Here is a 57,671-nt window from a genome sequence, read left to right on the forward strand (position 1 = left end):
ATCCCATCCCGAACTCAGCAGTGAAACGATGCATCGCCGATGGTAGTGTGGGGTTTCCCCATGTGAGAGTAGGTCATCGTCAAGATTGAATTCCAGAACCCCTGTCTGCTAACGCAGACAGGGGTTTTGTTTTTGTCCGCTGTTTGTGTCTGAGCGAGCCTCCCGCTGCGCCACCCGATAGGGATTTCCGTCCCGGCCAGGAGAATAATTCAGGCCTGTCGCTCCACAGTCACCCACCAGCGGGTGCGATAGCGCAGTTGCACGGGCAGGGTTTGCGGCAGGATTGTCAGCAGCTTGTCGGTGTCTTCAAGATGAAACATCCCGGACAGGCGCAATTCGGCAATGTCCGCCGAGCACTTCAGATAACCGTGCCGGTAACGTGCGACTTCATCGAGGAAATCCTTCAGGCGCATGTTGCGGGTCACGATCAACCCGTCGACCCAGGCGCCGACATCCATGTTCAGCGGCGGCACCGGCTTCGCCTGGCGGTGATCGATCAAATAGCTTTGCCCGGCGTTCAGTCGAATCGGCGTGCCGTCTGCAGGCAGCGGAGAAACAATCGCGACGATGCCACTGGTGACACTGAGTCGAGTGCAGTCGGCCTCCTGGCGCAGGATGTAACGCGCCCCCACCCCTTCATACACGCCGTAGCGACAGTGCACCCGTAACGGTCGATCAAATGAAGAGCCTTCGTCGATTCCGCCATACGTCACGATGATCTCACCGCGAGTCAATTTGATCAGCCGCTGCTGCGCGGTGTAATCCAGATCCACCGCGCTGGCCGTGTTGAGCTCCAGGCGCGTGCCATCGGGTAGCTGGAAGCCACGTCGCTCGCCGGTGGCGGTGGCGAAGTCAGCGGTCCATTGTTGCCAGCCCACTGCATCCTTGCCCAGCCATGCAGCAGAGCCCATCAGCAGCGCCCCCGACAGCAGCTTCAACGCCTGCCGTCTTCCCATTCCCGAGGCGCTATGGTCCAACGTATTGAAGGCGGCCTGCGCTCCCGGTACCGTCCGCGGGTTGCCGCTCAATTCGGCATGCAGGGATTGCACTCGTTGCCAGGCCAGTTCGTGCTCATGGTGTTCTGCCCGCCAGCGATCGCATTGCTGGCGCAGCCTGGGATTGGCCGCGTTGTTGCGCAGCTGCAGCAACCAATTGATGGCTTGCTGGACTACCTGCTGATGCGGCTCGCCGCGGGGATTCAACACTGAACTATCCATCGGAGCCCGAACGTCACAAATGACAATTAGTCGCAGTGTCATCAAGGGCTGGGGAATTTGCAACTGCGGCCGGGCGGAACGTCAGCGGGACCGCGTTATCGTTCTTCGCGAGCAAGCCCGCTCCCACGTTGAATCTATGGTGAACACAGTATTTGTGTACGACGCAGATCCAGTGTGGGAGCGGGCTTGCTCGCGAAAGCGGTGGACCATTCACCGCCAAACTCAAGTCCTACACAAACAGCTTCAACACATTGTTCATGGCGTCATCGGCAAACCCCTGCACGAACGCCTTGAACCCCGGCAAGGCTTCGGCACCGCCCTGCGCCGGTTCGGCAATGATGGTCCAGGTCGCCCGGGACTTGCCCGCGCCCAACCCTTCAACATTCATCGCCGCCCATAAATTGGCCACGCCCAAGGTATTGTAGATCGTGGTCCAGGTCATGCTTCGAGCCTGCTCATCCCGGGAGTTGAGTTGTTCGACCACCAGATTGCCGTCCCTGAAGAATTTCTTGCGCAGGGATGACACGCCTTCGCCGGTCGTCTCGATGTGCGACAGCGCCGGTATGAAGCGATCGAAGCCGGCAAAGTTGCCGACCACTGCCCAGACTTGCGCGGCATCGGCCGGCACTTCCACTGACGCTACGACAGCGCCGCCTTGAGGGTTTTTGATCAGGGTATCGGGTTGCAGAGTGCTCATGGTATTGCTCCGTTCTTGGTTGGGATGATCAGATGAAATTGATTTCTTTGAGGTAGTCGCAGCCACGACGCAGCAGCGCCGGGGATTTTTCCGGGTATTGCGAGCCCATCTGACGCACGCCGGCGTGGGCGTTGTCGTGACCAATCATCGAGATATCGCCGATGTCTTCTTCGAAGCCGTTGAGGTAGAAACCGAGTACGCCAAACAGCGCGTTGTCGCTGTCGACCCGGCCCAATTGCTGTTGCCAGTCGGCGACGCTGACCATCGAAAACTCCCGGCCGGCCTCGCGAAATGACGCGACGTAGGCATCCCAGCTCAGGGGTTCGGGGTTGTGCAGGTTGAACACGGCTTTATCTGGCTGATAACGGCTGGCGTGGAATGCGATAAAACGGGCCAGGAAGTCCACCGGCATCAAGTCGAAGTTCAGCGCGAATTGCGGTACCTGACCGAGCTGGATCGAGCCCTTGAGCATCAACATCAAACGATTCTTGTGCGGTTGGCAGACCCCCGTGAGGCTGTTGAAACTGATGTTGCCGGGGCGATACAGATTGACCCGGACCCCACGTTCCCGAGCCCGTTCGAGGATGCGTTCAGCGACCCATTTCGACAGGTTGTAGCCGTTCTTGATGTAGATCGGCGGGGTCTGTGCGGCCGGCAGCTCAAGCACCCGGCCATCGGCGGAAAGGGTGCTGGACGCTGAAAGCGTCGAAACGAAGTTGAATATCTTTTTGCTGCGTCCTTCGCACAATCGCAGGCATTCGAAAATCGGTTCGACGTTGTCCCGCGCCAATGACTCGTAGTCGAGGACGTGGTTGACGTTGGCGGCGTTATGCACCAGCGCGCCGAATTGCCGGTCCAGTCGCTCATGGACATCCGCGGCGAGCCCCAGCCCGGGGCGGGCAATATCCGCCGGGTAAACCTGCACCCGGCTCAGGTCCAGGTGCTCCAGGCGGTTCTCTTGCACGGCCTGGGCAAAGCGTTCGGACGCCGATTGCCCGCCACCCTCACGCACCAGGCACGCGACTTCGGTGGCACCCCAGGCCAGCAACGCTTCGACAATGTGCACACCGACAAAACTGTTGGCGCCGGTAACGATCACCTTGTGCACGTCGCCCATGGCGCTCACCGGCAAGGGCTGCACCTCCAACTCGCGGAAGGCGTCGGCCATGGCCTGTTCGCTCAATACTTCTTCGGTGCCCGAGCCACGAACCAGTGTCGCGAGTTTGCTGATGGTCGGCAGTTCGATGAAGCGGTTGATAGAGATGCTGCGACCAAATTCTTCACGCAATCGCAAGAGCATGCGCGACAACAGGATCGAGTGGCCGCCCAGGTTGAAGAAGCTTTCGTCGGTGGAAATATCACTGGCCGGCAACTCCAGCAACTCGGCCCAGATCGCCAGTAACAGGGTTTCATCGGCACTGGCGGGCAAACGCCGTGGGCGGTCCTCGGTCATGTTGACAGGCAAGTCCAGCAGCGCCTTGCGGTCGACCTTGCCGTTGCTGGCGAACGGCATGATCGCCACTTCCGTCCATGCAGAGGGCCGCATGTAATCCGGCAGGCACTCGATGGCGTGGGCTTTCAGCGCTTCACGAGCAGTGCCGGGCTGGTTTTCCTGAGGCTGCGCAAGAAAGGCCAGAATGCGCCGCTGGCTGTCGATGACTACCGCCACCTGACGGTACAGCCGACTGGCGCGCAGGCAGCGTTCGATCTCTTCCGGCTCGACCCGGAAACCCCGGATCTTCACCTGGTTGTCCCGGCGCCCGCACAGCTCGATGCCCTCGCTGGTCCACCTGGCCATGTCGCCGGTGCGGTAGGCGCGCAGGCGCTCACCATCGGCCAGGTGCAGATTCAGATAGCGTTCGGCGGTCTGCTGCGGGTTATTCAAATAACCCAAACACACCCCCGGGCCGACGATGTACAACTCGCCGGTGATCTGCTCAGCCACCGGTTGCAAGTCCTCATCGAGAATCAGCACCTGACTGTTCGCGATCGGTGCGCCGAGGGTGTGATTGCTGTCACCGCTACGCAATTGTCGCGCGGTGATCAGCACTGTGGCTTCGGTCGGCCCATAGAGGTTGTAGAGGTTGCCCTGGCGAGTCAGTTGCTCGATGACCCAGGGCTCGCAGACATCACCGCCGGTCATGACATGATCCAGGCACTGCAATCGATCCAGCGGCAGGATGCTCAACAGCGCTGGGGGCAAAAAGGCGTGGCTCAGTCGTTGTTGACCGATCAGTTCCACCAGTTGCAACGGGTCGCGACGTTGATCGTCGCTTGGTACGAACAGCTCGGCACCCTGCAGCAGGGTCGGGAAAATATCGATCAGCGACGAGTCGAATCCCAGCGACGAAAACTGCAACACCCGGCTCTGCTCGGTCAGCTGCACGTAGTCGGCGTACCACGCGGTGAAGTGGGCGAGATTGGCCTGGCTGAGCAATACGCCTTTGGGGTGTCCGGTGGTGCCTGAGGTGTAGAGCGCCATGCAGGGCGCATCCAGATCGGGTCGCTGGCGCATCAAGGGTTGATCGGCATCTGCATCGGCGACGTCGATGCGGCTGATATCCAGACTGGCCATCCCGGTCGCGAGCGGGTGCTGCCCGTCGTGCAGCAGCAACACCGCCCCGGCATTCGACAGGATGTACTGCTGGCGTTGCAACGGATGGCTGGGCTCCAGTGGCAGATACACTGCGCCGCTGCCCAGAATCGCCAGAATCCCCCCATACAGTGCGCTGCATTTCGCCAGGCAGATCCCGACCACCACGGGCCCCTGATGCCGATCGAGCAAGGGTTGCAGGCGTTGCGCAATGGCGCGGCTCAGGGCATGCAATTCGCGATAACTCAGGGAGGTGCCGGCTACGTTCAGCGCCGGACGCTCGGCGGACTGGATGAAACGCTGCTCAAGGCGCTCGATCATGGGCGTTTGCGCCCGTTGCAGCAGCCAGGGTTGCGCGGTGGTGTTGAGCCGGTGGACGAAGGCCAGGCGGTCCAGATACTGCAAGTCCTCCACCTGCTCAAATGAGGCGCAGGTTGCGGGCGGGGCGAGCAGAAAATACCCGGCATCCCGTGAGTAGCGGCTGATCAGCAATGCCACGTGGTCCACCAGCTCTGCAAGAGCTCGCATACGCAACGCCTGACCGTTACCCGAAGGCTCATCCGCAATCGGCACGCGGGTCAGCAGTGTCGAGCCGTACAGGCACAGCAGGTCCAGCGGCGGCAGGCCTGAAGCTCCCGGCGTACCGACGCCCAGTTGCAGCGTCAGCCGCGGTACGTCGCCAAAGGAATTGACTTGCAGGCTGGCGTCGTCGATCAGCAAATCGACGTGCCCCGCGGGTTGCTCATCGAGGGCATGCAAGCGTCTGGGCGCATGTCCCTGTTGTTCGAGTTCCAGTGCCAGGTCGATAAGGGCCTGGCTGCGTCCAATGAGCAGAATGTCGAGACGTCTCATGATGTGCTCCTCGTTAAGCCAGGTAGTCGCCCAGGGCGTCTTGTACGCACGGCGAGTCGAGCAGCGAACTGCTGCGAAAAAACCGCACGATGTTGGCAACCAGCGGGTGATGGCGATTGATCGGGAAGGCCAGCCCCGACACTTCGTTCTTGAGTGCGCGGCGTGTTCCATCGCCGATCGGCAAGGATTCGATCAGCCGCAAATCAAACGACTTCTGGATGTCGTTGGTCAGGTAATGGCTGATGAACACCGGCAGGATGTGCGCAATGCATCGGCGGTCGTCTTCGCTTGCGGTGTGCCAGTAGATGCGTACCAGCCGCGTCCAGAAGCCGGAGTGGCGGCCCTCGTCGAGCAAATGGTCGGCCATCAAGCCCTTGATCGACTGCTTGACCGTGTCGTCCTTGGCGAACGCCGCGACATCTCCCGTGACGGTGTTCTCGGCGATCGCCACACAGATCAGCTCTACGGCGCTGCGCAGGTGCTGGGGGGCGAGAGTGACGGCCGCAGGAATCGCCCGGCTCAGTTCAATTTCATCCGGCAGTCCGATCGGCGTGATGCCGGTCATGGCGATGGTCTGCTGCATGAAATCCATGGCCACCAGCGCGTGGTAGTCCTCGTCCACCACCACCGTCATGGCGTCGTATCGACAGGCGAACGGGAAGGCCAGCGGGAAACGGTTTTTCGCGATGCTGCGGGCGGTCCTGTCGACGATCTCGGTCTCGAAGATCACCACGTCGTTGATGAATTTGTAGAGCGTCTGCACCAAGGCAAAATCCCGCTGCCCGGGGCATTCGCGCAGGAAGGTCTCGCTCAGCACCAGTGGCTGACGGCTCAAGGGATAGATCAGCTTGTCGTCGTTCTCCAGCACGCGGCGTGGGCGGGTGCGGATGGTGGCGCGGTTCTCCCAGGCGTCGGCAAAGGATTGGTAGTCGGCGGCGTTCATGTATTCACCTCGGCCACTGCTTCGCCCACACCCACGCCCATGCTCAGGCGCAGGCCATCCCACAGGGCGATGCGGCTTTGCACGGCAGCGATGGCGCTGGCATAGACCTCTTCTTCACGTTGCGGATCGCCATTGACCAGCCGCGCGAGGAGGTTTTCCGCCGCCGGGCCATGCTCTTCTGAGTCGACTTCGATGTGCCGCTGCAGGTAATAACGAAAGGTCGGCGCTTGCTCTATGCCGATGCCCCAGTCGTCGAGAATGCGCTGGAACATCTGCGGGATCACGCTTTCGCGACCGTGCAGAAAGGCTGCCGCGACACAATGGCCCGGCGCGTTCAGCGCGGTGTGCAAGGTGTGGCGCACGAACTGCGCGGTCGCCGGATCGACCTCCACACTGCGCAACGCCACGTCATGACTGACACCTTCGCGTTGCAGCGCCACGAAACGTTCCACCGCAGTCGTACTTGCACCGACCTCGCGCATGGCATGCAGATACAACTCGAAGTGGCTGTAATGACCCTGCGCGGGACGGTCATCGGACTCTTCACCCAATACTATCTCGTTGATCAGCCGCGCAGCCTGCGGATCAGGTGGCGGCAGCCAGGGCAGTTGGACGCAGGTCAACTCCTGTTGCAGGCGCTTGGTCAGCGACATGAAATCCCACACCGCGAATACATGGGATTCCATGAAGCGCCGAAGTGTCGAGAGTGAATGTATTTCAGCGAAGATCGGGTGTGCGCCAAGTTCTGCTTTCTTTAGATCGAGATGCTCTTTAGTCGATGTCATGGGTGAGCCTGTAAGTGGTGTGATCAATGAGTAACGGGCATATAAGGTTTTACGGGCGTGCGAGCGCCTCAACTAATTGATGCCGGATGGTTTTCTGTAATCGTCTGGTTAAGGCTTGCCAGCCAGTGTTCAATGGCGGCGGGGAAAAATTAATACATAAATAAAGTGATGCGCAAGTTATTTTGATACGATTTTAAAGTTCAACTTTATTGGGCGTGACAAGTTTCAATAAGACTTTTTAATAAAGTTTTATTTGGACGTAGTTGCTCCTTCCGGCTTATATAAGTCAGAATCGAAACAGAGAGTGAATGCCTCACTCGAAGCAACTTTCTAATTAAGAACGTCAAAATGATCTGAGGGGGGTGGAAGTGGGCCGGGAACGCCGTCGATTCTTCCTTTCCCGTGACAAGACTCCTTCCGTTGGTTCCTGGTGCGAGGACCGCTTCGCTACCTGCGGCGCGTCACCCGTTCTTTTATTCGTCGGCAGCCCAAGAGTGAGCGTAATTGAAGACGGCCGCCATCACCGACGCGTAAATGCAGTCGGTGCAATGATCGGGCAGGGAGGGTGGATCGAAGACGAGAATGAGGAGGGCGGGATAATCGCGGTAAGCGAGGACAAGCAGTCAGGTGTGCCTGCTCAAGCCTGCCGCTGGGGTTACTTCGTGGCTTGGCGCTTTTTCGCCTCAGGGCTGTCGAGGTAACGCGTGATGACCTCGACCCCGCGATTGAGGTGTTGTTCGAGCAACTTCACAGAGCGTTCAATGTCCCGCTCCTCCACGGCACGTAACATCGCCCGGTGATCTTCCTGGGACTGTTTGCCCAGGCCCATGGCCTCCAGGTTGAAACGCAGGAAGCGTTCTTCCTCGTTCAGGCCGTCTTCCACCAGCTTCAACAGTCGCCGGTTCGGCGCTTTGCTGTACAGCGACATGTGGAACAGACGGTTGAGCCGGCCGATTTCGGTGTAGTCGTGTTGTGTTTCCAGTTCATCGATGTAGCGGGCGGCCTGTTGAAAATCCTCGCTGGTCAGCAACGGGATCGACAAGCGCAGGGCTTCGGATTCCAACAGGATCCGCAGCGCATAGGTTTCAGCGGCATCGCCCTGAACCAGGGGGGCGACCACCGCACCTTTATGGGCGATCACGTTGAGCAGCGATTGCGCTTCGAGTTGGCGCAAGGCTTCGCGAACCGGCATGCGGCTGACACCGAACAGGTCAGCCAGGTCCTGCTGGCGAAGGGCGATGCCGCAAGGGATGCGACCGTCGAGTATAGCGGCACGCAAGGTTTCTTCGATTACCGCGCGGGCCAGATGGGCAGGAATTGGCCCATTGACCTTGATGCTGCTGAGAGGGTTGGGCTTCTGTGTCACTACAACGCACCCTGATTGACTGAGATAAATATTGGATCCAATTTACAGTAGTTATAGTTATACAAGATGTCAAACCATGTAAAAGGCTGTATCAAGAGTTTAGCGCGTCAGCAGTGGTCGCACCGTGCCATTGTCTTTCGCCGCGCCAGCCTTCACCATCAATCGACTTTATTTGCCCAACCTGGAAGCCTCTCCTTGGCGGAATGTTTCGCGATTCCCCGGACGTTGCGCTGGTTGTACGGCGCGTTGCTGCTGGCTGGCGCCATGCCGGGCGGTCTGCACGCTGACTGGGACTTTTCCATGATCAGCCGTCGGGCGCAGGCATTATACGGACCGCTGGGCGAAGGTCAGCAACGCATTGATGCCTGGCAGCAGTTGTTGGCCGCGCAAAAGCAGATCAGCGAGCTGGAACAACTCAACGTGGTCAACCAATTCTTCAACAGACAACTGCAGTACAAAGAGGACATCGACCTGTGGCGTCTGGTCGATTATTGGCAAACCCCGATCGAAGCCTTGTGGAAAGGCGCCGGCGATTGCGAAGACTTCGCTATCGCCAAATATTTCAGCCTGCGCCGTCTCGGTATTTCCAGTGACAAGTTGCGCATCACCTACGTCAAGGCCGTGAACCTGAACCGCGCCCACATGGTGTTGACCTATTACTCAAGCCCCGAGGCCATGCCGCTGGTGCTCGACAGCCTGATCGATGCGATCCGGCCCGCCAGCCAAAGAGCCGATCTGCTGCCGGTCTACGCTTTCAATGCCGAAGGATTGTGGCTGCCGGGCGCCAAGGGCAACAAACAAATGGGGGACAGCAAGCGTCTGTCACGTTGGCAGGAGGTTTTGGTGAAAATGCAGGCGGAAGGGTTTCCGGTCGAGACGGTCCACCAGGTACAAGGAGTCCGCCTTCGCGAGCAAGCTCGCTCACATTAGATCTTCAGCGTACACATCATTTGTATGCGACCCGGACCAATGTGGGAGCGAGCTTGCTCGCGAAGGCGTCAGCGCAGGCAACGAAGAGGTTCAGATCAGCCCCGCTTCATCATCCTCGACCAACTGACTCAGCCCGCCCAGCGCCTCACGCGCGTGGGACCGGTCCATGAGCTTGGCTTGTGCGGCGGCCGGCAGGTCGGTCACGCGAATCACCCCTTTGCTGGTCAATACCTGAATCAAGTCGTCGAGTACCCGGATCATGTCCAGGTCGCTCTGTTGCAGCTGTTTGAGGCTGCCAGCCATGACTTCGTTGGCGAACCAGGCCTGCAGATCGGGGTGGTCGGCCGGCAGCGTTTCGGTGGCTTCGGCGTACGCCTGGGCTTCAACGCGCGTCAGGCGGCCTTCAGTGTTGCGTTGCACGTAGAACATGGCGCATCCCTCGAGATTTGAATCCATGACAGCCAAGAGCAGCATAGGCCAATCACTGGCTGAGCATGGAGTGATCGCAAGGGTCAGCGCATGTCCGCATAGGGGGTGACCGGCTCGATGGGCATCGGCAGGTTGCCTTGCCATTCATCGAAGGTGTATCGCAGATACAGCAGGGCGCGGCTGGGAGCATAACCCTCGCTGTGCTGGTAGGTGATGCCCGTGCCCAGCACCAGATGATCGGACAGCCTGCGCTCGACCAGGGCTTGCAGGCGGATGCCTATACCATTGCTGCTGCTGTCCTCCTTGATCAGGCTGGGGTTGCTGTCAGTCGCGAATCCGGCACCGTTGAGCCGTTCCTGCAGACTGCTGACCGATTCGTGTGGATAAAGATCGCTGTCGCTGGTTTTCGAATAAGACCAACCGACGGAGCTTTCCAACGTGGCCGACCAGTTGGCGTCACGCCAGGCGTAGTTCAGCGGCACCCCGATTGAATAATACTGTTGCGGGCTGTAGTAGCCGCCTTGCCCCAGGGTGTATTCACTCAGGTCTTTGTCATAACCCCAGTACATCAGGGTCAAGCCGGTACGCATCCGTTCTTCGGCAGTGTCGATGAGCCGGTAGTAATAGCCGCCCATGGCTGAGAGACGCTGATTGTCCTCCACATTTTTGCCAAGTAACCGGTGTGCACCCAGGCTCGCCCAGACTCCATCGACACCACCTTCGTCATGGCTGAGGCTCAAGGTCAGGCCATTGCTGGTGACACCTCCCCAGCGAGTGCCGGTCAGTGGGTCGACGGCACCGGCATACGACACCACCGAGTTGCTCATCGGCCGTCGCGAAGCAGTCAGGGTCCAGCCCACGCTTTGCCAGTCACTGCTGTAGCTGACGCCACCCAGCCAGTTGCCGATTTCGAAGCCTTGCGGGCTGTGACCAAGATCGGCGGCCCATGCGGCGTTCTTCCAGCCGACCGCAAGGCCGGGGCCGCTGGTGCTCAGCGACGTGCTGGGGCAGCCGCCGGTAACCAGCGCGCAGGTACCGAACGCCTCTTGATGCCGGCCATTGTCATTGGTATCGAAGCGAGTCGCTTGCAGGTCGACCTGTTCGGCCTGGACAAAGCCCTGGCCTTCGGCAAACGGTGCATCGATGCGCAGAATCGTGGTTTGCGTGGTGAGGTCGGAAATACCCGGGGCGGTGTTGTCAGTGCGCCAGGCAAAATCCTGGTAGAGGTTCACGGTCGGATTTTGCTGTTGATACAGCTCATCGACATCGGCGCGCAGGCTGCGAAGCATCCAGTCATCACCGTCGTTGGCGCGGCTGGCTTCGGTCATCGCGACGTTGTCACGCGGGGTGGACGGAACTGCCGGGGTCAAGCCTGCGGCTGTCATGCTGCGGGCATAGTTATCCAGGGCTTGTTGTGGGTGGTTCTTGGCCATCAGCCGTGCGGCGTCGCGGTAGATCAGCGGATCGGTCTGCGGCGTTTGCAGCAGCTGGGCATACAGGGCGTTGGCCTTGCCCGGTTCACCGACCGAGGCCCAGGCGTTGGCCACGCGCCGCTGCCAGCCTGGCGTCGGTACGACAGGGGGTGTGAGCTGACCCAGCGCTTCGCGGGCTTGAGGCTGGCGAGCGGTAGCGATCCAGGTCTCGATCAGCCCCAGTTGCGCCTCGGAATCCTGCGGTTGTTGCTTGAGCACCAGGCGGTAGTAATGCTGCGCCTGTGGGTAGTCTTCACGCTGGAAAGCCCAGTCGGCCAGTGTCGACAGGTCATCGACGGTTGGCTTGCGAAGCAGCAGGGCAATGGCTTCGGGCTCGTGGCCGGCATCGCGCAATTTCTCCGCTTGTGCCAGCAACTGTCGACGCTCGATACGGGTGGCCAGGTCGCGCATGTTGTCAGTCCAGCCGGCCTTGGGAATGTGTCCCAGGCTGGCGAGTACTTCGCTGTCGCGATTTTCCGTGGACAGGTACAACGCGTGGGCGTAGCGGGCCTCGGGATTATGGCCCTGACGCGATAACAGCTGGCGGAACGCATCGTCGGCCTCGGCCGGTTTGCCCAAGGCGAGCTCGGCCCCCGCCAGGCGGTAAGCCAGCCATGGGTTGTCCGGGTCCAGTACGCGCATCTGTTTGAGCAAGGGGACCAGTTGCGCCCAGTCCGAACGCTCTGTCGCCGCATCAGCCTTCAGGCTCAGGCGTTCAAGTTGTATGCTCTGGCGCAGGCCGGTGAATTCGGCCTGCTTGCCGGTGGGCAGCGTATCGAGAAACGCTTCGGCCTTCTCGTTCGACTGCGCCTGGTACAGACGAACCAGCCTTCGCACAGCGCTGGCACTGTCCGGCTCCAGCTTGCGTACTTGCAGTAGCAGCGCTTCGGCAGCGATATCGTCCGACTCGGCGATAGCGACGTCACTCAGACCAATCAATGCGTCGGTATTGCCCGGGTCGAGCGTACGGGCTTGCGTGAACGCGACACGGGCTGCCGGCAAGTTTCTCGCCTCCAAAGCCAGTGTCCCTTTTTGCAACAGGCTCCAGAGCCGGGAAGCTTGCTGAAGATCGCGCCATTTGCTTATGTAGAAGGTGTCTTGCTCAAGACTCAGTGCGCGGCTGACGGCCTCGTTGGCGGCCGCGTATTTGCTTTGGCGCATCAGCGAAACGCCCAAGGCACCGTGCAGGCCCGGATCTTGAGGGTAGGCCTTGAGTGCACGACGCAACAGGGCTTCGGCGGCAACGGGATCGGCATCGTTTTCAAGCATGACCTTGGCCTTGCTGCCGGCCAACCAGGCGGGGTCGGCAAGCAGCCGACGCTGTTCGGTCAGATGCCTGGTGGCTTCCTTCGCTAAGGGCGAATAGGGGTAATAGCCCGTGAATGCCTGCCAGGCCTTGGCCGTTTCGGGGCTGACCGGCCGCCTGACCAGGTAATTGTATTCAGTCTCTGCCGCACCGGCGCTCGCCAGCGGATCTGCAGCCAATTGGTGCAGCACCGCCAGGGCTTCGTCATCCAGATCCTCGGCGAACAACAACCCCACCAGCATCTGTCGCAGGCTGGTACTGCCCGGGTATTTGTTGTCCAGGTTGCGCGCCGCAGCAATTGCCGGCTGGCGCTGCCCAGGCAGACGGCTACGGATACTCCAGTACTCCACAGCGGAGGCAAGGTCGGGCGGGTCATTGCCGAACAGCTGCTCGTACGCGGCGGTGGCCTCGTCGAAACGCCCGGCCGCCGCCAGCAATCGAGCCTGCTGCAACTCCCTGACACCGCTGTCGCTCTGTAGTTTGACCAGTGCCAAGGCTTGGTGCAGTTCAGGTGAGCCGGGGGCCTGCTGGCGCAGGCGGGTCATCAATTGCTCAATCCATTGCGCGTTCCTGGTCGGGTCCTGCCGGGCAGGATCGGCGCGCAATGCCTGGCGGATCTTGCCGACCAGCACCTGCGGGTGATTGGGCGCGACCAGTTCCAGGCGCGCCAGAGAGTCATTGATGAGCTCCTCACGGAACATTGCCTCGCCAACGCGCATCTGCTGCAGCAACCATTGCTGTTGCGCCTGTTGCGTGCCTGGAGCTTGCGCCGCCAATGCCGACGAACATAGATAAAAGCTGGACAGGAGCGTGCCACAGCTCAGAAGTGATCTCAGCGTGGATGTTTTCGCCGCCGTTTTTCGCAGGACTAGCCTTTGCATGAACCCTTCCAATTTGGCATCAGTCGTCCGTCTTTATCGAATCGGTAACGTTGTTCGTCCCAGCCTTGGCCGAACATCAGCAGCGACTGGTTGTAATAGGCGTCGGCCAGCGCGGGGGCCTGCTGCATACGCTCTCGCTGAACGGCTGCCGCCGCGCTGGCGCCACTGGCGGACAGCAGCGGCAGCATTGCCGCGGAAAATCCGATAGGCCCGGTTCCCGTGGCGATGCCGCTGATACTGTCCACGTGCTCGGGCACATGGCCCGATCGAGCGGTCGCCTCGAGCATCGGTTTGAAATGCGCCAGCAGTTGTGTGCGACCGGGAGCATCCTTGGCCAACATGCCCAGCCACAGATACACACGGATGGCGTCATAGCTGCCGTCCGCGCCCTTGGCGTCCTGGCCCCAGCGCTGGTCGGCCTGCCACATCAACCAATCGGGCGCGAAGCCCTTGGGGGAGGTTTCAACCAGCATGCGCCGGGTGTTGTCCGCCAGCTCTGCCCAGATCGGCGCCTCACTGGAAAATCGCGCGAGCAGTTGCAACGGCAGGTAGCTTGGATTCAAGCGCACGCCTTCGGCGGACTGGAAGCCCGCATCGCCCGGCAGCAGCATCAGCCCCAGGCCCGGCAGCTTGTGCAGGGTTTGCGCCGCGCTGCGCCAGAGTAGATTGCGACCCTGGGTTTCGAGCTCCGGGCGTTGCCACAGGCGCCCGGCTTCCAGCAGGCTGTAGGCGATCCACAAGTCAGCGTCGCTGGCATTGTTGCTGTCCAGCACCTGCCACTGTTGATTCTGGGACTTGCCCCATTTCCAGGCCGGCAGATGACGGTTCAAGTCGCCCGCGGACAGGTTGTTGCGGGTCCAGGCCAGTAGCCGGTCGAATGAATGGCGGTCGTTGGCGACCAAGGCGAAAAACAGTCCGTAGCCCTGGCCTTCCGAGGTGCTGATGCGCTGCTCGGAAGAGCCGTCGATGACGCGGCCGTCTGCGCTGATGATCGCTTGCTTATAACGCTCCCAGGCAGGCCACGGACAATCCCTCGCCGCCGAGTGGGCTGGCTGCAGCGCAAGCGCGACAGCCAGCCCCAGGCCCGGCAATGCACCAAGTACTGCGCGCTTACTCTTCATAAGCCAGACGACGACGCGCCGCCCATTGCAGCACTCGCCAGACCAGGAAGGCGGTCAGCAACACGCCAGTTGCGGCCATGAAGGCCAGCAAAACCGGGTGGTCCGACAGTTTGAACCAGAGCATCAACCACCAAGGCAGATGGCCGACGTAGTACGGCTCACCCACCATTTGGCTGGTCACGCCACTGCTGCGGATCAACACCACGGAACCGGCGACGGCGTCCATTTTGCCGCTGTCGGCGAGGGTCTCGCGCAGCAACTGGTAGTCGCTGTCCTGGGTGGCCAGCAGGGCAACGATGCTGCGCTGTTCATGGAAGGGTGACTTCATGCCGACCATGGCCGCGATCGGGCCTTTGGCGGACACCTCGACCCGGCTGGCGGCCAGGTTGCGCTCGTCGCCGTACTGCCATTGCTGCGCTGTCGTGCGGCCGGGCTGGGTATTGCTGGCCTGCAGCAACCAATCGCGGGAGCGGTCGAGCAGCAGGTTCAAGTCGCGGTTTTCACGCACGTCCGGGGCCAATGTGCCGAGCACAAGCAAATCGGCATCGAGTTTGGCCGCATCGCCCCAGTTATCGCTGACATGCAGACCGAAGGCCGGCAGGCCGGAGCGTGCGGCAATACCTGCCACCGCCTCCAGGTAAGTACTCAGTTGAATGGCCGACGGTTGGGGCGACAGCAGCACCATGGTTTCCGACAGGTCCGCCATGCGGCTGTAAGGGAATCCACTGCGGGCGAAGGTCTTCAGGTCAGGCATCGCAATGTAGTGGTGATAACCGGACATATCGATGCTGGACTGGTCGTCGATCACGGCCTGGGTGTCGACCGGCAACGAGCTCTGGCAGCGGTCGCGCTGAGAACTGCTGGCAGTGCTGGCAAAGCTGAAGTTGAAGCTGAGGGTGTTGCGGTCACCGATTTTCAGGGCCGGCACCGACAGGCGCTCGCTGGTGTTCGCCGATTCACTGGAAAGCACCGCCAGGCGCAATTCATCCAGGCGGCTGTTGCTGTTGCCCGGCAGTGGCAGGCTGGTGATGAATTGGTTGTTCAGGCTGATGTTCAGCCGTGAACCATCATTGGTCACTGCTGGTGGTGTGTAGCGGTACTTGGTCTGCAGCGGAATCCCCTGGTTACGCCAGACGAACAGGTCCGGCGGCAGGTTGATGTCGACGCTGACAGGCAGCGGCTGTATGCCACTGACGCGCAACTGCTCGGGGTATTTGACCAGCTCGGCGAAGCGCACCGCGCGATCGGTGCGCATCCAGTTTGGCGCGTCGTAGGGTTTGCGCGGCAGAATCCGCTGGACCTCGTCGACGGTCACTCGTGAACCGCGAAACAGGTCGCCCCCCAGCGCCAATGCCTTCACCGCGGTAATCAGGTCAGCTTCGTTGCGACCCATGATCAGCAATACTTTGCTGTAGCTGTTGGCAGGGTTGTCGATGATCTGCACCACCGGTGCATCCACTGCCGGGAATGTTTTCAGATCGGCGAGCATGGCTGGGCGATGATCGTTGGTGGCGAAGACGATCGAAGGCAGGGCCTTGTCCTTGGCTGTGGCGCCAGGCAAGTGATCGAACGCTACCGGGAATCGGGTCCCGCGCCAGCCGGCCTGGCTGCCGAAATACGATGCGAGGATACCGGCCGCACGCTGCTCCTCCAGGGTCGGGTTCGCGGCGAAGACCATGTTCAACACCGGGCTCTGGTAGTCCCGTGCGTCGAAAAACGGCAATGGGAACCAGGCCAGATCATTCTCCGCGCTGAGCGCCTGCTCGGTCACCGAAATATGGCTGACCCGGCTGACGTTGACCCACAAGGCGCTGTTCGACGGTTCTTCACAGATGTCGGTGTAGTGCCCGACAAATTCCAGCCGTACACGGTTGAAATCACTGATCAGCCGAGGGTCGAGCGCCACCTGGCGAGTGACCTTTTTGCCCAGTTGGTCTTTCTCGATCGGCAGCACGTTCATCAACACATCGTTGAGGTAGATGCGCAGGTGTGACAAGGTCGGGATCAGGGCGGGGGACGGGGTGTATTCCAGTTGCAGTTTCGCATCGCTGGCGATGCGGTCGCGGCGCATGGTGAATTCGATCTGATCGGTGTTGTTCGTACCCAGCAACAGAGTGTCGGCCGGGCGCCCCAGCTGCGCGAAGCTGCGCTGCACATCCCAACTTGGCATGACCGGGACGACGGCAGCGGGCTCCAGTACGGGGGCGGCAGCCGCGGGGGGCTGAACCTTCAAGATCTGCGCCTGGGCACAGCCAACGGCCAGCAACACCAGGCCTGCCAACAAGGATTTTTGCAAATAGCGGCTCATGATGCGCTCACCGGACGAGAAGAAAGAGAAGAGACAGCCTTCGGAAAGCGCGGTACATAGCTGATCACCCATGCGCCCAGGCGCACGAATGGAGAGGCCAGCTTGCGGATCCATGCAGGCAGGTATTCGAACAGGCGGTAATAGCCCATCATGCCGAGCTTGAGCACATCGATGAAGCTGCGCAGCGGCCGGTCCTGGATGAAGTCTTCATTCCAGTTCAGCCACGCATCGGCACGGGCGAAGGTGCACTGTACGTAATCGATTTTTTGATCGGCGGGCAGGTCCTGCAGGCTCACACCGACAAAATTCTTGTGGCTGCGGCTGACGAAGCAGGGGAACAGAAACTCCCGCTGACCGCGCTGCATGAGCAGCGACAAGCGGCTACCAACCGCCAACGACAGCGGTATTTCCAGCTCGATACCCGCCCCGCCGTCGGAGTAGTCCACCAGCATCCCGGGATAGAAATGACCGTTCTCCAGCCGTATGGCAACCGGCAGACGCGCCTGGACCCGGTGCGTTTCCCGGACCTGGCGAACTTCTGCAGCGATGGCCACCGCGGCCCCGACAATCAGCAGGTTGTAGATCACCCACAAGCTGCTCACCAGGGTGGTGCCGATCTCGTTGGCCGGGCCGTAGATCAGGCGCCATACCGCGAAACCCAGGCCCACTACATTGAGCAGCGCGAGCACCAGGTAAGGCTGCGCGATGCGCCAGTCGAACTGGTTCTCGGTCATCAGGCCGCCTTTGGCAGTGACGTTGAACTTGCCTTTTTTCGGGTTGAACAAAGCGACGGTGGTCGGGCGGGCGATGTACCAGGCCAGCACCGTTTCATAGACTTCGCCCCAGAACGTCAGGCGATGTTCGCCCTGCATGCGGGAGTTGGTCAGGCTGGCATGCAGCATGTGCGGAATCACGTACAGGACGATCATCAGCGCCGGGGCGTAAATGATGTAGGCGTGCAACAACAGGAATGCCAAGGGCGCCGTGAGGAACACCAGGCGCGGCAAGCCGGCCAGGAAGTGCAACATGGCGTTGGCGTAGCAGATCCGCTGGAAGATCGTCAGGCCCTTGCCGAGCAACGGGTTGTCGGTACGGAAAATCTGCGCCATGCCGCGCGCCCAGCGTATGCGTTGGCCAATATGCGCGGACAGGCTTTCGGTCGCAAGACCGGCAGCCTGCGGAATGCGCACGTAGGCCGAGTTCCAGCCGCGGCGGTGCAAACGCAAAGCCGTGTGTGCATCTTCAGTCACGGTCTCGACGGCAAAGCCACCGATGTCGTCTATCGCCGAGCGACGCAATACCGCGCAGGAGCCGCAGAAAAACGCGGCGTTCCACATGTCGTTGCCGTCCTGCACCAGGCCGTAGAACAACTCACCCTCGTTCGGCCGCTGGCGGAAGGTGCCGAGGTTGCGCTCGAACGGGTCCGGCGACAGGAAGTGGTGCGGCGTCTGCACCAGTGCCAGTTTGGGATCGCGCAGGAACCAGCCAACGGTCAGTTGCAGGAAAGAGCGGACCGGTACATGGTCACAGTCGAAAATGGCGACCAGCTCGCCGTCGAGCTTGAGCAACGCCTGGTTCAGGTTGCCGGCCTTGGCGTGCTTGTTGTCCGAACGCGTGATGTAGTTCACCCCAGCCTCGGCGGCGAACAGGCGAAATTCCTCGCGCTTGCCGTCGTCGAGAATCGAGATGCGCAACTTGTCATGGGGCCAGTCGATACCCAGTGCTGCGTATACGGTGCCACGCACAATCGACAAGTCTTCGTTGTAGGTAGGGATCAACAGGTCGACTGTTGGCCACAGGCGGGTATCGGCCGGCAACTGCGCCGGTAGGCGCTGCAATGGCCAGCACGTCTGGATATAGCCCAGCAGCAGTACCAGCCAGGAATAGGTTTCGGCAATCAGCAGCAAGACGCCGAAGGCCAGGTCCATCGGGGCCGCCCAGTTCAGCGTCGCGGTGTAGCGCCACCACAGGTAGCGGCAGGAAACGATGATCGACAATACAATCAGCAGCAAGGTCGGGAACCGCCCGGGAACCCTGCGAACCACCATGGCCACGGCCCAGAGCAAGAAAACGAACATCAATTGCGAACCATAGCCGAACGGCTCGGTGATGCACACGACCACCAGGACCAGGCCAACAGCCGCGCAGCTATAGTTCAGCCAGTGCTGCTGGCGCGGGCTGAGGGTCTGCCACCATTTCTTGCCGGCATGGAGCGTTTCGCTGTCATTTGCCTGCTGCGGCAACCCGTTGAGAAATCTGGCCGCGCGCTCCCACAGCCGCAGGTTGGACTGGCCCATGTTCTGAACCCATTGCGGCTTGCTTCTGCGGCGACGCTCGGGCATCGGCCTGGCCACCAACAGCCACAGGCTCTGCAGGGCGATGCGTAGTGGATCGCCCGCACTCGGTGCCTTGTTGGCCACGTGCGGGTACCAGCGCTTGCGCTGCTCCAGCAGCGTCTGCCAGACGGGCGACTCAAGTCGCAGGAACACCCAGGCCAGCGCGGTCAGCGTCGCCAGCAAGAACGCCGTCGGAGGGTAACAGTCGTACCGTCGGCGTAAATGCATGTAGGGGAAAATCCGCGCGATCATTGCGCCTCCCGACGTCGGGTCAGGCACCAGGTCGCCAGGCTGAGGGCATCCTGGGCAGACAGGCTGGCGGGCGCGTATTGGCCGACCGGCTGCTTGAACGCCAGGGCTTCTCGCAGGGCTTCGTCGCTGTGGACGGTAAAGGGCAGCAGACGGGAGGCCAAATGCGTGCGCCAGATCAGTAACAAGTCGCGCTGCAACTGGCTACCGGGCTCATAACGGTTCACCAGCAGCGGTGCCGTCCCGCCTTCCTGCAGCATCAGCACATGGCAGGCGGCGTCGGCTTCGGTCACGCGGATCGGGAACAGGCACGGGCCGATCATTGCGTGCCCCTGCAGTCGTTGCGGCAAATCGAACAACACCCAATCATAGTGCGCTGTCAGGCTTGCCTGACGCCGCGCCCAAAGAATCGGGTCGTCCAGCAGCTGTTGTTCGACATGCATGGATTCTTGCCAGGACAGGACGCCATAAGGCAAAAGGGCAAGCGTGGGTGCCAGGCTCCAGGCCTGGGCATGCCAATCGTCGCCATCGAGCATGGCGCGCGCCCAGCCGGTTTTCTCGCTGGCGACCAGATTGAAGTGCAGGCGCAGCAGGTTTTCCGGGCACATATCAATCATCAGCACCCGCTCCCCGAGCGTGTGCAGCGCGTAGCCGACAGCCGCCAGCACCGAACTGGTCCCCACGCCGCCGCGTACGCCACGCAGGCTCAACGCTGTCACTTCAGTGCTCCGAATTTACTCTGCCGGATCGGCTGCGCCAGCGGTAACGGCGGCTCCGTCGGTGCCAGTGCGGGAAAGCCGAACTCTTCCAGCAGCGGCCAGCGGCGCAGGGCACGGCGCAGTTCCAGTTGCGCCGAAATATCGACGTATTCAAGCTCGGGCAGCTTCAACTCGACCTTCAGGCGGGCGATGTCATCGGCGCGCTCGGTACGTGACAGCGCCTGGTTTTTTACTGAAATCTTTGGGGGTAAGGCAGCCATGTACCCTTCTCCTTGATTCGAACATAAGGCTTGCCGGCGTAGTCGACGACGACCGTCCCGGCGTTTTCCGATACCGCTGGCGTTTCTGGCAGATTGGCAAGCAAGCTTTGCCAGTCCGGGCCCTGGCCGTCAGGCGGAGCGGGCGACGCATACAACCGCGAAATGATTTCCGTGAGGGCCAGGTAGCTGCTCGGCTGGGTTACATGGACGGGTCCACTGCGCGGGTTCTTGCCCATGCCTACCAGCTTGATGCCCACGGGGACGCGGGTAATCGATGGGCTCGGGATCTCGCGCATGCCCGAAATCTGCATACGGTCGCCATGCAGGGCGGCACCGTGTTCCGGCACGATCACCACCGCCACCCGGCGCCCACTCTTCTCCAGTTCCTTGAGGAAGACATTCAGGTCCTCCAGCAGGGTTTGCGCGCGCGGCTTGTAGTCGGCACGTTGGGTGCCGCCGTCGGCGGTCAGGGCCCGGTTGCCGTCATGCAAGGTGGTGGAGTTGTAGAACAGCGCCACGCGTGCACTGTCCAGGCTTTCACGATGTTCCCACCACTTGTCCAGCACATCCCGGTCGCGCCAGATCGGCGAGCCATCGAACGCGACCAGTGTGCGCTGTAAATCGCCAGTGCTGACAGCCGGTGCCGGCAAGGACCCTTGTGCGCGGACTTCATCGATAAACCCTTCAAACTTGCCGGTGTGATTGAGCATGACTTCGTTCTCGAAGCCCAGCTTGCGCAGGTCGTCCATCAACAGGCATTGCTCGGGTGCCACCGCGTACAGCTTGCTGTGCGATGTCTGGCCGCAACTGGCGCGCAATAGACGAATAGCCGCCGGACCGCTGTAGGCGGTCGCGGAGTTGAAGTTGTCGAACACCACATCCATCTGCGCGAGCAAAGCGTTATCGCGCAGGCCGATAGTCTCCAGGTCATCCCAGGCCAGTGAGCAGATGTTGATCAGTAACAGGTCGAACGGCTGGGCAGTGGCATCCGCCGGCTTGAACTCGACATGCCGCGCGGCCTCGGTGTCATAAAATTTTTGCAGGTAGGCTTCCAGTGTCTTGTTGTCCGGTTCGCCGGCCGTGGTGGCCTGCACCGGAGTGGCCGACTGCGCCAGCGATTGCACGGGCACATGCCAGCCCGACAGGTTGCTGGCGCTCAGCCAGGCAAAGGCGGCCAATGTAAAGGTGGTGAGGCGCAGCCATTGGTGGATGTAAAAGTACGCGACCACAATCAGCATCAGGGCGCCGCACAGGTTCCAGTCGATGAAGCGTCCAGCCAGCTCCATCAGGTACTCCGGGGTGAAATTCAATACCCCGGGCTGGTCGAGCAAGCGACTGAAGGGTGGCAGCCAAGTGTCCTGATAGAGCAGCGCCACGGCCACCGGAATGGCAATCAGCGTGCGCAGAGTGGCCAGATGGCGCTGACGCAACGGAATCAGCAGCACGGCGGCGAAGACCAGGTTGGGCAACACCTGCAGGTTCAGGTAACCGCCCCACAGCAAGGCCAGCTTGATCAGGAAGTACAGATTCCAGCGCCCCAATCCAGGCCAGGTCCAGGCGTTCTGCCGAACCGGCAGGGGAGCGGCGGGTTTTTCAAACTGGCTCATGGGTATCACTCGGAGCAGGCGCTGCAGGCGCGCGTCGACGCACGCCACAGGGCTTCAAATAACGGGGCGACAGCAATCGCCGGAACCAGCCCTGCAGGTGCTGACGAACAGCACGTAGCAGCAGCATCAGCGCGAGCGTCATCAGGCAACTGGCCGCGATGACTTGCAGCAGTTGGGAATACATCATGGGCAGGGTTCCGACAGCGACAGGCTGATGCGTTGCGGGATGTAGCCGGCGCGGGCAATCGCCTGGGCCAGGGTCTCCGTCACTTGTTCCTTGGCCGTGTCGTACGCCTCGGATCGTTGTGGCGCATTGAGGAACGCCTCGCGGGGCAAGTCATCGACGGTCGACAGTGGGGTGATCTCGCTGAAAATATCGCGCCACGGTAAACGGCATATATTGCCCAGCGCAGGTTCCAGGCCATCGGCCCGGCAGGCGAACAGAAAAAGATAAAAATGTCCGTCGAGCACGCAAGCGATGTCGCCAAAACGGCGCAAGGTGATCTGGTTCAGGTACTGGTCGATGTCCAGGTCACCGCGCGGATGCAAGCGCAGCAGTTGATGAGTGACCTCACCCGAGGCGCCACTGTAGATCTGGTCCAGTGTGGTGATGAACGCCAAGGGGGGCAGCAAGCCACGTTGAGCCGGGGGGCGCAGACGTTCGAACAGCATCTCTACGTCGGCCACGCGGCGATGCCGCCAGATCTGGCCCTGAACGCTGTCCACCAGGCTCAGGAAATGCGCCAGCGGCGTCTTGAACGGCACGATCAGGTTCGCACCGCAGGCCAGCAACAGGCGCTCGTCGCGATAGCGCAGACAGGGCTCCATTTCGCGCACGATGACCTTCAGGGCAACGCCGCAACGCTCGCGCAACGCGTGCAGACGACGGGCCAGCAGTTCGACTTCCTGGTTGCTTTCCAGCGCCATGATGACACTGGCCGCCCGCGCATGACCCGCCTGTTCCAGCAAGTCATTGCGATGTTCGAACAGCCGCCATTGTTCGGAAAGAGGCGGTGCGCCTTCGAGGACCGAACGCTGGGTCAGGTAAATGCGCTGATCGTCGGTGCGCGTCTGCGGCGGGCTGGACAGCTCGGTGACGCTCAGGCCGAACTCGTCGTTTTCAAGTACAAGGTCGAATGCCTGAGCTGCACAAACACCCTTGTCGCCGTGCCAAAAGTTCAACTGGTAGCAAATGCCGCCGTCGCGACGGTATAGCTGTGCCAGTCCGGAAATATCTTCATTGAATGCCAGCAGGCGTTCATGCAGTGCAGGCGCCTGGCCGTGGCAGAGCACCAGTAAGGTACATGCCCGTTCATTGAGCCATTGGCGCATGCCGTCAATCCAGCGGTGCAGCTGGTCGCGGGAGAGGTTTTCCACGTGGCTGGCAGCGAGCATCAACACCAGGTAACTGCCTTGGCGAATGTTGATACGGGAAAGATCATTGGTGAATGCATTGAAGGCAGCACGAATGGCGGCGTCATCGGGCACTGAAAACATTCTCAGTGCACCGGGTCCGGCATCGCTGGCCATCGTGGCGACCACGGTGGTCGGGTCTTGGCCACAGCAGGTCAAGGTCGCCGCGTGGGTCTGCTGCAGCGACGACAAAAACTGACAGGCGATAAGGTTCGCATCGGCCGGCCGATCCAGCGCGACCCAATACAGACCTGCTTCTCGCAGGCATATTTGCTCATCCTGTAAATGCCGGATGGCCAGCGTGACTTGACTCAAAACCCGCTACTCCCCTGATCCTGAATACATGGGTCGCGCCAACCGACTGGCGGCCATGAGAGCCTGACTGCAAGAAACCATCCAACTACCGCGCACAGCCGCACGACTTCGCAAGCGGACAGCAGGCAGTTCACGATTAGGGTTAAAAGAGTCTGAATATTGGCGAGGTCTGTCGCACGAATGATTGTTGCGTCAGAAAATCGACAATCCCTGTCTGCCGGGTGTTTAGCGTCCTGTCTTAGTTCTATTCGACCTAAAAACACACGGCATTTATTGTCCTGAGGAATGGCGCGCAATGTGTGATATCAGATTGGGGGTGTCAATAATGTGTACGTTTAGTGGATTTTTTTCCGACGAGTGGTCGGTGTATCCGATGGGCTGTCATGAAACTGACGCTGTCTCTGTCGTTAATTTGTCGCGAAGTGCCTGTTCAAAACACGCTGATCCCTGCGCAATGCCATGGGTTTCTGACAAAAGACACGATGCGAAGGTGCCGTCGTCCGCCAGAGAAAAGTTCCGCTTGAGCAATAATATCGATATTCCTTATTGGTATTTAAAATAGATCCCTTATTCCTATATCTTTTGGTTCTGCGTACCTGCCGACCAATCGGCGCGCCGCACGAAAATGAATGACCGCGGTAAACCCGTGGATTTCTGATCGTTGCGCGCACCTTGTCGCGCACTGCGTGGGAGTAAATTTATGCCTTTGGCCTCTGGTTCCCTGGCTGACTGTGAAAGTGCAGCGCAACTATTCGAGGTACGTCCATTCGCCGGCGCAGTCGGCGCCGAAATCATCGGCCTTGACCTGTCCCGCCCAATCAATGATCAGGACTTCGCCCGCATCCACCGCGCGCACCTGGATCATCACGTGGTGGTGTTCCGGGACCAACGCATCACCCCCGAACAGCAAATCGCCTTCAGCCGCCGATTCGGTGTGTTACAGATCCACGTGCTCAAACAGTTCCTGCTTGCCGGGCACCCGGAAATCCTCATCGTTTCCAATATCATTGAAAACGGCCTGTCCATCGGCCTCGGCGATGCCGGCAAGTTCTGGCACTCCGACCTTTCCTATAAAGCATTGCCAAGCCTGGGCTCGATGCTGCATGCCCAGGAGCTGCCTTGCGAGGGCGGCGATACCTTGTTCGCCGACATGCACAAAGCCTGGGACAACTTGCCCGAGGCTCTGCGCACAGCCGTCGCAGGTCGCTCCGCCGCGCACTCCTACACGGCGCGCTACAGCGAGAGCAAGTTCGAAGGCAACTGGCGTCCGACCTTGACCCCGGAGCAGCTCGCTCAGGTCGCGGAAGTGGTGCACCCGATCGTGCGCACCCACCCGGAAAACGGTCGCAAGGCGTTGTTCGTCAGCGAAGGATTCACCACCCGCATCGTCGGTTTGCCGGAGGACGAGAGCCAGCAACTGCTCGCCGAGCTCTACGCCCATAGCGTGCTGCCGCAAAACATCTACCGCCATCGATGGCAGGCCCACGACCTGGTGTTTTGGGACAACCGCTCGCTGATCCACCTTGCCGCCGGCTGCCCGAGCCATCTGCGCCGCAAGCTGTATCGCACCACTATCCAGGGCGACGCGCCTTTCTGATCTGTCGGAGAATTCCCATGTCCAAACGTCTTTCATTTGCACCCTTGGCCGCGGCCATCGGCCTGGGTTTCAGCCTGATCGCCGGTAGCCTGGTGGCGCCGACCCTGGCCCGGGCCGAAGGTGAAATCCGCATCGCCGAACAGTTCGGCATTGTTTACCTGTTGCTCAACGTAGTGCGCGATCAGAACCTGATAGAGAAATACGGCAGGCAGGAAGGCATCGACATCAAGGTCGACTGGACCCAGCTTTCCGGTGGCGCGGCGGTCAACGATGCGTTGCTCTCCGGTTCAATCGACATTGCCGGGGCTGGCGTCGGACCGTTACTGACCATCTGGGACCGCACCCACGGCAAACAGAACGTCAAGGCCGTGGCCTCGCTGGGCAACTTCCCTTACTACCTGGTGAGCAATAATCCCAAGGTCAAGACCATCGCCGACTTCACCGAGAAGGACCGCATCGCGGTGCCGGCGGTGGGCGTCTCGGTGCAGTCACGCTTCCTGCAATACGCGGCTGCCAAGCAGTGGGGCGATAAGGAATTCAATCGCCTCGACAAGTACACCATTGCCGTTCCACACCCCGACGCCACGGCGGCGTTGATCGCCGGCGGCACCGAATTGAGCGGGCACTTCTCCAACCCGCCCTTCCAGGATCAGGCGCTGACCAATCCCAACGTGCATGTGGTGCTGAACACCTACGACCTGCTCGGCCCGAACTCGCCGACGGTGCTATTCGCCACGGAGAAATTCCGCAACGAGAACCCGAAGACCTACAAGGCCTTCATCGAGGCACTGACCGAAGCGGCGCAGTTTGCCCAGAACGATAAAGGCGCGGCGGCAGACACTTACATCCGCGTGACCAAGGCGAAAATTGACCGGGCTGCACTGTTGAAGATTATCGACAACCCGCAGTTCGAGTTCAGCGTCACACCGAAAAACACCTACCCGTTGGCCGAGTTTCTCTACCGTGTCGGCGCGATCAAAAATAAACCGGACTCGTGGAAGGACTACTTCTTCCAGGATGCCAAGCCACTGCAAGGGAGCTGATCCAGATGAACGCCCCTTTGCAAGGCCACACGGTCAGCAACCCGATCGCGGCAGCGCAGGCGCTGGTGTCGGTCGACAAGGTCAGCCTGGAATATCGCACGCCACAACGAGTGGTTCGGGCAACCCATCAGGTCAGTTTCGAAATCGATCCGGCCGATCGCTTTGTGCTGCTCGGCCCGTCGGGTTGCGGTAAATCAACCTTGCTCAAGGCCGTTGCCGGATTCATCCAGCCTTGCGAGGGTGAGATTCGGCTGCAAGGGCAAACCGTCACTGCGCCGGGACCCGACCGGATCGTGGTGTTCCAGGAGTTCGATCAACTGCCGCCATGGAAAACCGTCAAACAAAACGTAATGTTTGCGCTGCTGGCGTCGAAAACCCTCAAGCGCCAGGAGGCCGAAGAACGGGCGTTGTACTATCTGGAAAAGGTCGGCCTGGCGGCGTTCGCCGATGCCTACCCGCACACCCTGTCCGGCGGGATGAAGGCTCGGGTGGCGATTGCCCGGGCGTTGGCGATGCAACCGAAAATACTGCTGATGGACGAACCCTTCGCCGCCCTCGATGCGCTGACCCGGCGCAAGATGCAGGAGGAACTGCTGCTGCTCTGGGAAGAGGTGCGCTTCACACTGCTGTTCGTCACTCACTCCATCGAAGAAGCGCTGGTGGTGGGCAATCGGATTTTGCTGCTGTCCCCCCATCCGGGTCGGGTACGGGCTGAGGTCCATAGCCATCAATACGATTTGCACAGCCTGGGTGGCGTGGAGTTTCAGGCGTCGGCGCGGCGGATTCATCGCTTGTTGTTCGATGAAGGCCAGTCACCGCAAACCGGGCGCGAGCTGGATTTTTCCGACGTCCGCATCGCTTATTGAGCCATTGAGAGGAGTGCCCGATGAGCCAGTTTTCATCTGTGAGACAAGAATTCGAAACCGTTTTGCAGCCCCTGACCAGCGTGCCGCTGGAGCGTGAGCTGCCGCTGGGCCAGCGCCTGTGGCAGCAAGGCTGGATTCGAAAAAGCCTGATCCTGATCTTGCTGGCGGTGCTGTGGGAAGTGGTTGCCCGGATTCAGAACAACGACTTGCTGCTACCGAGTTTTCTGCAAACCTCCAGCGCGCTGTATGACGGCCTGCTCAGCGGCGAGTTGCTGGGCAAGGTGGGGATTTCCCTGGTGGTGTTGCTCAAGGGTTACCTGATCGGCATCGTGCTGGCGTTTGCCTTGACGACCTTGGCGGTGTCGACGCAGTTCGGTCGCGACCTGCTGAGTACGCTGACCTCGATGTTCAACCCACTGCCGGCGATTGCGCTGTTACCATTGGCGCTGCTGTGGTTTGGCCTGGGACAGAACAGTCTGATTTTCGTACTGGTGCATTCAGTGCTCTGGGCCTTGGCGCTGAACACCTATGCCGGGTTCCTCGGCGTCTCGGAAACCCTGCGCATGGCCGGGCGCAATTATGGTTTGAAGGGCATGCGTTTTGTGCTGTTCATTTTGATCCCGGCGGCGCTGCCGTCGATCCTCGCAGGGCTGAAAATCGGCTGGGCCTTCGCCTGGCGCACGCTGATCGCCGCTGAATTGGTGTTCGGTGCGACCAGTGGCAAGGGCGGGTTGGGCTGGTACATCTTTCAGAATCGTAATGAACTGTATACCGACAAGGTATTTGCCGGCTTGGCGGTGGTGATCCTGATCGGGTTGCTGGTGGAGAATCTGGTGTTCGATACGTTGGAGCGGGTGACGGTAAAGCGGTGGGGGATGCAGCGCTGAGTCTAGCGGTGTCTGGTCTGGCTTTCGCCGGCTAGCCGGCGAAAGGGCGGGTCCGGCTCGCACTTTTGGCCTCACTCCCTCGACGACAAATCCGCCATCCCCTTGAGCAATTCGATCGGCAGCGGAAAGACGATGGTCGAGCTCTTGTCTCCGGCGATCGAACTCAGCGTCTGCATATACCGCAGCTGCATGGCACCGGGCTGGCGGCCAAGCATTTCGGCGGCTTGCATCAGTTTTTCCGAGGCCTGCAGTTCGCCTTCGGCATGGATCACTTTGGCCCGACGTTCCCGTTCGGCTTCGGCCTGTTTGGCAATCGCCCGCACCATCGATTCGTTGAGGTCCACGTGCTTGATCTCGACGTTGGCCACTTTGATGCCCCAGGCGTCGGTCTGGGCATCGAGCACTTGCTGGATATCCACGTTCAAGCGCTCGCGCTCAGCCAGCAGTTCATCCAGTTCGTGTTTACCCAGTACCGCCCGCAAGGTGGTCTGGGCCAGCTGGCTGGTGGCCATGAGGAAGTCTTCAACCTGGATGATCGCTTTCTGCGGATCGAGCACGCGAAAATACAACACCGCATTGACCTTGACCGAGACGTTGTCGCGAGTGATGACGTCTTGTGGCGGTACGTCGAGAACCACGGTGCGCAAATCGACGCGAACCATCTGCTGCACCACTGGAATCAGCAGGATCAGGCCCGGACCCTTGACCTGCCAGAAGCGCCCGAGCTGGAATACCACCCCACGCTCGTATTCGCGCAGGATACGAAAAGTCGACCCCGCCAGTGCAATCAGCAATAACAGCAGCGCGACAAAACCCAGTTGCAAACCCATGGCTATTCTCCACCCGGCGCCGCGTCAGCCGCGGCCACTTCCAACAGCAGTCCCTTGCGTGCGACCACCCGGACCCGTTGCCCGGGTTGCAGCGGCGTGGTGCTCAGCACCTGCCACTTCTCGCCCTGCAGGTGCACCCAGCCGTTATAGGCATTGCCGGCCAGCGACATCACCTGAGTCACGCTTCCAACCAGCCCCGCATCGCCACTGACGTTGTGGCGCGGTCGGGTTTTCAGGGCGTGGATCAGCAGGAAGATCAGCAGCAGGGCACTGAGCAGTCCCAAGCCAATCATCAACGGTACCGGCACCTCGGTGTTGGTCAGGATCACCGCCCCGATCACGAACATCACGATGCCGCCTAACCCGATCACGCCGTAATTGGGCAAGGCTGCCTCGGCAATCAGGAACGCGATGCCAAACGTGATCAGCCAGATGCCGACGGGGTTCGGCGCCAGCAAGACAATCATGTCGGCGGCGAAGACCGATCCGCTAAAGGCCAGCAGCAGCGCAGCTGCACAGCAACGAGTGTTCACATGACCCTCCCTGTAGGAGCGAGCTTGCTCCGGGCGGCGATCCGACGATGAACTTCAGAGTGCCTTGCTGATTCAGGCAGTCCGCGTCAGCTCATCCATACAGTTTAGTTCAGTCATGAATTGTACGAATATTGATCAGTTGTCGACCTTGTCCGGTGAGCGGATTTCCCTCTCGATTTCAGCAGCGGACCTAGACTTTCAGTACAGAGAAAAGTGTTAACCATCGTCCTCCAGACCCTGTCTGCGGACATCGAGGTGCATCATGCGTATGGCAAGAACCGTGCAGAGAAGCCTGGAAAAGGCTCAATGCGAATATGACATCGTCACCCACCCACACTCGGCCAGCAGCCTGGAAACGGCGCGGGTCGCAGGCATTCCTGCCGAACGGGTGGCCAAGTCGGTCATCCTCGACGATCACCATGGTCATTACCTGATGGCCGTGCTCCCCGCCAGCCGCCACCTGGACCTGAGCAAAGTTCGCAGCAGTGGCGAATGGCAGGTCTCGCGTGAAAGCAATCTGCCGCACCTGTTCGATGATTGCGAGCGCGGCGCAGTGCCCGCCTTGGGTGAGGCCTATGGGCTCGACGTGGTGATCGATCCGTTGCTGACCCGGCAGAAAGATATCTATCTTGAAGCCGGCAACCACACCAATCTGCTGCACATGAACATGCCGGAGTTTCTGAAAATGGTGCCCCATGCCGAGGTACGGGAGTTGAGCAGTTGAGTGTTGCAGCGTCAGTTGTATCGTCATCGCGGGCAGCTCGCCCCACAGGCATCGTGTATACCCTGTAGGAGCGAGCTTGCTCGCGAATATTATTTCCATCACCCAGGAGCTCTGACATGCAATCCCCAACCCACAGCCTCCCCTCGCTGTTCAAGCAACTCGGCCTGCCTGATGACGCCGAAAGCATAGATAAATTCATCGCCACACATTCACCGCTCAAACCGGAATTGCATCTGGCGGATGCGTTTTTCTGGAGCGAGAGCCAGGCTGAGCTATTGCGGGAAGAGATACTGGATGATGCGGACTGGGCGGAGGTGGTAGACCAGTTGGATGTGCTGCTGAGGAAGGGGCGGGGGGGGTAAAACCTGACAGAAGGTTCTTTTTCGATTCAACGCCCCGGCAAATTTGTTACAAAACTTGACCGACTTTCGCGAAAAATGCCATATTGATAGTTAGCAAACTAACAGTGTGTATTGTCCTTCGTGCCGAAAAACCTCGACGCCCTCCAGATGAACATCAGCAGCTCCATGGTGGTGGCCGCCCGGCATTGGCGCAAGATCTGCCAGACCACGCTGGTCAACTATGGAATCTCCGAAGCCTGCGCTGTCCCGCTGTTGATGATCGGGCGTCTGGGCGAGGGCGTGCGGCAGGTGACGGTGGCGCAGGCGGCGGGGATGGAAAGTCCTTCGCTGGTGCGTCTTCTGGATCAACTGTGCCATGACGGGTACGTGCGCCGCACCGCAGATGCCCATGACCGGCGTGCCAAATGCCTGAGCCTGACCGCGACCGGTCGGGCGTTGGTACAGGCCGTCGAAATCGAATTGGTGCGCTTGCGTCACGAGGTGCTCCAAGGCATCGCGCAGTGCGATCTGGAAGCGGCGCTGCGAGTCCTCAGGGCGTTTGAAACGGCCAATCTCTCACCGGTGGCCAATCCTTGAGCGGTTTTTTCACCGGCATGCCCCCGGCGCGGGACTGGTTTTATGGTGTGCGCACCTTCGCGGCATCGATGATCGCGTTGTACATCGCCATGCTCATGCAAATGCCCCGCCCCTATTGGGCAATGGCCACGGTCTATATCGTTTCCAGTCCGTTTGTGGGGCCCACCAGTTCCAAAGCGCTGTATCGAGCTGTCGGTACCCTCCTCGGTGCCGCAGCCGCGGTTTTTTTCGTGCCGATGTTTGTCCAGAGTCCGTATGTGCTGGTAGTGGTCATCGCACTGTGGACCGGGACGTTGCTGTTTTTGTCGCTGCACCTGCGCACCGCCAACAGTTACGCCCTGATGCTTGCGGGTTACACCTTGCCGCTGATCGCCTTGCCGGTGGTGGATAACCCGCTGGCAGTGTGGGACGTGGCTGAAGCGCGGACAGAAGAAATCTTCCTCGGCATCGCCGTTGCGGCGGTGGTGGGCGCAATGTTCTGGCCTCGGCGGCTGGCGCCGGTGTTCAACGATTCGGTGAGCAAATGGTTTACCGATGCCTCGACCTACAGCCTGCGATTTCTTAGCCACAATGTGCAGCCGGACGAGGTCAGCGCACTGCGATCATCGATGGTCGCGACATTCAATACCCTGGAAATGATGATCGGCCAGCTGCCCCATGAAGGCACGCGGCCGCAAACCGTGCGCAACACCAAGGAACTGCGCGGGCGCATGATTCACCTGCTGCCGGTGATCGACGCGCTCGACGACGCGCTCTACGCCCTCGAGCGGCGTACGCCCGAGCTTGTGGCCAGGTTTGCACCGCTGCTGACGGCAACCACCGAATGGCTGGAGCACAAAAATGCCGATCTCGGATCCTGGCAGGCCCTGAAGAATCAGCTCGAAGCCCTGCAACCTTGCGCCGAAGCCTTGGACGATCGCAAGCAACTGTTGTTTTCCAACGCCCTGTACCGCCTCGGCGAGTGGATCGATCTGTGGCAGGACTGCCGCAGCCTGCAATACGCCATCCAGTGCGAAAGCCAGGACAGCTGGCGCGCGGTGTATCGGCATTGGCGGCTCGGGCGGCTGTCGCCGTTCCTCGACCGCGGGCTGATGCTTTATTCGGCGGCATCCACGGTCACAGCAATCATTGTCGCCTCGGTCCTGTGGATTCTGCTCGGCTGGACCGACGGTGGCGCCGCGGTGATTCTGGCAGCGGTGGCGTGCAGCTTCTTCGCCTCGATGGACGATCCGGCACCGCAGATCTACCGGTTCTTTTTCTGGACGGCGATGTCGGTGCTGTTCGCCAGCCTCTACCTGTTCCTGATCCTGCCCAACCTGCATGACTTCCCGATGCTGGTGCTGGCGTTCGCCGTACCCTTCATTTGTATCGGCACCCTGACGGTCAAGCCGCAGTTCTACCTGGGCATGCTGCTGACCCTGGTCAACACCTCGTCGTTCATCAGCATTCAGGGGGCCTACGACGCGGACTTCCTCAGCTTCGCCAATTCCAACCTGGCCGGCCCCGTGGGCTTGTTGTTCGCTTTTGTCTGGACCCTGATTGCGCGGCCATTCGGTGCGGAACTGGCCGCCAAACGCCTGACCCGGTTCAGTTGGCGCGACATTGTCAGCCTCACCGAGCCGGCCTCGTTGGCCGAACACCGACAGTTGGGCGTGCAGATCCTCGATCGCCTGATGCAGCATCTGCCGCGGCTGGCCATGACCGGCCAGGACACCGGTATCGCGCTGCGCGAAGTCCGCGTGGCGCTGAACCTGCTCGACTTGCTCGCTTACACGCCGCGAGTGTCCGGGGTGCCTCAAACGCTGCTGCATCAGGTGGTGGCCGAAGTCGGCGAGTACTTCAAGGCTTGCCTGAAGGCCGGCGAACGCTTGCCGGCACCCAGTGCGTTGCTGATGACCCTCGACCGCACCCGTCGCGCCCTCGACAGCGAATGCGATGACGGCGCCCGTCTGCATTTGCTGCATGCCCTGAGCGGCTTGCGCCTGGCCTTGTTGCCGGGGGTGGAATTCGTCGGCGCAGGCCAACGTGAAGAACGGCTGCCCCATGGCATCGATGGAGCGCCTTTATGATCGGTGACCTGGATATCAGCGGGGTGTTTCTGCCGACACTGCTGGTGCTGATGGGTATTACCTACATGTTGTACCTGTTGGTGCACGGGTTGCTGACGCGCCTGCACTTTTACCGTCTGGTCTGGCACCGGGCATTGTTCAACGTGGCTCTCTACGCTTTGCTGCTCGGCGCCGTGGACTCACTCAGTCGATACCTGATGACATGAAAAAACCGTTCTTGACCATCGGTCGCGTGGTTCTGACCCTGCTGATCGTGACCTTCGCCGTTGTCGTCGTCTGGCGCATGGTGATGTATTACATGTTCGCGCCCTGGACCCGGGACGGGCACATTCGTGCCGACATCGTGCAGATCGCCCCGGATGTCTCCGGTCTGATTCAGCAGGTGGATGTGCACGACAACCAGTGGGTGAAACGTGGCCAGGTGCTGTTCAGCATCGACCAGGACCGTTTCAAACTGGCGCTGCGCCAGGCGAAGGCGGCGGTTGCCGACCGTAAGGAGACCCTGGCCCAGGCGCAACGGGAAGCCAAACGCAACCGTGGCCTCGGCAATCTGGTACCGGGCGAACAACTCGAGGAAAGCCAATCCCGGGTCGCCCGGGCCGAGGTGGCGCTGATGGAAGCCCAGGTCGCAGTGGACAGTGCCCAGCTCAACCTCGACCGCTCGACCATCCGCAGCCCGGTGGATGGGTATGTCAATGACCGTGCGCCACGCAATCAGGAATTCGTCACCGCCGGACACCCGGTGTTGTCGGTGGTGGACAGCAATTCCTTTCACATCGACGGCTATTTCGAAGAGACCAAGCTCGATGGCATTCATGTGGGTCAGCGCGTCGACATTCGGGTGGTCGGTGACCGTGCCCGCCTGCGCGGGCACGTGGAAAGTATCGTCGCCGGCATCGAAGACCGCGATCGCAGCAGCGGCAGCAACCTGTTGCCCAACGTCAACCCGGCGTTCAGCTGGGTGCGGCTGGCGCAGCGGATTCCGGTGCGGATCGCCTTCGACGAGGTGCCGGCGGACTTTCGCATGATTGCCGGACGCACGGCCACGGTGTCGATCATCGACGATCTGACCCGGGAGCCCGCGCAATGAGCAGGGCCCCGGGTTTGGCGATCGCCGGGTTAGGGTTGTTGCTCTCGGCCTGTCAGGTGGTTGGGCCGGACTATCATCTACCCGACGACGCCGCTGTCCACCGCGGAGACCTGCAGGGCGATTTACCAGTGAGCGGCGCACCTGTCGTCTCCGCACCGGTGCCTGGGGATTGGTGGCGTTTGTACCAGGATCCGCGTCTGGACCAATTGGTGCAGCAGGCCATGGCGTCCAATACCGATTTGCGGGTGGCGGCGGCGAACCTGTCCCGCGCTCGCGCACAGGTCGACGAAGCGCAGGCAGCAGGCGGCTGGAGTGGCGGCGTGAAGATCGGCGCCCAGCGTTTACAGGAATCCGGCGAAGCGTTCTTGCTGCCGGAGAAAGTGCCGGTGGCCAACGTCGGCGACATCGGCATCACCACTTCGTATCAGTTCGACCTGTTCGGTACGTTGCAGCGCGGGATCGAAGCGGCCAAGGCCAATGCCGATGCGACTCAGGCGGCTGCGGACACGGCCCGCATCACCCTGGTGGCCGACGTCGTTCGGGCCTATACCCAGGTCTGCGCGGCCAACGAAGAGCGGGAAATCGCCCAGCATTCCCTCGACCTCCAGGCCCAGGGCACCACGCTGATCCAGCGTTTGCGTGACGCCGGGCGTGGCGATGAAACCCAAGTCACCCGTTCGCAAACGCAGTTCAAGTCGTTGCGTGCTGAAATGCCTCGCTACGAAGCGGCACGCCAGGCCGGGTTGTTCAGGTTGTCGATGTTGCTGGCCAAACCGTTGGAGCAACTACCGACCGGCACCGCCAGTTGCGCCGAGCTGCCGAAAATAACGCAATTGTTGCCTGTAGGTGACGGCGCCACCCTGCTCAAACGCCGTCCCGACGTGCGGCAGGCCGAGCGCCGACTGGCGGCCGCGACGGCCGGAATCGGTATCGCCACCGGCGAGTTGTACCCGGACATCAGTATCGGCGCATCTGTCGGTACCATCGGCATCCTGGAAAACCTTGGCAAACCGGCGACCAATCGCTGGGGCTTCGGGCCATTGCTGACCTGGACTGTTCCATCCAACGGCTCACGGGCGCGAATCCGTGAGGCCGAAGCGACGACCCAGGGCGCGCTGGCGCATTTCGACGGCGTGGTGCTCAATGCCATTCGCGAAACCCAGACCGGCCTGGCCCAGTACTCCGCCTTGCTGCAGCGCCGCGATGCCTTGGCGGATGCAGAGCAGTCGGCGCAACTGGCCGCAGACCAGACCCATCGCTTCTTCACCGCCGGTCGCACCTCGTTCCTGGCCGATCTGCAAGCCACGCGCACTTATACCGACGTACGGGCACAACTGGCCGCAGCCAACACCCAGGTTGCCATGAGCCAGATCGATTTGTTCCTGGCGTTGGGCGGTGGCTGGGAAAGCGGACGAACGCAAGCCTTGAACCCCGGCAAACCCTGAGGCCGTTGCTATGCTTTGACTTGATGAGATCGCTCGCCGAGCTCATCGATCCAGGCACGCGTTGGTCATGGGGATACCAATAATGAAAAACCCTTACGCTCCCGGCTTCTGGTGCGCTATTGCAGCGCTGGTGCTGCTCTCGGCCACTTATTTCTACGGCATCATGCTGGCCCACCAGATCGACACGGCACTGATTTTCCTCGACAGCGCCGCCGCGCTGATTGCCGTGATGGCGATCGTGGTGGTGGCCGTGGCGTCGGTCCAGGGGCAGCGCATCAAAAAAAGACAATGTGAACGAGGCAAGACCCTGGTGCTGATCTGGGACACCAAGGTGGCATTGCGTCGCGTCGAAACGGTGTTTGACCGATATTTCTGGGGCAGCTACTGGCAACCGGGGCGCACCTTCCAGGAGGTCATGGGCGAACTCACCGGCACGCCGCTGGAGAAAAGCCTGGAAGCGTTGAAAAAACAATGCCTGGAGCTGGATAAGCAGATCGCCGAAGACGGCCGGCACTGGCTCAATAACGCCCGTGAACTCTCCGATGTCGCCACCGCCATGGCCCGGGAACGCTATCAACTGGACTTCTGCGACCCGCGCGCGGAAGTGACGGGCGGGGCGGTGATCAATCGCGATTTTGAGGTGTTGGTTTATACCTGGACTGCGCGGCTCAAGAGCTTTGATCATCAGCTGGATGAGATTGAGGTTCAGTATTCCTGAATTGATGTTGCCTCGGCTGACGCCATCGCCGGCAAGCCAGCTCCAATTACAGGGGGGCGTGGTCCTTGTAGGAGCGAGCTTGCTCGCGAAGAACCAGTAGGCACCGCGTTTATTCAGACAGCACGCGTAATCGTTAACGACCATCGTCGGAACGCCGCCCGGAGCAAGCTCGCTCCTACAGGCGCCGGTGCCTACGGTCCATAGACACTCTTTAACCTTTAAACATTGGGTCGCCCGGTGCGCCTGATGCTAATCTGCATTGCTTTTTCAGCGGAGTCTGGCCGCAACCCGTCAAGGGTTCAGGGAAGACGACCACACCTTCAACAACGGACATTGACTGGGTCATTCATGAATAAATCAGCAGGCGTGCTTCTGGGAATTGTCGTCGCCATCGGTGTCATCAGTGCCGGCGGCGCCTGGTACACCGGTACCAAGCTCGAAGGCGTGCTCAACACCTCGATCGCCGACGCCAACAAGGAATTGCAGGCCGCGCTGGTAGGTTCCGACGGCACGGCATCCCTGGAACTGGTGTCGCTGGAGCGCAATGTATTCAGCAGCACCGCGCACTATCGCCTCAAGGGCGAAGGCGAGATGTTCGGCGAAGCTCCGGTAGAACTGCTGTTCGTCGATCACATCGAACATGGTCCGCTGCCGTTTTCGCGCCTGGTGTCGCTGAAGTGGCTGCCGGTCATGGCCACCAGTCACTACGAGCTGGAACGAACCCCGACCACCGAAAAGTGGTTCGTCGCGGCCAAAGACAAATCCCCGCTCACGGGCATCGTCAACATCGGCTACGACAATTCCACCAACGGCACCCTGCAAATGCTGCCGCTGGACGTCGCCCTGGATGACAAATCCAACCTGAAGTTTTCCGGCCTCAACCTCGACGTCGCGGCCAGCGCCCAGGCGCAGAAGGTCAAAGCCAACGGCTACATGGACAGCCTGACGCTGACCACAGTGGCTGAAGACCAGACCCCGGTGAAGGTTGAAATGAACGGCCTGACGTTGGCCAGCAACCTGGAAAAAAGCACCTACGGCTACTATTTCGGCGAGAACACCCTTGAGTTGACCGACAGCAAAACCACCTTCGGTGCCCGGCAGTCGATACTGGGTTTAAAGAAATTTGAAATGAAGAACAAGACCGAGGAATCGGGCACCAGCGCTTCGGGGCGTGCCGATTACAAGGTTGGAGAGGTGTCCTTCAACGGCAAGGCTGTCGGCTCGGCGCAGATGGCCATGAGCCTGAAGAACCTCGACATTCCGGCGACCCTGTCGCTGGTGCAGATTTACCAGACCAAACTGCAACCGTACGAGAAAGCCGCCGCCGAGGCCGCTGCCGCCGGTCAACCCGTGCCAGAGCTGGTCCTGACCCCGGCCGAAGAGGCGCAGGTCAAGGCCGGCCTGGAGAAGTTGCTGGCCGCCGGACCTCAGGTTGCGCTGGAGAATCTGACGTTCCACACCACCAACGGTGAAAGCCGCGCCAACCTGGTGCTTGACCTGACCAAACCCAAGTCCATGGACTTGCCACCGGATCAACTGACCCGGCAACTGATCGCCCTGCTGGACTTCAATCTGCAGGTCTCCAAGCCCATGCTCGTTGATTTGCTGAGCGTCCAGGGGCAACTCGACGGTCAGACCGACGCCAAGCTGATTGCCGACCAGGCCACCGCCACCGCCGACATGTTTGGCAGCATGGCGGTCGGTACCCAGCTCGCAAAACTCGAAGGCAGTAGCATCGTCACCAAACTGCACTACGCTAACAATCAGGTGGAGTTCAACGGCCAGAAAATGACGGTCGAAGAATTTGCCGGCTTCGTGATGAGCAAGCTTGGGGGAGCTGGAAACATCCAGTAAATCCGGGGCTTACACACCGCACGCCCGGCCTCTGCTACCAGCAGACGTCGGGCGTTTTGCTGTCTGGCTTTTAAGACAGGACGATGGCCGGTGCCTGCAGTTTCACGAATCTGAACAATTATTGTGTTCCCAATTACCCAGCGAGCTCGCATGCAAGACTGCCCTTAATAAAAGTTTGGCTGGGTCACCTGGACCAGCTTTCCGATACGAAAGGGCAAAAAGGGCGTTGCGGCCCGGCTGGCCATGTAAGGATGCTGACGAATGCCGAGTATTGTTGCCCCTTTTGTTCAACGTGGTATGCGACCGCTGTTTCGCGTCGCGTTGTGCAGCCAGTTGATCTGGCCGATGTTAGCGTTTGCCTATACCCCTTACGACGAAATGGTGCTTGATGCCCGAGCTGGTCACTACACGCCCGCGCTAACCGCGTTGCGTCAGGTGCCGCCGGGCCAAGCCACCACCAGTCAAATCAGCGACCACTTGCAGATCGCCAGTTGGGCCGGCCTGGACGCCGAGGTGATCAAGGTCTATGAAACCCAGGGACGCAATCTGGACCTGCCGGTTGCAGCCCTGACCGCCACAGCGCGGGCCTACCGTAACCAGAAACGCTGGGACGATGCCAATCGGGTCTACAGCAAGGCCCAGGCCATCGATCCGGACAACCCGGAAGTGCAGTTGGGGATGGCGCTGAACCAGGCTGACTCCGACAAGCCCGACCAGGCGGTGACGCGAGCACGAGCACTGGTGGCGGCGCAACCCAATGACGTTTCCCGCCGGATGGCCCTGGGCTACGCGTTGAATCGTGCCGGTAAAGAATACGACTCGTTGTTCGAATACGATCAGGCCTTCGTCCGTTCCGGTAACAATCCAGAAGTCGCCAAGGAGTATGTGGGCGCGATGCAACGTGCTCACCTGCCGGAGCCGGCCTTGCGCCTGGCCCGTCAGCGGCCGGGTTTGATCGATCCGGTCACGATTCGTCACCTCGAAGGTGACCTGGCCGCAGAACGTGTGCGCTTGTCTGAAATGCCTACCCGCAGCGAATCGGAGCGTTATGTGATCGCTGATCGGGCCCTGGCCGACTACGACAAATTGATTTCCACCTGGTCTTCGGATCCCCAGGCAAAAGATGACGTCATCCGCTGGCGCATCGACCGCATGGGTGCCCTCAAGGCCCGTTCGCGCACCGCCGAGGTCATCAGCGAACACCACAAACTGCAAGCCGAAGGTGTGGTTGTGCCGGTCTATGCCCAGCGTTGGGTAGCCGCGTCCTACCTGGACCAGCGCGAACCGGAGATCGCCACCGACATGTATCGGGAGATCCTGCTAGCGACGAACACCGATCCAAGTAACCGTTTGCAAGATACCACCGCGCTCTACTACGCCTTGCTCGAAAGCGGCGAAGCCACCGAGGCGCGCGCAGTCGCCGAGGAGCTGGCCAAAACCCAGAGACCACGTGTCGAGCTCAAGGGCTTGCCCGGAGGCAACCCCAACGACGAATGGATGGATGCGCAACAGCTCGCTGCCCAGGCCGGGACCTACAGTTCCGATCTGCCCCATGGCGAGGAACGTCTGCAAGCCTTGGTCGAACAGGCACCGGGCAACGTCAGCCTGCGTGTGGCGCAGGCCGATCTGTACCTGGCGCGGGGCTGGCCGCGGCTTGCCGAAAGCAAGCTCAAGGAAGCCGAGGCCATGGCTCCGCGAGACATCAACCTGGAAATCGCCCAGGGCCATACGGCTACGGACCTGCAGGAATGGCGCCAGGTGGATGCCCTGACCGACGACGTGGTCGCGCGTTCCCCCGACAATCGTCAGGTCCAGCGCTTGCAGCGGCAGCGTGAGGTCCATGACATGTATGAACTGCGCGTAGAAGCGTTCGGCGGCAAGACTTATGGCGGCGATGACGACAACGCTGGTGCGGTCAACGGCAGTCGTGATCTGGGCATTGAAACCGTCCTGTACAGCCCGCCCATCGGCGAAGACTGGCGTGTATTCGGCGGTGCCGGTTATGCCGAAGGCGACTTCCAGGAAGGGACCGGCCACCATCGCTTCCAGCGCCTCGGGCTCGAACGCCGGACCCGAGACTTGACCCTCGAAGCGGAAGTCTCCAACCACTCCTACGGCTTCGGTTCCAAGCAGGGCGCGCGTCTGGCATTCGCCCATGACATCAACGATTACTGGCAGTACGGCGGGAGCCTGGAGTACTTCGCGGCGGCGACGCCGTTGCGGGCCTTGAACAGCGACGTCACGGCCAATGGCGGCAGCGGTTTCATTCGCTGGCGGGCCAATGAAAGTCGCGAGTGGAAATTCGCAGTCAGCCCGTCCCATTTCAGCGACGGCAACAACCGCGTCGAAGCCCTGCTCACCGGGCGCGAAGGGATTTACACCGCGCCGAACGTGCAAGTCGACCTGGGATTGGAAGTCGCCGCCAGCCACAACTCCGAGTCTGACGACGTGCCGTATTTCAATCCCAAGTCCGATCTCAGCGTACTGCCGATCATCAGCGTCAATCATATGCTCTACCAGCGCTATGAAACCCGGTGGAGTCAGCAGTTCCAGGCTGGCGCGGGTACCTACACCCAGAAATATCATTCCACTGGCGGCATGGCGCTGTTGGGTTATGGCCAGCGTTACAGCTGGAACGACGTGGTGGAGGTTGGCGGTATGTTAAGCGCAATCAACCGGCCCTATGACGGAGACCGGGAAACCGATCTGCGTCTGATGGTCGATCTTACTTTCCGCTTCTAGAGGGGTTTGAAAATGGCCTTGATGTCGCGTTTCTTCCTCCTGCTGGGAGTGCTGTTGATCAGCGCATGCTCCCAGCAGGCACCGGCGTTTGCGCCGCCGACCGAAAGGCCGGTGGTGGAAAGCGAAACCCCGTGGCCGAAAAACCATGTACTCGGCATCGCCTATCACGATGTCGATGACAAGGACCCGGACCAGGCGGTGGTGGCCGTGCGCACCGAGCGCCTGATCGAGCAGCTGGCCTGGTTGCGGGAGAACGGCTACCAGCCGGTTTCCGTCGACCAGGTCCTGGCGGCACGCAAAAAAGGAGGCCCCGACCTGCCTCCCAAAGCGGTCATGCTCAGTTTCGACGACGGTTATTCGAGCTTCTATACCCGGGTGATGCCGGTGCTGCGTGCCTATAAATGGCCTGCATTGCTGGCACCGGTCGGCACCTGGGTCGACACCCCGCTGGACAAACCGGTGGATTTCGCCGGTACGCCGCGCAAGCGCTCGGAATTCCTGACCTGGGATCAGGTGCGGGAGGTTTCCCAGTCCGGACTGGTGGAGCTCGCAGCGCACACCGATGCCAATCACAAGGGTATCCTGGCTAACCCCCAGGGCAACCTGGAGCCGGCCGCCACAACCCGGCGTTACGATCCAGTCGCCAAACGCTATGAAACCGAAGCCGAGTTCCAGGCCCGTCAACGCGTGGATATCTTGGCGATCTCGGAGAAAATCTACAAAGCCACGGGTAAAAAGCCGCGAGTCTGGGTCTGGCCTTACGGCGCGGCGAGCGGCACCACGCTGCAAATCGTCAATGATCAGGATTACGAGATGGCCTTGACCCTGGAAGACGGGCTCGACACTCTGGATACCCTGATGAACAGTCCGCGTTACCTCGTTTCTGCTGACCCGGAAGGCGCGCGCTTCGCCAATAGCGTCGTCTCGGTGCAGTCGAAGAACGCCATGCGCGTCGTTCACGTAGACCTGGATAACGTCTACGACCCGGACCCGGCCCAGCAGGAAAGAAACCTGGGCAAACTGATCCAGCGCATGTCCGACATGGGCGCCAATACGGTGTTCCTGCAAGCTTTCGCCGATCCGAAGGGTGATGGCCTTGTGCATTCGCTGTACTTCCCCAACCGTCACCTGCCGATGGCCGCCGACATTTTTGACCGCGTGGCCTGGCAGTTGCGCACCCGGGCCCATGTCAAAGTCTACGCCTGGATGCCAGTGCTGAGCTTTGCCCTGGATTCGAAGCTGCCGCGAGTGACACGCTGGGACCCGGAAACCGGCACGACGACGGTCGATCCGAAGCAGTACATACGCTTGTCTCCTTACGATCCGAACGTACGGCGCATGATTGGTGAAATCTACGAAGATCTGGCGCGCATGTCATCGGTCAACGGCATCCTGTTTCACGATGACGCAATAATGTCGGACTTCGAAGACGCAGGCCCCGATGCCCTCAAAGTCTACGCCGCCAATGGTCTGCCCGGCTCAATCGCCGCGTTGCGCGCCGATCCTGCAGTGATGCAGCGCTGGACGCGTTTCAAGAGCCGCTACCTGATCGATTTCACCAAGGAGCTGACCGCCAAGGTCCGCGCCATTCGTGGCCCGCAGCTGGATACGGCGCGCAACATTTTCGCCGAGCCGATACTCAATCCCGAGAGTGAAGCCTGGTACGCGCAGAATCTGGATGACTTCCTCGGCACGTACGACTGGACGGCGCCGATGGCCATGCCGTTGATGGAAAAACAGTCTTATGAAGACTCCGAAGCCTGGCTCGAGAAACTGGTCGCCACGGTCAAGGCTCGCCCCGGCGCGCTCGATCGCACCGTGTTCGAACTGCAGGCACGGGACTGGACGAAACAGGAACAGGCCGACATCGAAGGCGAACAATTGGCCGAGTGGATGCGGGTTCTGCAGCGTCAGGGCGTGACCAGTTTTGGCTACTACCCCGACAACTTCCTGGACAATCTACCCGACCTGAAATCCGTACGGCCGGCCCTTTCCAACAAGTGGAATCCATAACATGCTGGATAGACTTCTGGCTCTACTCGTTCTGGCGATCGTCCTCGGGATTCCCCTTGGACTGATCTTTCTACTCACTGGCCAGTTCCTGATGGACTTCGTGTTCTTCTATCCGCTGTTCATGTCAGGACTGTGGATCGCCGGGGGACTCTATTTCTGGCTGCATTGGGAGCGGCACTGGCCGTGGAACGAAGACACCTTGCCGCCGCCGCTGGCCGGCGAGCCGCTGATTTCGATCCTCATCCCTTGCTTCAACGAAGGTGACAACGTCAGGGAAACCATCCATGCGGCGTTGTCCCAGCAGTATCCGAACATCGAGGTCATCGCCATCAACGATGGCTCGAAGGACGACACCGGTGCCATCCTCGATGCCTTGGCCGTGCAGGATCCGCGTTTGCGGGTGCTGCACCTGGCGGAGAACCAGGGCAAAGCTGTAGCCCTGCGCATGGGCGCCATTGCAGCGCGTAGCGAGTACCTGGTGTGCATCGACGGTGATGCGCTGCTGGCACCTCATACCGCGGCTTACCTGGTGGCGCCGTTGCTCGAAAACCCGCGCCTCGGCGCCGTGACCGGCAACCCGCGGATCCGTACCCGTTCGACCCTGGTCGGCCGGGTGCAGGTTGGCGAGTTCTCCTCGATCATCGGTCTGATCAAACGTACCCAGCGCGTCTTCGGGCGGATCTTTACCGTCTCCGGCGTGGTTGTCGCTTTCCGTCGCACGGCCCTGCACCGGGTCGGCTACTGGAGCACCGACATGATCACCGAAGACATCGATATCAGCTGGAAGCTGCAACTGGATCACTGGAGCATTTTCTACGAGCCCCGCGCGCTGTGCTGGATCCTGATGCCGGAAACCCTGGGTGGCCTGTGGAAACAGCGTCTGCGCTGGGCCCAGGGCGGTGCGGAAGTGCTGTTCAAGAACATTCGCGGCATCTGGCAGTACCGTCATCGTTATCTCTGGCCATTGCTGTTCGAATACTGCCTGTCCACCGGTTGGGCGTTCACCTTCCTGCTGTCGATCATTCTATGGCTGGTGGGTCTGTACATCGCGTTGCCGGAAGTCATCGCGGTGCCCCGTATGTGGCCACCGGCGTTCACCGGCTTGCTGCTGGCAGTGGTCTGCCTGATGCAGTTCGGGGTCAGTCTGCTGATCGATCGCCGCTACGAAAAAGGTTTGGGCAAGACGATGTTCTGGGTGATCTGGTACCCGCTGGTGTTCTGGCTGGTCAGTCTGCTCACCACGCTGGTCAGTTTCCCCAAAGTGCTGTTCCGTTTACGTCAGAAACGTGCGCGCTGGGTCAGTCCAGATCGCGGCATTCGGCCGCCTGGTGCCGATGAAGAGGAGATCGTCAAATGAAAATCATCACAACCCGGCAGCGGCCAGTGCTTATGGTGGTCGATACCTTGTTCACCGTCCTGGCCTGGGCCGGATTCCTGTATTTGTTGTACTTGGGCATCTCGCCATTGATCGTACCCCACGAAGGTGCCCGATTCAGCGGCCCAGCGTTCGACGCCCTTGGCACCCTGCAGGTTTATTTATGGGTGGCGGTGTTCAACGCCTTGGTGCTGATCGGGTGGGCACGTTATCAACAACGTAAAAGCAGAAGCTTTGCCCAGCGTCGTATGCCGGCTCCGGTCATCGACGATCAGGCTTTGAGCAAAAGCTTCAAACTGACCCGTGAACGGCTGCACAAACTGCGCAGCCCGGGTTCGATGACCATTCACAACGATCACGATGGCGATATTTCCCACGTGGTGAGCCACTTCTTCACGATCGATTCCCGGCAGCCGCTCTCCCTGCAGCCTCTGGATAATCCTAAAGTGATCCGTCGTCCATCCGATGATGAAGAAGGCAAAGAGCCGGTGAACCGCGCCTGAGCCCGACTCGGTCTTGCGGCGTGAAACCCCGATCCCATGTAGGAGCCGGCTTGCCGGCGAAGGCGGCGGCACATTCGGTGGATGTGCTGACTGACAGACCGCTTTCGCTGCGGCGCGGCGATCCGACAAGCCGCTCCTACAGGGGATTTACATCCCGAATCAGGCGCCACGCCTCGTCCACCGGCAGTGGTTGCTTCATCCTCTCGGCGAGCATCGCCATCGCCCGTTCTTCATCGCAGGCGACAGCGGCCGCCACCACACCGTTCTTGCAGAACAGGCCGATAAAGGGCGGATGATACGGGTCGCCCTTGAATTCGACTTCGTCCCACGCCTCGGCATGGCCCAGGTAGTCGTAGTTCTTGCCGAAGTGCCAGGTCCAGAAAAACGGCACGTCCAGGTAATGCTCGTCACCGCCGAGCATGTTCGCCGCCGCGATCCGCGCCTGTTGCTGTGCCAGGCGCCAATGCTCGATGCGCTGGGGCTGGCCATTGAGCGGGAAGGTTGCGATATCGCCGGCGGCCCAGAGCCCATCGGTTACGCGCATGCCGCCGTCGACCGTCAGTGACTGGTCTTTTTCCTTGGGCAGATCGGCAAACGGCGCGGTTGCCGGGGTAACGCCAATGCCGACCAGCACCAGGTCCGCAGGCAAACGTTGACCATTGTCCAGTTTCACCGCTTCGACCTTGTCGGTGCCTTCAATCTGCGCGGCTTCGCCATCGGTGTGGAAGACCACGCCGTGGGCCACATGCCGGGCACGAATGGCCTTAGCGACCGTATCGCCGAATTGCTTGACGAAAGGTACGGCGTGGCGGGCCAGAACGGTGACGTCCAGACCGTATTCGCGCAGGGCCGATGCAGACTCCAGGGCAATGAAACTGTCGCCGATGATCACCGCGCGCTGGCCAGGTTTCGCAGCGGCCAGTATCCGCTGCGCCTGATCTTTCGAGCGCAGCACGAAGACCTGGGGCAAGTCGGCACCGTGTAGTTTCAGCGGGTTAGGCGTACCGCCGGTGGCGAGCAGGGCAGCGTCATACGCCAGCGACTGACCGTCTGCCAGTCGCAGGGTTTTATTCGCCGCATCCAGGCTGGCCACTTCACCCTTGATTCGCTCGATCCGCTGCTCGTGGTAGAAGCCTTCATCGCGTAGCGGTGGGACTTCTTCCGGCGGCATCTCACCGGCGATCACGAATTTGCTCAGCACCGTGCGGTCGTAGCCGGCCTCGGCTTCGCGGTCGATCAGCAGCACGCGCCCGCCGAAGCCTTTTTCCCGTAGCGCCGCCGCAGCCGCCGTACCTGCGGCACCGGCACCGACGATCACGAACGTGCGCTCATCGTCAGCCGGCGGTGTGCTGCCGGCAGGCAGTGGCCGGTCGTCGACCCAGACCTCGCCATCGCGCAATTCAAGCGGGTAGCGCCTGAGGCTATCCAGAGACGGCGGTTCACACAGCGCCCCGTCTTCGATCCGGTAAGCGGCCTTGTGCCAAGGGCAGATCAGGCGCCCATTGCACAGCGCGCCCTCGGCCAGGGGTGCCCCGGCGTGGGGGCATTCACCCTGATAGGCGCGCAATTGATCGCCGACTCGCAGCAAGACGATTTTAGTGTCCGCGATCCGGACTTCCAGGCCACGGTTCTCGGGCACATCGGCGAAACGGGCGACGCGGTGCAGGGCCATGATCGCTTTCCTGACGGACGTTTCAGGTAAGAGTCCGGGGTTTCTCCCGAGGTTCAGCCAATTCCCGCTGCCACGGCACGAACGGTCCGGCTATAGTTTGCACGCCGACCACGGCTCCACCCGCACAAGGTGCTCCGGTATGACCCGATTGACCTCCCTGAACCCTTGGCTGGCGGCCGTTGCAGTCGCCCTTTGCGTGCAGTTTCCGGCGCAGGCCCAGGAGCGCTTCACCCTCAGCATTCCCGGTGTGTCGGACAATCGCCTGTTCACCTCGGCAGCCGCCAGCGATGCGGCCGGTTGTGGCGGCAAGAACCAGTCCCCGGCCCTGAGCTGGAATGCCGGCCCCCCGGGCACCTTGAGCTACGCCATCGTCATGCACGATCCCGACGGCCAGAAAGGCCTGGGGGTCGACCACTGGATTCACTATGGCATCAAGGCCACGACCCACCAGATTCCGGCCGGTGTCGGCGCCAAATCCGCCCTCGAAGGCGTGGGCGGCAGCAACAGCAAAGGCACGACCGGCTATGTGGGTCCCTGCCCACCGGTCGGCGACAGCTCCCACCACTACATCATCCAGCTCTATGCCCTGGACCTTGCACCAGACGCCTTGCCCGCCGGCCTGAACCGCGCGCAGCTGATGGACAAGATCAAAGGTCATGTGTTGAAAAACAGCAGTGTGGTGCGGCGCTATCACCGCTGAAGTTTTTTCACTTCGGTTTAACCCGAACCGGCCGGGCTGCCCGTCTCAGAGGATGAATGGATCAATTTCCTCCTGAGGTCAGCCCCCATGTCCCTCCCTCTGCATTTCCTCCGCCCGGCCGCCCAGGGTTTCACCGTCGGGTTGTTGCTGGCCATGGCCGGTTGCGGTGTTTCGTCCACGCCTGAATCCGCTTCGGTGTCGCCACCGGCTCAAGGTGCGCTGAAGACAGAGGCGCTGGTGCATAGCGAGGCAATCATGGCGGATGCCACGATGGCCAAGCGCAGCGTGCGAGCGGCACCGATGGCGGGTTATGCGCCGATGCCTGAATCGGCTCCGGCAGGTTATCGGGACGAGCAGCGTGAACAGTATCAAGCGCTGGCCGACAACCCGATCCATAGCGTGACCGAATCGCCGGTGTCGACGTTCAGCGCCGACGTCGACACCGGCGGCTATGCCAACGTCCGCCGCCTGCTCAATCAAGGACGATTGCCTCCCGAAGGCGCGGTACGCCTGGAGGAAATGGTCAATTACTTTCCCTATGATTACGCCTTGCCCACCGACGGCTCGCCCTTCGGTGTGACCACTGAGCTGGCGCCGTCACCGTGGAACCCGCATACCCGATTGCTGCGCATCGGCATCAAGGCCTCGGACCGCGCAGTGGCCGAACTGGCGCCGGCGAACCTGGTGTTTTTGGTGGACGTGTCCGGCTCGATGGACCGTCGCGAAGGTTTGCAGCTGGTCAAAAGCACCCTGAAACTGCTGGTCGATCAATTGCGCGAGCAGGATCGGGTGTCATTGGTGGTCTACGCCGGCGATTCGCGCGTGGTCCTGGAACCGACTTCCGGACGGGAAAAAGCGAAAATTCGTACAGCCATCGATCAATTGACCGCAGGCGGCTCCACCGCGGGAGCGTCGGGGATCGAACTGGCCTATCAAATGGCACAACAGGCGTTTATCCCCAAGGGCATCAACCGCATCCTGTTGGCCACCGACGGCGACTTCAACGTCGGCATCAGCGATTTCGACAACCTCAAGCAAATGGCTGTGGATAAACGCAAGACCGGCGTGTCCCTGACTACCCTGGGGTTTGGTGTGGATAACTACAATGAACACCTGATGGAACAACTGGCCGACGCTGGCGACGGCAATTACGCCTACATCGACAATTTGCGCGAGGCGCGCAAGGTGCTGGTGGATCAACTGGGTTCGACCCTCGCCGTCGTGGCGAAGAATGTGAAGCTGCAAGTGGAGTTCAACCCGGCGCAGGTCAGTGAATATCGGTTGTTGGGGTACGAGAACCGCGCGCTGAAGCGTGAGGATTTCAGCAATGACAAAGTCGATGCGGGTGAAATCGGTGCAGGCCATACCGTGACCGCGTTGTATGAAATTGTCCCCAAGGGGGAGAAGGGCTGGCTGGAGCCATTGCGGTATGGCAAATCCGCGGTTGATGTATCCGTGAACACCGATGAATTGGCGATGTTACGCGTGCGATATCAGTTGCCAGAAGGTGGGAATAGTCGCTTGATCGAGCGACCCATTGTGAGTGGCTCGGAGACCAAAGCCAGTGATGACCTCCGTTTTGCGGCGGCCGTGGCCGCGTTTTCCCAGCAACTCAAGGATGGACGCTACACCGGTAATTTCAGCCTGAAGGACACCGAGGCACTGGCTCGCGGTGCCCGGGGTGATGATCGATTCGGTCTGCGCGCAGAGTTTGTGCAACTGGTGGAGTTGGCGCAGAGCCTGCGAACCTCGACCGCCTCGAATCAGCAGTCCAATGACCAGCGGATAGAGTGAAAGAGGCCAGCGCCGACATGTCCGACCCCCAAATCAGCTCAGCCGCCGGCAGCGACGAATCGCTGCTGGCCCGCTATCGCGCGGGCGAGGGTCCGGCGTTCGAGATCTTGTACGTCCGCCATCGCCAGGGGCTTTATCGCTTCCTGCTCGGCTTGAGCGGCAAATCCGAACTGGCCGAAGAGGTCTATCAGGAAACCTGGCTGAGCCTGATCCGCAGCAGCAGTCAGCCACAAGGCCGGGCGAATTTTCGTACCTGGCTCTACCAGATTGCCCGCAACCGCCTGATCGATCACTGGCGCAAACACGGTATTCACAACCCCTTGCACGACAGCTACGACGAACAGCTCCACGCGCTGAGCGACGAGGCGGCCGATCCCGAGCAACTGCTGAGCCTGAGTCGCGATAACCAGCGTCTCGAAGCCGCCCTGCAAAACCTGCCCGCCGACCAGCGCGAAGTGTTTTTGCTACGAGTCCACGGCGACCTCGACCTGCCGCAGATCGCCACCCTCACCGAAACACCGCTGGAAACCGTCAAGAGCCGCTTGCGCTACGCCCAGCAAAAACTGCGTCGGCTGCTGGCCGAGGAGGTACTGACATGACTGACGCCCGCAAGACGCCGGAAGACGAAGTGCTTCAGCATTATCGTGAACACGGGGCCGGTGAACCACCGGCGCATCTCGACGCTTTTATCCTGGCCACTGCACACAGGGAAATACTCGCGCCGAAGCCGAACCTGTGGCAACGCTGGGTCCAGGCTTGCCAGAAACCTCGTTGGCAGGTCGCCTTTGCCAGCCTGGTCGGCGTGGCCCTGATGCTTGCTTTAGTGCAACGCACGCCGGAACAAATGCCAAGCTACGACTTCGCCCCAGCGCCAAAAATGTCCGCGCCGGCTGCCAAAAAAGAAGCCGCACAAGCCCCACCGGCGGCTGCGCGCTCCCTGGCTGCACCGGCCGGCGCCATGTCCGCGCCAGCACCTGCTGCGCCCATGGCCGATTTCGCCGCCCCTGCGCAAAGTGAATCGATCAGCGCTGAAATGGCCGATGAAGCGAAGGTCAGTAAACGCTTAGCGATTCCGGTGAAAACGCTAGACGAGCAGTTGCATGAAGTTCTTCGCTTGCAACATGCCGGTCAGCAACAGGCCGCCGAGGCGCTGTTGAAAACATTGCACAAGCGTTTCCCTGACGAAAACCTCACTGCCCGGATGAAGGAATTACAGAAAAACTGAGGTACGCAGCGGTCGCCCATTTGGCATAGCCACCCGAAAGCGCGCACTATCGGTCCATAGCCGATGCGTTGGAGGATGCCGTGGCACAAAAAATCGACCGCATCGCCCAAATGCTCAATTGCCCGGTCAAGGGTGAGGAACTGCGGCGAGCAGTGACTGAGAGTCGTAAGGAGTTTCTTCTGGCCAAGCAGGCAGAAGAAGCACCCGAGGAAGAGGTCCTTGATGAGGAATTGATCGAGGACGAAGACGACGATGATGAATACGACGAGTTCGACTGGACCACCGAATGAAAAGCACGCCCTGGCCGCAAACGCCAACTGTCAGGTGAACACCGCCCCCTTGTAGGAGCAAGCTTGCTGGGGATGGACGTCAACGATAACGCGTTCTTTCTGAATAAACGCGTCGCCCTTGAGTCCATCATCGGAACACCGCCAGGAGCAAGTTGCCGAAACGGTGTTCGCAGAGCTTCACGCACTCGTTAATGGCATTGAAGCGGAGTAACGCAGCACTTAGCTACTCTTTCAAATTGCAGATCCCAACAAAAACAGGACCTGCAATTTGAATGGTGGGCTGCCGCTATTCTGTGGCTTGTTCCTTCCGCGACGCGAGTCCTTGCGTCAGCACTTTCACCACATCATCAACCTGGGCAACGGAACGAAAAAACTGCATTGGCAGTTTTTGGATGACCTTGGTCGGCTGCTCATTGACTATAATCCCAAAAATCGAGCACTATAAGGTACTATTTTTCGTACCTTCGGAGCCGTCATGGAGCAATTACTCGCTAGCCGGTCGGTCAGTATTACTGAGCTAAAGCGTAGTCCCAGCACTGTGATCGAGCAGGCAGGCTCAGAGCCTATTGCTGTTCTCAACCACAATCGTCCCGCCGCTTATCTCCTGCCGCAGGCTGCTTATCAAGAATTGCTGGATCGATTACAGGCAGCAGAAATCCGTGAGGCCATTGCTGCCAGTCGCAATGATCCACGTCCGGCCATTGCGGCCGACACGGTGTTTGCTGAGCTCGATGCGCTCATAGATGAGGCCGCAGCTGAGCAAGGTCGTCCATGAGGCAACTGCTTTTCTCCGCACATGCACGAGATGATTTGCAGCAAATCGCGAAATACATCGCCCGGGACAATCCTGGTCGCGCCAGGTCGTTCGTTGGTGAATTGCGAGCGCAATGTTTACGGCTGATTACGCAACCGCTGCTTGGGAGCCCGCGTCAAAGCGTCAGTCACCCTGCTGGAGGTCGTGCTAAATGAATCCTTGTTTTAAAGGTGGTCTTTGTAAGCTTATGGGGCATGATGGGCCGCAGTGCTTTACCTGATGTCCAACGCCGATGAGTGCCCTATCTTGTGTCAGTGATTCCCCTATTGGTCTGTGACGACTCCAACATGGCCCGTAAGCAGGTGGTACGGGCACTACCGGCGGACTGGCCGGTTTCAGTCACCGAGGCGGGTAATGGTCGCGAGGCAATGGAGGCCATACGCCGGGGTTTGGGGCAGGTGGTGCTGCTCGACCTGACCATGCCGGAGATGGATGGTTATCAGGTATTGAGCGCGTTGCGCGCCGAAGGATTGAAGGCGCAAGTCATCGTGATTTCCGGTGACATTCAGGAAGAGGCGGTGCGGCGCGTGCATGAGCTGGGCGCGCGGGCGTTTCTGAAAAAGCCTTTCGACGAAAACCAGCTGCGCCAGACGCTCAGTCAGTTGGGGCTACTGACGAAACCCGGCCAGGCGTCGTTGGGGAGTCATCCGGCAGCGAACACGGTCATCAGTTTTCACGATGCGTTCCGCGAAACGGTCAATGTTGCCATCGGTCGGGCGGCTGCGCTGATCGCCCAGGTGTTGGGCGTCTTTGTGCAATTGCCGGTACCGAACGTGAACATCCTCGAAGTCGGCGAGTTGCACATGGCGCTGACCGATGCGAGCAACAGCAAGCAGCTCACGGCCATCTGCCAGGGCTTTATCGGCAGTGGCATCGCCGGCGAAGCCCTGCTGATCTTTCACGACTCGGAAATCGCCGATATCGCGCAATTGATGCAGCGTCAGAGCACCGATTATTCGGACCTGGAAATGCTGCTGGACCTCTCCAGCGTGCTGATCGGTGCTTGTTTGAGCAGCATTGCCGAACAGATCGATGTGGTGTTCTCGCAAGGCCACCCGCAGATCCTCGGCCAGCACGCGGCCATCGATGAGCTGATCCGGGTCAACAGCAAGCGCTGGAAAAAGACCCTGGCGGTGGAAATCAGCTACAGCCTGGAAGGGCACGATATTCGTTTCGACCTATTGTTGCTGTTCACGGAAGACTCCATCGAGCGGTTGACCCACAAACTCGCCTACTTGATGAACTGAGCCATGAACCAACCTATCGATCTGAACGAGTTTCACTGGTTGCTGGCGATCGTCCAGAGCATTGACGTCGGTGTGGTGGTGCTCGACCGCGACTACCGCGTGCAGGTCTGGAATACCTTCATGGAGAACCGATCCGGGGTGCAGCCCAAGGACGCCCACAATCAGGATTTCTTCAGTCTGTTTCCCGAAATCGACCGCCAATGGTTCAGCCGCAAGGTGGAAAGCGTCGCGGCCCTGGGCACGCCAGCGTTCACTGTCTGGGAGCAGCGCCCGTATCTGGTGCGGTTCAAGAACTACCAGCCGATCACCGGCCAGGAAGAAGAGTTCATGTACCAGAACACCACGCTGTTACCGCTGCGCTCCACCGACAGCAAAATCAACCATATCTGCCTGGTGATCTATGACGTCACCGACGTCGCCACCAACCGGCATCAGCTCCAGGCCGCCAATGCACAATTGCAGCAACTCTCCAGAACAGATCGGCTGACGGGCTTGTACAACCGCGGTTATTGGGAAGAAAGCCTGAGAGTCGCCTATGCCCGGCACCAGCGTTATGGCAATGCCACCAGCCTGGTGATGCTGGATATCGACCACTTCAAGCAGGTCAACGACACCTACGGTCACCAGGCGGGTGACAAGGTCATCGAGCAAGTCGCCAGGCTCATCCACGAGCATGAGCGCGAAACCGATGTGGCCGGGCGCTATGGCGGTGAAGAGTTCGGCGTGGTGCTTTCGGACACTGACAAGATCGGTGGAAGGGTTTTCGCCGAACGTCTGCGCAAGGCAGTCGAAGGGCTGGAAGTGCTGCACAACGGCCAGAGCATCCGTTTCACCATCAGCCTGGGGGTGGCCGACCTGAGCCAGCCCTCGATCAACTACGCCGACCTGATCGCCTGGGCAGACCATGCGCTGTTTGCGTCGAAGAAGGCCGGGCGCAATCGGGTGACGGTGTATGACCACAAAAAAGCCCCAGACCCTACGGTCTGAGGCTTTCTCGTTTCTTACTAAATGGTGCCCAGGCGTCGTTTGAACTGAGCTCTGCGGGCCCCGTTATATAAGGGTTTGGTTGGTGGTGTTTCGGTTAGGCATACACGTGGGCATACACGGTCCCGGCTACTGCTAGGCTATCGCCCTGAAAATTTACCCTGTGCAAGACCTAGCACTGGTAGCGATCTTTGATGGCTCTGTCGAAAAACGACCCTTTAGAGCCTGCCGCCATCAAACCCTGATGTACGTCCGATGGCACGCGGCAGAAGTCGTAAGTGCGCCCTTGTTTGAACGTGATTTTCATTCGGCCTGTGATGGCGTCGTAGCCCACAGCTGTGATTGCCGACGAGATGACACGAACCATATCCATAGCGCTTTCCCTAACCCTGACAGCCAACCGACTTGGTAGCTTGGCTTCTGATACTAGCCGATGACTGGTACCTCGACGCCTTGCTGATAGCGAAAGCGCAACGTCCCGTCACCAAGCCTGGAAAACTGCCGGGGACCCTGAGACTTTCCTCTCGGTACGGGGTCGGAAACCCGCGTGACTGAGTTAGTGGGAGGTTCTGAGAGTTACTGAAATTTCAGTCGTTGAAATTGAAGGATCTGATCAAAAAAGGGCCATCCTTACCGCATCGGTAACGATGGCCCTTTGTGTTGCTGATAACGCACGCATGGCGTTCGTCAACCGAGTCAACTCCGTCAACCTGTCAACCAACTTCAAAAATCCAGCCGCTAACACGGACGCGCGGGTTTTCTGCCCCGTACCAATCGCAATTGCCCAAGGGCCCCAGCGACTACCACCGCCATAGGGCAGATGCACAGGTGAACCGCAGTACACCAAGTTCACCTGTTCACTAAGCTGGGCACCTTTCCGCTAACAAGATCGGGCGGGTTACTCGCCCCGTGTCGAGGGGTATTCCTCAGGGTCCCCGGCGCATTTGGGTGTCTTTTAACCTGAGTTAAACCGTTAACCGATTTTTTTCTCCGGACAGCCACCTGAGCTCGCGGGTTTCCGACCCCGTACCCACCGAAGATCCCCAGGGTCCCAAGCGAAGTCAGTGCGCGGTCGAGTCATAAGACGGCACCTCACAAGCGTGCTGGCGTTCGGCACCCCAGCGCTCGAAACAAAGCCAGTATTGCTTTCGCTGGCGGCGCTCTCAACAATGGGGTGTGGGGCTCGAAAAGACGTGTTACAGGTGTTACAGGTGCTACGCGAGATGCTAACTAATTGAACACATTGGTTTTCTTTGGTGTCACACACCGTTATTCCTTCACGTGCATTGGGTGTTACAAGCCAAATTGGAGTTGCAGCGACGTTTACGAAATTGGGTAAACCGTCAGACCACAATTGGCCAGAAGCATCCGGTCAGTCGTATTCTTCATTGCCCGCTTCAGGGCTGCAGGCCGAAATTTTACCCGCCTTCCGTAAACCCCCTCACGTTGAAAGCGGATACGTATCTCCTTCCCTTGACGTCTGCTGGAGTGCGACAGAGACCTCTCACCTAGGCCCGCATAACGATCCGCTCAATATTCGTGGTCACGGTCTGTGCGAGTCTGGCCGTCTTATTTTGATTGAACCTCATGTTTCTATGTGTCAAAGTCTCATTAAATTATGATCAAACCACGCCATGACCTACGACAACTTTCTTGCTGAGCTGAACAGTGCGGGTCTCAGTGTAAAGCGCTTTGCTGACCTCGTAGGTATGCAGCCCAACTCGGTTTCCAACTATAAGAAGCGGGGTGAAGTTCCCGTACATCTCGCATTGATCGCCAGTCTTCTCGCTGAAATGTCCACACACCATATCGACTACGAGCCCGTCATTGCGCGAGTACAGCCCGTCAAGAAGCGGCCGCGCGGCGCTGCAAGCGGCCGGTTCGCAGGCGACAAGCAGACCTCGTTGGGGTTCCACCAATGACTGAGCATCAGGGCAATTGGGGATCGGTCGGCATTACGGCCCCGATGCAACTGCGGAGGCTCCTCTCATGAACGCGGTCATCGATTCCCGCTGGTCGAAGGCGCTGACGCTCGACCGGCGCCGGGCTCCGGAGTTCTATGCGGCCGGCAGCAAGGTCGCCGCAGGCGCGCATGCCGAGGCGATCCGCTTTGCACTCGATGAATTGGGCTTATCGGCGGTTAGCTGTATCAACGGCGTTCCCACAATCGCCTTTTTGAGCGATCCCCTCGTTTCCATAGAGCGCATCGACGAACTTCATCGGGTTCTGTGGAATCAAGGTTTGATGAGCATGCTGCTCGTCATTCGCAGCGACGAATTGACTGCGTACTCGCTCGTGCAGCGCCCGTTGCATACCGACGAGAACCGGGATAAAGACCCACGCTTAGTCAAGACACTCTCCCTTCTCAGCGATGCCTTAGAGCTGCGCGAGTTACTCGACGCGGCGGAGTCAGGGCGGTTCTGGTACGAGAACGACGGCTATTTCAATCCGGACAACCGGGTTGACAGCGTTCTTCTGGCCAACCTACTGATGGCGTTTCGCAGCCTCAAGGACGAGCTTGGAACAGATGCCTCTCAGGCGCTGCTGATGCAAACCATGTTCGTAGCCTACTTAGAGGATCGTCAGATCATCGGTGAGGTCGTATTTCGTGCCGCGTCACAGGATCGCTTTGGCACTCTGTTGGAGTTGCTCGGGTCCGGAGACCCTGAGCTCTTTGACGTGCTGTTCACATGGCTGCATGGTGCTTTCAACGGCAACCTCTTCAAAGCCCCTTGCGCATTTGAGACCGGAGACGCTCTGCCACCCAAGCTCAAGCCTGAGCATCTAGCCGTGCTCACGCGGTTCCGCTGCGGTCACGAGAACATGGCCACCCGCCAGCTTCGGTTCTGGGGCTACGACTTCCGTTACATGTCGATCGGACTCATTAGCGCGGTTTACGACCGGTTCCTGAAGGAAGAGGCGGACAAAAAGAGCGCAGACGGGGCATTTTATACCCCGATGTTCTTGGCCGATATCGTAGTCAACCAACTGTGGGACGAACTGACCGACGAGCAGAAGACGCATGGCATCTACTGCGATCCGGCCTGCGGATCTGGCATCTTCTTGGTGCGGTTGTTCCAGCGTCTGGTCGAGCACCATTGCCAGGTCAAGAAGAAGCGGCATGCAACGTGGACCGACTTGAAAGACATTGCGAATCGCCTCCATGGAGGAGACATAAACTCTTCCGCAGTGCGTGTCACGGCGTTTTCCCTGTATATCGCTCTCCTCGAACAATCGAGCCCTTCAGACTTGCCCAAACTCATCAAGGCCGGCAAGTTGCTGCCGCCTCTGTATGGGAAGACTCTACTTCCCGGGTCAGACTTCTTCAGCGTCAAGGATGCCCCCCCATTTGACGTGATCATCGGTAATCCACCTTGGAATGGTCGTACCGGACAGCTGACAACAGCACAAAATTGGACCACCTCCAATGGCTACCTCGCGCCCGCCAAAGACATTGCATGGGGATTCGTGTGGAAGGCCCTGGAAGGAATCAAGCCAACAGGCCTAGTGGCATTTCTGTTGCCTGCCATGGGGATTTTGCACAACACCGAGAGCCAAGCCGCGCGCCGGATGTTGCTGCAGCGGTCCAGGATCCGCCGAATTATCAACATGTCTGATCTCTGCTTTCAGCTTTTCGATGGAGCGCAGCGTCCAACCGCTTTCGTGCTGTATGGGCCTCAGAAGCAAGAGCAAGCTCCCTACCGCTTCGAGTACTGGGTCCCCAAGGCTGACCTTAACCTACGACTCAAGCGCCTGGTGACGCTGTCGCGCGCCGATCGTTTGACGTTTCGCGCCGACCTGGTCGCCGAGGATTCCACCGTTTTCAAGCGTCGCTTGTGGACGCGGGCTCCCGAGGAGCGACTGCTGCAATACCTTCGTACGATCCCGCCCATTAGCTCGCTTGTGCAGGAGTTTAAGG

The 57,671-nt window shown here is 60.2% G+C and carries 49 protein-coding genes and 1 rRNA gene (1 of these 50 running past the window's edge); 30 read left to right on the plus strand and 20 right to left on the minus strand.

The annotated features are described in order from the left end of the window. Nucleotides 1–85: ribosomal RNA gene (rrf, locus tag J2W17_RS28980) — 5S ribosomal RNA — on the plus strand; the annotation flags it as partial. A gap of 124 nt (nucleotides 86–209) precedes the next feature. Here rrf and J2W17_RS28985 read toward each other — a convergent pair. From J2W17_RS28985 to J2W17_RS29010, 6 genes are all read right to left on the minus strand, one after another. Beyond that, entirely contained in the window at nucleotides 210–1,217 is a 1,008-nt protein-coding gene (locus J2W17_RS28985; RefSeq protein ID WP_307343054.1) for a FecR domain-containing protein, read from the minus strand. A gap of 229 nt (nucleotides 1,218–1,446) precedes the next feature. Further along, nucleotides 1,447–1,914 carry an SRPBCC family protein gene (locus tag J2W17_RS28990; RefSeq protein ID WP_307343056.1) on the minus strand — a complete coding sequence of 156 codons (468 nt, stop codon included), beginning with the start codon at nucleotides 1,912–1,914 and terminating at the stop codon, nucleotides 1,447–1,449. Between the two features lie 28 nt (nucleotides 1,915–1,942). Beyond that, nucleotides 1,943–5,359: an amino acid adenylation domain-containing protein gene (locus tag J2W17_RS28995; protein ID WP_307343058.1), complete on the minus strand. Its 3,417-nt coding sequence runs from the start codon at nucleotides 5,357–5,359 to the stop codon at nucleotides 1,943–1,945. 13 nt (nucleotides 5,360–5,372) lie between these two features. After that, on the minus strand, nucleotides 5,373–6,302 hold the full coding sequence (locus J2W17_RS29000; protein WP_307343062.1) for a diiron oxygenase: 930 nt from the start codon (nucleotides 6,300–6,302) through the stop codon (nucleotides 5,373–5,375). Beyond that, the gene (locus J2W17_RS29005) at nucleotides 6,299–7,087 is read right to left on the minus strand and encodes a DUF3050 domain-containing protein (protein WP_307343065.1); all 789 of its coding nucleotides are present in this window, start codon (nucleotides 7,085–7,087) and stop codon (nucleotides 6,299–6,301) included. Before J2W17_RS29005 ends, J2W17_RS29000 begins: the two co-directional genes overlap by 4 nt. 655 nt (nucleotides 7,088–7,742) lie before the next feature. Beyond that, nucleotides 7,743–8,453: a GntR family transcriptional regulator gene (locus J2W17_RS29010; RefSeq protein ID WP_307343069.1), complete on the minus strand. Its 711-nt coding sequence runs from the start codon at nucleotides 8,451–8,453 to the stop codon at nucleotides 7,743–7,745. Nucleotides 8,454–8,648: 195 nt separating this feature from the next. On the opposite strand from J2W17_RS29010, the gene lapG reads away from it, so the two are divergent. Next, complete coding sequence (lapG, locus tag J2W17_RS29015) at nucleotides 8,649–9,383, plus strand: cysteine protease LapG (protein WP_307343072.1); 735 nt, start codon at nucleotides 8,649–8,651, stop codon at nucleotides 9,381–9,383. A gap of 90 nt (nucleotides 9,384–9,473) precedes the next feature. On the opposite strand, the gene J2W17_RS29020 is transcribed toward lapG, so the two are convergent. From J2W17_RS29020 to bcsE, 10 genes are all read right to left on the minus strand, one after another. Next, nucleotides 9,474–9,812 carry a tryptophan synthase subunit beta gene (locus J2W17_RS29020; protein ID WP_307343074.1) on the minus strand — a complete coding sequence of 113 codons (339 nt, stop codon included), beginning with the start codon at nucleotides 9,810–9,812 and terminating at the stop codon, nucleotides 9,474–9,476. Nucleotides 9,813–9,895: 83 nt separating this feature from the next. Next, nucleotides 9,896–13,366, minus strand: a complete 3,471-nt coding sequence (gene bcsC / locus J2W17_RS29025) for a cellulose synthase complex outer membrane protein BcsC (RefSeq protein WP_307343076.1) — start codon at nucleotides 13,364–13,366, stop codon at nucleotides 9,896–9,898. A 92-nt stretch (nucleotides 13,367–13,458) separates the two neighbouring features. Continuing rightward, nucleotides 13,459–14,592, minus strand: a complete 1,134-nt coding sequence (bcsZ, locus tag J2W17_RS29030; protein ID WP_307343079.1) for a cellulose synthase complex periplasmic endoglucanase BcsZ — start codon at nucleotides 14,590–14,592, stop codon at nucleotides 13,459–13,461. After that, a complete protein-coding gene (bcsB, locus tag J2W17_RS29035) occupies nucleotides 14,582–16,900 on the minus strand; it encodes a cellulose biosynthesis cyclic di-GMP-binding regulatory protein BcsB (RefSeq protein WP_307343082.1) in 2,319 nt (772 codons plus the stop codon). The genes bcsZ and bcsB overlap by 11 nt, the downstream gene beginning before the upstream one ends. Then, nucleotides 16,897–19,488, minus strand: a complete 2,592-nt coding sequence (gene bcsA, locus J2W17_RS29040; protein ID WP_307343084.1) for a UDP-forming cellulose synthase catalytic subunit — start codon at nucleotides 19,486–19,488, stop codon at nucleotides 16,897–16,899. Before bcsA ends, bcsB begins: the two co-directional genes overlap by 4 nt. After that, entirely contained in the window at nucleotides 19,485–20,204 is a 720-nt protein-coding gene (bcsQ, locus tag J2W17_RS29045) for a cellulose biosynthesis protein BcsQ (RefSeq protein ID WP_307343087.1), read from the minus strand. Before bcsQ ends, bcsA begins: the two co-directional genes overlap by 4 nt. Further along, nucleotides 20,201–20,464, minus strand: a complete 264-nt coding sequence (gene bcsR / locus J2W17_RS29050; protein ID WP_307343090.1) for a cellulose biosynthesis protein BcsR — start codon at nucleotides 20,462–20,464, stop codon at nucleotides 20,201–20,203. Before bcsR ends, bcsQ begins: the two co-directional genes overlap by 4 nt. Then, nucleotides 20,434–22,071: a cellulose biosynthesis protein BcsG gene (gene bcsG, locus J2W17_RS29055; protein WP_307343093.1), complete on the minus strand. Its 1,638-nt coding sequence runs from the start codon at nucleotides 22,069–22,071 to the stop codon at nucleotides 20,434–20,436. Before bcsG ends, bcsR begins: the two co-directional genes overlap by 31 nt. Continuing rightward, nucleotides 22,058–22,258, minus strand: a complete 201-nt coding sequence (gene bcsF, locus J2W17_RS29060; protein WP_307343096.1) for a cellulose biosynthesis protein BcsF — start codon at nucleotides 22,256–22,258, stop codon at nucleotides 22,058–22,060. The genes bcsG and bcsF overlap by 14 nt, the downstream gene beginning before the upstream one ends. After that, complete coding sequence (gene bcsE, locus J2W17_RS29065) at nucleotides 22,255–23,799, minus strand: cellulose biosynthesis protein BcsE (protein ID WP_307343099.1); 1,545 nt, start codon at nucleotides 23,797–23,799, stop codon at nucleotides 22,255–22,257. Before bcsE ends, bcsF begins: the two co-directional genes overlap by 4 nt. 700 nt (nucleotides 23,800–24,499) lie before the next feature. Here bcsE and J2W17_RS29070 point away from each other — a divergent pair. Genes J2W17_RS29070 through J2W17_RS29085 form a run of 4 tightly spaced genes read left to right on the plus strand, consistent with a single transcriptional unit; the run spans nucleotide 24,500 to nucleotide 28,192 of the window. Continuing rightward, nucleotides 24,500–25,396, plus strand: a complete 897-nt coding sequence (locus J2W17_RS29070; protein WP_307343102.1) for a TauD/TfdA dioxygenase family protein — start codon at nucleotides 24,500–24,502, stop codon at nucleotides 25,394–25,396. A gap of 17 nt (nucleotides 25,397–25,413) precedes the next feature. After that, nucleotides 25,414–26,439, plus strand: a complete 1,026-nt coding sequence (locus J2W17_RS29075) for an ABC transporter substrate-binding protein (protein ID WP_307343105.1) — start codon at nucleotides 25,414–25,416, stop codon at nucleotides 26,437–26,439. Between the two features lie 5 nt (nucleotides 26,440–26,444). Next, entirely contained in the window at nucleotides 26,445–27,305 is an 861-nt protein-coding gene (locus J2W17_RS29080; RefSeq protein WP_307343108.1) for an ABC transporter ATP-binding protein, read from the plus strand. Nucleotides 27,306–27,325: 20 nt separating this feature from the next. Then, the gene (locus J2W17_RS29085; RefSeq protein ID WP_307343111.1) at nucleotides 27,326–28,192 is read left to right on the plus strand and encodes an ABC transporter permease; all 867 of its coding nucleotides are present in this window, start codon (nucleotides 27,326–27,328) and stop codon (nucleotides 28,190–28,192) included. 71 nt (nucleotides 28,193–28,263) lie between these two features. Here J2W17_RS29085 and J2W17_RS29090 read toward each other — a convergent pair whose 3' ends face one another. Both J2W17_RS29090 and J2W17_RS29095 read right to left on the minus strand, forming a co-directional pair. Continuing rightward, entirely contained in the window at nucleotides 28,264–29,022 is a 759-nt protein-coding gene (locus J2W17_RS29090) for a slipin family protein (protein WP_307343114.1), read from the minus strand. Nucleotides 29,023–29,024: 2 nt separating this feature from the next. Continuing rightward, on the minus strand, nucleotides 29,025–29,555 hold the full coding sequence (locus J2W17_RS29095; protein WP_307343117.1) for an NfeD family protein: 531 nt from the start codon (nucleotides 29,553–29,555) through the stop codon (nucleotides 29,025–29,027). A 262-nt stretch (nucleotides 29,556–29,817) separates the two neighbouring features. Between J2W17_RS29095 and J2W17_RS29100 the strand changes: the two genes are divergently transcribed. The 13 genes from J2W17_RS29100 to pgaD all read left to right on the plus strand — a co-directional run bounded on the left by J2W17_RS29100 (nucleotide 29,818) and on the right by pgaD (nucleotide 45,026). Next, a complete protein-coding gene (locus tag J2W17_RS29100; protein ID WP_307343119.1) occupies nucleotides 29,818–30,279 on the plus strand; it encodes an aminoacyl-tRNA deacylase in 462 nt (153 codons plus the stop codon). Nucleotides 30,280–30,395: 116 nt separating this feature from the next. Then, on the plus strand, nucleotides 30,396–30,641 hold the full coding sequence (locus tag J2W17_RS29105) for a DUF2789 domain-containing protein (protein ID WP_307343121.1): 246 nt from the start codon (nucleotides 30,396–30,398) through the stop codon (nucleotides 30,639–30,641). 147 nt (nucleotides 30,642–30,788) lie between these two features. After that, a complete protein-coding gene (locus J2W17_RS29110) occupies nucleotides 30,789–31,217 on the plus strand; it encodes a MarR family winged helix-turn-helix transcriptional regulator (protein WP_307343124.1) in 429 nt (142 codons plus the stop codon). Further along, nucleotides 31,214–33,286: an FUSC family protein gene (locus J2W17_RS29115; RefSeq protein ID WP_307343127.1), complete on the plus strand. Its 2,073-nt coding sequence runs from the start codon at nucleotides 31,214–31,216 to the stop codon at nucleotides 33,284–33,286. The genes J2W17_RS29110 and J2W17_RS29115 overlap by 4 nt, the downstream gene beginning before the upstream one ends. Continuing rightward, a complete protein-coding gene (locus J2W17_RS29120; RefSeq protein WP_138963642.1) occupies nucleotides 33,283–33,492 on the plus strand; it encodes a DUF1656 domain-containing protein in 210 nt (69 codons plus the stop codon). Before J2W17_RS29115 ends, J2W17_RS29120 begins: the two co-directional genes overlap by 4 nt. Then, nucleotides 33,489–34,376, plus strand: coding sequence for an efflux RND transporter periplasmic adaptor subunit (locus tag J2W17_RS29125; RefSeq protein ID WP_307343132.1), 888 nt, complete (start codon nucleotides 33,489–33,491; stop codon nucleotides 34,374–34,376). Before J2W17_RS29120 ends, J2W17_RS29125 begins: the two co-directional genes overlap by 4 nt. Beyond that, nucleotides 34,373–35,821: an efflux transporter outer membrane subunit gene (locus tag J2W17_RS29130; protein ID WP_307343135.1), complete on the plus strand. Its 1,449-nt coding sequence runs from the start codon at nucleotides 34,373–34,375 to the stop codon at nucleotides 35,819–35,821. Before J2W17_RS29125 ends, J2W17_RS29130 begins: the two co-directional genes overlap by 4 nt. An 82-nt stretch (nucleotides 35,822–35,903) precedes the next feature. Further along, nucleotides 35,904–36,539 carry an NADH:ubiquinone oxidoreductase subunit N gene (locus J2W17_RS29135; protein ID WP_154855482.1) on the plus strand — a complete coding sequence of 212 codons (636 nt, stop codon included), beginning with the start codon at nucleotides 35,904–35,906 and terminating at the stop codon, nucleotides 36,537–36,539. A gap of 348 nt (nucleotides 36,540–36,887) precedes the next feature. Continuing rightward, on the plus strand, nucleotides 36,888–38,393 hold the full coding sequence (locus J2W17_RS29140; protein WP_307343139.1) for a YdgA family protein: 1,506 nt from the start codon (nucleotides 36,888–36,890) through the stop codon (nucleotides 38,391–38,393). Nucleotides 38,394–38,654: 261 nt separating this feature from the next. Next, complete coding sequence (gene pgaA, locus J2W17_RS29145) at nucleotides 38,655–41,135, plus strand: poly-beta-1,6 N-acetyl-D-glucosamine export porin PgaA (RefSeq protein ID WP_307343142.1); 2,481 nt, start codon at nucleotides 38,655–38,657, stop codon at nucleotides 41,133–41,135. A 12-nt stretch (nucleotides 41,136–41,147) separates the two neighbouring features. Beyond that, nucleotides 41,148–43,148 (plus strand): poly-beta-1,6-N-acetyl-D-glucosamine N-deacetylase PgaB, encoded by a 2,001-nt coding sequence (pgaB, locus tag J2W17_RS29150; protein ID WP_307343146.1) that lies wholly within the window; start codon nucleotides 41,148–41,150, stop codon nucleotides 43,146–43,148. Nucleotide 43,149: 1 nt separating this feature from the next. Then, nucleotides 43,150–44,505, plus strand: a complete 1,356-nt coding sequence (gene pgaC, locus J2W17_RS29155; protein WP_307343149.1) for a poly-beta-1,6-N-acetyl-D-glucosamine synthase — start codon at nucleotides 43,150–43,152, stop codon at nucleotides 44,503–44,505. Then, complete coding sequence (gene pgaD, locus J2W17_RS29160) at nucleotides 44,502–45,026, plus strand: poly-beta-1,6-N-acetyl-D-glucosamine biosynthesis protein PgaD (protein WP_307343152.1); 525 nt, start codon at nucleotides 44,502–44,504, stop codon at nucleotides 45,024–45,026. Before pgaC ends, pgaD begins: the two co-directional genes overlap by 4 nt. Before the next feature lie 136 nt (nucleotides 45,027–45,162). Here the strand turns inward: pgaD and J2W17_RS29165 are convergent, their stop codons facing one another. Next, on the minus strand, nucleotides 45,163–46,698 hold the full coding sequence (locus J2W17_RS29165; protein ID WP_307343155.1) for an apoptosis inducing factor family protein: 1,536 nt from the start codon (nucleotides 46,696–46,698) through the stop codon (nucleotides 45,163–45,165). A gap of 139 nt (nucleotides 46,699–46,837) precedes the next feature. Here J2W17_RS29165 and J2W17_RS29170 point away from each other — a divergent pair, with 139 nt between their 5' ends. From J2W17_RS29170 to J2W17_RS29210, 9 genes are all read left to right on the plus strand, one after another. Beyond that, entirely contained in the window at nucleotides 46,838–47,398 is a 561-nt protein-coding gene (locus tag J2W17_RS29170) for a YbhB/YbcL family Raf kinase inhibitor-like protein (RefSeq protein ID WP_307343157.1), read from the plus strand. An 87-nt stretch (nucleotides 47,399–47,485) separates the two neighbouring features. Continuing rightward, a complete protein-coding gene (locus J2W17_RS29175; protein WP_307343160.1) occupies nucleotides 47,486–49,192 on the plus strand; it encodes a vWA domain-containing protein in 1,707 nt (568 codons plus the stop codon). A gap of 17 nt (nucleotides 49,193–49,209) precedes the next feature. Beyond that, on the plus strand, nucleotides 49,210–49,791 hold the full coding sequence (locus J2W17_RS29180; protein ID WP_307343163.1) for an RNA polymerase sigma factor: 582 nt from the start codon (nucleotides 49,210–49,212) through the stop codon (nucleotides 49,789–49,791). Then, a complete protein-coding gene (locus J2W17_RS29185; protein ID WP_307343166.1) occupies nucleotides 49,788–50,417 on the plus strand; it encodes a hypothetical protein in 630 nt (209 codons plus the stop codon). Before J2W17_RS29180 ends, J2W17_RS29185 begins: the two co-directional genes overlap by 4 nt. A gap of 56 nt (nucleotides 50,418–50,473) precedes the next feature. Further along, entirely contained in the window at nucleotides 50,474–50,707 is a 234-nt protein-coding gene (locus J2W17_RS29190) for a hypothetical protein (RefSeq protein WP_307343270.1), read from the plus strand. 475 nt (nucleotides 50,708–51,182) lie between these two features. Then, nucleotides 51,183–51,482, plus strand: a complete 300-nt coding sequence (locus J2W17_RS29195; protein ID WP_307343169.1) for a type II toxin-antitoxin system prevent-host-death family antitoxin — start codon at nucleotides 51,183–51,185, stop codon at nucleotides 51,480–51,482. Further along, on the plus strand, nucleotides 51,479–51,676 hold the full coding sequence (locus J2W17_RS29200) for a type II toxin-antitoxin system RelE/ParE family toxin (protein ID WP_307343172.1): 198 nt from the start codon (nucleotides 51,479–51,481) through the stop codon (nucleotides 51,674–51,676). The genes J2W17_RS29195 and J2W17_RS29200 overlap by 4 nt, the downstream gene beginning before the upstream one ends. A gap of 93 nt (nucleotides 51,677–51,769) precedes the next feature. Then, a complete protein-coding gene (locus tag J2W17_RS29205; protein ID WP_307343175.1) occupies nucleotides 51,770–52,768 on the plus strand; it encodes a response regulator in 999 nt (332 codons plus the stop codon). Nucleotides 52,769–52,771: 3 nt separating this feature from the next. Continuing rightward, on the plus strand, nucleotides 52,772–53,755 hold the full coding sequence (locus tag J2W17_RS29210) for a sensor domain-containing diguanylate cyclase (RefSeq protein WP_307343178.1): 984 nt from the start codon (nucleotides 52,772–52,774) through the stop codon (nucleotides 53,753–53,755). Nucleotides 53,756–53,924: 169 nt separating this feature from the next. Here the strand turns inward: J2W17_RS29210 and J2W17_RS29215 are convergent, their stop codons facing one another. Continuing rightward, nucleotides 53,925–54,125 (minus strand): KTSC domain-containing protein, encoded by a 201-nt coding sequence (locus J2W17_RS29215; protein ID WP_307343181.1) that lies wholly within the window; start codon nucleotides 54,123–54,125, stop codon nucleotides 53,925–53,927. A 1,261-nt stretch (nucleotides 54,126–55,386) separates the two neighbouring features. On the opposite strand from J2W17_RS29215, the gene J2W17_RS29220 reads away from it, so the two are divergent. Both J2W17_RS29220 and J2W17_RS29225 read left to right on the plus strand, forming a co-directional pair. Further along, nucleotides 55,387–55,674 carry an XRE family transcriptional regulator gene (locus J2W17_RS29220; protein ID WP_307343184.1) on the plus strand — a complete coding sequence of 96 codons (288 nt, stop codon included), beginning with the start codon at nucleotides 55,387–55,389 and terminating at the stop codon, nucleotides 55,672–55,674. A gap of 67 nt (nucleotides 55,675–55,741) precedes the next feature. After that, nucleotides 55,742–57,671, plus strand: partial view of an N-6 DNA methylase gene (locus J2W17_RS29225; protein WP_307343188.1) — the 5' portion only. The gene runs 1,166 nt beyond the window's last position; the window shows 1,930 of its 3,096 coding nt (coding positions 1–1,930); its start codon is at nucleotides 55,742–55,744; the stop codon falls past the right edge of the window.

This window comes from Pseudomonas lini, from assembly GCF_030812475.1.
Classification (GTDB): Bacteria; Pseudomonadota; Gammaproteobacteria; order Pseudomonadales; family Pseudomonadaceae; genus Aquipseudomonas; species Aquipseudomonas lini_A.

Excerpts from the sequence above, each read along its gene's own strand:
- J2W17_RS29130 (WP_307343135.1), top strand. The coding sequence starts at position 34,373 with ATGAGCAGGGCCCCGGGTTTGGCGATCGCCGGGTTAGGGTTGTTGCTC.
- J2W17_RS29140 (WP_307343139.1), top strand. The coding sequence starts at position 36,888 with ATGAATAAATCAGCAGGCGTGCTTCTGGGAATTGTCGTCGCCATCGGT.
- J2W17_RS28990 (WP_307343056.1), bottom strand. The coding sequence starts at position 1,914 with ATGAGCACTCTGCAACCCGATACCCTGATCAAAAACCCTCAAGGCGGC.
- J2W17_RS29175 (WP_307343160.1), top strand. The coding sequence starts at position 47,486 with ATGTCCCTCCCTCTGCATTTCCTCCGCCCGGCCGCCCAGGGTTTCACC.
- J2W17_RS29075 (WP_307343105.1), top strand. The coding sequence starts at position 25,414 with ATGTCCAAACGTCTTTCATTTGCACCCTTGGCCGCGGCCATCGGCCTG.
- bcsR (WP_307343090.1), bottom strand. The coding sequence starts at position 20,464 with ATGGCTGCCTTACCCCCAAAGATTTCAGTAAAAAACCAGGCGCTGTCA.
- J2W17_RS29125 (WP_307343132.1), top strand. The coding sequence starts at position 33,489 with ATGAAAAAACCGTTCTTGACCATCGGTCGCGTGGTTCTGACCCTGCTG.
- J2W17_RS29000 (WP_307343062.1), bottom strand. The coding sequence starts at position 6,302 with ATGAACGCCGCCGACTACCAATCCTTTGCCGACGCCTGGGAGAACCGC.
- J2W17_RS29210 (WP_307343178.1), top strand. The coding sequence starts at position 52,772 with ATGAACCAACCTATCGATCTGAACGAGTTTCACTGGTTGCTGGCGATC.
- J2W17_RS29195 (WP_307343169.1), top strand. The coding sequence starts at position 51,183 with ATGGAGCAATTACTCGCTAGCCGGTCGGTCAGTATTACTGAGCTAAAG.
- J2W17_RS29215 (WP_307343181.1), bottom strand. The coding sequence starts at position 54,125 with ATGGATATGGTTCGTGTCATCTCGTCGGCAATCACAGCTGTGGGCTAC.
- bcsZ (WP_307343079.1), bottom strand. The coding sequence starts at position 14,592 with ATGAAGAGTAAGCGCGCAGTACTTGGTGCATTGCCGGGCCTGGGGCTG.
- J2W17_RS29185 (WP_307343166.1), top strand. The coding sequence starts at position 49,788 with ATGACTGACGCCCGCAAGACGCCGGAAGACGAAGTGCTTCAGCATTAT.
- pgaA (WP_307343142.1), top strand. The coding sequence starts at position 38,655 with ATGCCGAGTATTGTTGCCCCTTTTGTTCAACGTGGTATGCGACCGCTG.
- J2W17_RS29180 (WP_307343163.1), top strand. The coding sequence starts at position 49,210 with ATGTCCGACCCCCAAATCAGCTCAGCCGCCGGCAGCGACGAATCGCTG.
- J2W17_RS29105 (WP_307343121.1), top strand. The coding sequence starts at position 30,396 with ATGCAATCCCCAACCCACAGCCTCCCCTCGCTGTTCAAGCAACTCGGC.
- pgaD (WP_307343152.1), top strand. The coding sequence starts at position 44,502 with ATGAAAATCATCACAACCCGGCAGCGGCCAGTGCTTATGGTGGTCGAT.
- J2W17_RS29005 (WP_307343065.1), bottom strand. The coding sequence starts at position 7,087 with ATGACATCGACTAAAGAGCATCTCGATCTAAAGAAAGCAGAACTTGGC.
- pgaB (WP_307343146.1), top strand. The coding sequence starts at position 41,148 with ATGGCCTTGATGTCGCGTTTCTTCCTCCTGCTGGGAGTGCTGTTGATC.
- J2W17_RS29170 (WP_307343157.1), top strand. The coding sequence starts at position 46,838 with ATGACCCGATTGACCTCCCTGAACCCTTGGCTGGCGGCCGTTGCAGTC.
- J2W17_RS29200 (WP_307343172.1), top strand. The coding sequence starts at position 51,479 with ATGAGGCAACTGCTTTTCTCCGCACATGCACGAGATGATTTGCAGCAA.
- J2W17_RS29070 (WP_307343102.1), top strand. The coding sequence starts at position 24,500 with ATGCCTTTGGCCTCTGGTTCCCTGGCTGACTGTGAAAGTGCAGCGCAA.
- J2W17_RS28985 (WP_307343054.1), bottom strand. The coding sequence starts at position 1,217 with ATGGATAGTTCAGTGTTGAATCCCCGCGGCGAGCCGCATCAGCAGGTA.
- J2W17_RS29080 (WP_307343108.1), top strand. The coding sequence starts at position 26,445 with ATGAACGCCCCTTTGCAAGGCCACACGGTCAGCAACCCGATCGCGGCA.
- J2W17_RS28995 (WP_307343058.1), bottom strand. The coding sequence starts at position 5,359 with ATGAGACGTCTCGACATTCTGCTCATTGGACGCAGCCAGGCCCTTATC.
- J2W17_RS29165 (WP_307343155.1), bottom strand. The coding sequence starts at position 46,698 with ATGGCCCTGCACCGCGTCGCCCGTTTCGCCGATGTGCCCGAGAACCGT.
- pgaC (WP_307343149.1), top strand. The coding sequence starts at position 43,150 with ATGCTGGATAGACTTCTGGCTCTACTCGTTCTGGCGATCGTCCTCGGG.
- bcsG (WP_307343093.1), bottom strand. The coding sequence starts at position 22,071 with ATGAGCCAGTTTGAAAAACCCGCCGCTCCCCTGCCGGTTCGGCAGAAC.
- J2W17_RS29135 (WP_154855482.1), top strand. The coding sequence starts at position 35,904 with ATGAAAAACCCTTACGCTCCCGGCTTCTGGTGCGCTATTGCAGCGCTG.
- J2W17_RS29085 (WP_307343111.1), top strand. The coding sequence starts at position 27,326 with ATGAGCCAGTTTTCATCTGTGAGACAAGAATTCGAAACCGTTTTGCAG.
- J2W17_RS29100 (WP_307343119.1), top strand. The coding sequence starts at position 29,818 with ATGCGTATGGCAAGAACCGTGCAGAGAAGCCTGGAAAAGGCTCAATGC.
- bcsA (WP_307343084.1), bottom strand. The coding sequence starts at position 19,488 with ATGATCGCGCGGATTTTCCCCTACATGCATTTACGCCGACGGTACGAC.
- J2W17_RS29110 (WP_307343124.1), top strand. The coding sequence starts at position 30,789 with ATGAACATCAGCAGCTCCATGGTGGTGGCCGCCCGGCATTGGCGCAAG.
- J2W17_RS29220 (WP_307343184.1), top strand. The coding sequence starts at position 55,387 with ATGACCTACGACAACTTTCTTGCTGAGCTGAACAGTGCGGGTCTCAGT.
- bcsF (WP_307343096.1), bottom strand. The coding sequence starts at position 22,258 with ATGATGTATTCCCAACTGCTGCAAGTCATCGCGGCCAGTTGCCTGATG.
- bcsB (WP_307343082.1), bottom strand. The coding sequence starts at position 16,900 with ATGAGCCGCTATTTGCAAAAATCCTTGTTGGCAGGCCTGGTGTTGCTG.
- J2W17_RS29120 (WP_138963642.1), top strand. The coding sequence starts at position 33,283 with ATGATCGGTGACCTGGATATCAGCGGGGTGTTTCTGCCGACACTGCTG.
- J2W17_RS29090 (WP_307343114.1), bottom strand. The coding sequence starts at position 29,022 with ATGGGTTTGCAACTGGGTTTTGTCGCGCTGCTGTTATTGCTGATTGCA.
- J2W17_RS29020 (WP_307343074.1), bottom strand. The coding sequence starts at position 9,812 with ATGTTCTACGTGCAACGCAACACTGAAGGCCGCCTGACGCGCGTTGAA.